We start from the raw sequence: 56,548 nt of genomic DNA on the forward strand, positions 1-56,548 counted from the left end.
GGGTCGATCTCCAGCTCGCGGACGTCCAGAATGGGCACCGGCTCGCCATCCACCAGCAGCAGCTTCTGCCCGACGGGTGCGGCGGCCGCCTCGTCCCAGTCCGTCACCCGCCCCAGCCGCACCTCGCCGTCCGCGTGGCGCCACGAGAGCGGCGAGAGCGCCGGGATCAGCACCTCGCCCATCTCCGCGCCCGGGTAGCCGTCGGCCGCCTGCACCCGGGCCGGGGCCCAGAGCAGGTCGCGCAGCCGCGATGGGGCTTCTACCCGCACCGCCGCGAGCTGCGCAAAGGGGATCCACGTGTACTGCCCCGCCGCGAACAGCTCCAGCCGCGCACCCAGCCGCGGGTCCGCGTCGGTGATGGACGAGAACGGCCGCCCGTTCAGGCGCCCCGCCACGGGGCGGCCGTCCTCCGCCGGCGGGGGGCTGCCGGAGGCGAACAGCTCCTGGCGGGTGCGCTCGGCGTGCAGGGCGCTGCGGTACAGCAGCGCGCCCAGCTCCGCCTCGCGGCTGCCGCGCGCCACCACGTCCAGCTGCTTCTCCGCCCGGTCGTACTGCCCGGCGAAGCACAGCAGCTCGAAGAGGAAGGTGCGCGCCCGGACGTCGCCCGGGTCGTCGCGAAGCTCCGCCCCCAGCGCCTCGATGGCCTCGTCCAGACGGCCCTCGTCCAGCAGCGCGCGGGCGCTCGCGGCCGCCGCGGGCATGTCAGGGCGTCACCGTCTGCAGGTTCCAGCTCGCCACCACCGGCGCGCCGGTGGCGCCCGCGTCGGACTGCGGCGTGTACGTGACCGTCACCTTGCCGAAGGTGATCCCCAGCGACTCCGTGGGCCGGTCGTCGCCACCCGTGCTGCCGCTCCACTGGATGTTGTCCACGTACACCTTTTCGAACTCGTAGACCAGGTAGTCCACCGGCGCGTCGCCGCCCGCCTTGCGCAGAGTGACCTTGGCCTTGGGAAAGTGCTTGCCGGCGCAGCAGGCCTGGAACAGCGGCGGACTGGCCGTGTCGGTGGCCTTGAGGCAGTTGAACGACGAGACGGTCGCCTTGCCCGCGCCGCCGCCGGAGCCCATGGAGCCCACCGTGGTGGTGTTGCTCGCGCCCCAGCTGAAGCTGAGCAGCTCGATGTGCTTCTCGAAGCCGGACCGGGTGGACTCGCCGTCCACGCCTTCGATCTTGAGGAATGCGTCGAATGCCATGGTTCGTGTGCCTCTGGAAGGGTTGAGGTGCCCGGCGCGCGTCCGCGCCCCGGGCGGGGTGGGGCGCTCAGGCCGCCGGCGCCGGAAGGTCGGCCACCAGCCGCATCGACACGCTCAGCTCGTCCAGCTGGAAGTGGGGGCGCAGGAACGCCACGGCGCGGTACGCCCCCGGCTTGCCCGGGATCTCCACCACGTCGATGCGCGCGTCGCGCAGCGGCCGCTTGGACTTCACCTCGGCCGAGGCGTCGTCGTTGGCCACCACGTAGTTGCTGATCCAGCGGTTCAGGAACGTCTCCGCCTGGCTGCGCGAGGTGTAGCCGCCGATCTTGTCGCGCATCATGCTCTTGAGGTAGTGCGCGAAACGCGAGACGGCGAAGATGTAGGGGAGCTGCGCGCTGATGCGCGCGTTGCCCGTGGCGGCGTCGCTGTCGTAGACGCGGGGCTTCTGCGCGGACTGCACGCTGAAGAAGGCCGCCTTGGGGGTCCCCTTGCAGTGCACCAGCGGCGCGAACCCCAGGTCGGCCAGCTCCTTCTCCCGCCGGTCGGTGATGGAGCACTCGGTGGGGCACTTCATGGCCACGTCGCCCGCGTCGGTCTTGAAGGTGTGGACCGGCAGCCCCTCCACCAGCCCGCCGCTCTCCACCCCGCGGATGGTGGCGCACCAGCCGTAGGTGCCGAACGCCTGCGTCACCCGCGCGCCCAGCGCCCAGGCCGCGTTGCCCCACAGGTAGCGGCCGTGCTCGGTGCCGTCCACGCCCTCGTCGTAGTCGAACGCGTCCACCGGCACGCCGTTGCGGCCGTAGGGGTCGCGCAGCAGCATGCGCGGCAGGGTGAGCGCCACGTAGCGCGAGTCCTCGCTCTCGCGGAACGCCTTCCACAGCGCGTACTCGGTGGTGTCGAAGATCTTGGCCAGGTCGCGCGGGGCGTCCAGCTGGGTGTAGCTCTCCAGGTTGAACATGTTGCTGGAGGCGCCGGTGATGAACGGCGCGTGCGCCGCCGCGGCCACCTGCGACACCTTGCTCAGCAGCTCGATGTCCTGCCCGTCGCGGCCGAACTCGTAGTCGCCCAGCAGCGCGGCGAAGGGAGCGCCGCCGAAGACGCCGTACTCCTCCTCGTAGACCTTTTTGAAGAGGGCGCTCTGGTCGAACTCCGGCGCCTTGCGCAGGTCCGTGAGCAGCTCCTTCTTGGAGGCGTTGAGCACCTTGATCTTGAGGTTCGCCCCCGTCTCGCTCTGCGACAGCAGGTACTTCAGCCCTCGCCAGGTAGCCTCCAGCCGCTGGAACTCCGGGTGGTGCATGATCTCGCGGAGCTGGGCCGAGAGCAGCGCGTCGATCTGCGCGATGCGGGCGTTCAGCATGGCCTCGGTGTCGGGGCCCACGGCCATGGTGCCGTCCAGCACCTCTTCCACGAACCGCTTCACCAGGTCGCGGCCGCGCGCCTGCGCCGGCCCGGCGGGGCCGAAGCGCCCCTCGCGGACGATGGTGTCCAGGATCCCCTGGTGCTCGGCGGCCTCCTCCGCGGCGGCCGCGGGGCGGGCTCCCTGCAGCTCAGTTGACATCGGCGGCCTCCTGCGGCTCCAGCTCGTGCTTCAGGCGGCCCAGCGCCTCCTGGTCGTGCAGGGTGGCCTGGAGGATCTCCTCGAGCTTGTCGTTGCCCTGCAGGCTGCCGCGGAGGTCTGAGAGCTGGCGGCGCAGCTCCACCAGCCTGCGCAGCGGCTCCACCTGCTCCGCCACGCGGTCCGGCGCGAAGTCGTCCAGCGACTGGAAGTGCAGGTCCACCCCCACGCGGCCGTCCTGGTCGCTGAGGCGGTTGTCCACCTTGAACGAAAGGTGCGGCTGCATGCGCCGCAGCACGTCGTCGAAGTTGTCCGGGGTGACCTCCACGAACTTGCGGTCCTTGAGGCGCGCCAGCGGCTCCGTGGGGTGGCCGGTGAAGTCGCCCAGGACGCCCATCACGAACGGCAGCTCCTTCATCTCGATGGCGCCGCCCACCTCTACGTCGTAGCTGATGTGTACGCGAGGCGCGCGGACGCGTCCCAGCTTTGCGTGGATGCCCTCTGCCATCGTCCGCTCCTGTGTGATGGTGCGCGTGGGGGGAGAGAAGGCCGGCGCGGGAGGTGTCGGGCCGGGCGGCCGGTGCGCCGTTGAAGTGCCCGCCGGTCAGGATACGAACGGGCAGGTGAGGCCACATGGGCAGATCTGCCCATTCTCCGCGCCCGGTGCCGGCGATGTTCGCTTCCCGCGGCGGTCCGCGGCCGACACCGGATGGTGCGGAACCGGCCGTGTACGCCCGGCCCGCCGCGGTGCAACGGTCCGCAGGTTACCGCCGGCTCAGACCCGTCGCATGGGCAGTTATGCCCATTTCGGCGTGGGCCCGCGGACGCCCATCTCGCCCCGCATCTCACGGCCTCCAGCGGCTCCGCGCCTCCGCCGGCCGCGGGCATCCTCGCCCGTTCGAGCGTATATGGCCGTCGGGGGCACGCCGAGCGCCGCCCCGTCGCGCTCGGCGGGGCGGCAGTAGCGGTGGGAGAGTCAGCGCGCTTCCGCGGCGCGGCGCCCCACGCGCAGCACGTGGGCGGCCACCTCGCCGCGGGAGCGTACGCCCAGCTTCTGGCGCAGGTGCTCCGTGTGGTGGCGCGCGGTGTGGAGGGAGATGCAGAGCCGCGTTGCGATCTCCGCGTCGGAAAGGCCGAGCGTGACCAGGCGTGCCACGCGTGCCTCCCGCGCCGTCAGGCTGTAGCGGGCCCGCAGCACCTCCGCGGGAAGGAACTCGGCGCCGGCGGGCTCCAGCGCCACCAGCAGCAGCGCGGCGCGCGGCTCCACGTCCGCGCGAACCATGCTGCCGCGGAGGAGGTAGCTTCCCTCCGAGGTGTCGAAGTCGCGCATCGCCAGCTCCTCCATCGCCTCCTGGTGGCGATGGCCGCGGCGTGCGAGCGCGCCCAGCGACTCCACGAAGCGGCGGATCTCGCGGCGGATGTCCTCCGCGTCGGGTTGCTCGGCGAGGATGCCCAGCAGCGTGGCGTTGGCGTGAACGGGGCGCTCGTCCAGGTCCACGAAGACCACGCCGTCGCGCAGCAGGTCCAGCGCGCGGGCCAGCAGTCCGTTCGGCGGGGCAACGGTTCCCTGGAGGGGAGAGGCCTGGTTTCCCAGGCGCAGAGACGAGAGGGGTGGCGGCGCAATCGGCGCGTACATGTGGCACTCCCGAATCGAAGATGAAAATACCAACCTGTATTGTGGGTCATTGACGACTGCGCCGTGTGGGTCTCCTCCAGTGGGAAGGGTTAATCAGGAGATCGAAAAACCGTAAGACGAAAATCAGAACGGGTGTTTCCGGACGTAAATGATCCTCAAATGCGCTCGCAAAGCAGACTTCAAAGTCTGAAACCCATCTGTCGATCAGCCGGGAACGGGAGATGCCCTGATGTGGAAGAGTAGGACCGCGGCTCCCATTTTTCCGCCGGACCGGCTGGCGCAGGCAGGTTTGGTGCCCGGTTAGAGGCACAGCGCCGACCGCTCCGTACGGGACTCTGCGCCCGCGCAAAGCCGGACCGCCGGCGCGAGGCAACCTCCCTCGTATCGGCTATTTATGACCTGGCCGGCCGGGCACGGCGGTGCAGGCGCGCGACGCCCGTTGTGCGCGATGGAAAACGTCGTCATAAGTCCTTGCTGTCCCAGTGGGGCACGCGCGCCCCGGCATCCGTGCCCCAAAAGAGACGCCGAATGCATCGGCCTTTACAACATCCGGACGCGCGTTTGCGGGAGAGACGCTCCCGCCTCGAGCGCGCTGGCATAGGAACACCTTCGAACGTACCCTGCACTCCGTGCTGGCGTCCTCGCTCCCGACGCGGAACGTCCTCGCCGCCGCACCATGCCCGGCAGCCGCGCCGGGCGTGGTTTTCTCTCCTTCGAGATGACCCAGTTCTCCGCACCGCAAATCGGTATCTTGCACGCAGGCAGGTTCCCTCCCCGCCATTCTACATCCCTCCCCCCGTGCGACGGTCTACTCTCCTGCTGCTCATCTTCTTGGGGCTCTCCGGGACTTTCGCACTGATTTCTTCGCGCGCCAGCAGCTTCCCGGCCGAAGTGCTGGGCGTGCTGCATACGTTGTCGGACGACGGTCCGGCGCCGATGGAAGCGTTCGCCATCGTCCGGCCTCTACGGCTCGCCGCTCGTACCTGCCGGCGGCGAGGGTGGAGCGCCCGGCCAGTTGCGCATCCGCCAGAGTCTTGCGTCCAGCTCCTCGTCCGAGACTTCGTTGGGTGCATCCGGCATCAGCATCCGGTCGGCCCGCCGAAGTGAGACGGCCCCTCTGCTCCCCACGACCACGTAGTCGAGCACCACGATCCCGAGAACGGCGCCGGCGAGCTCCATCTGGTGCGCCAGCTCGACGTCCACCTCGCTCAGGGCGGTGGGCCCTGACACCTCGTTGCGCGCCAGGACCACCGCGAACGCATTCGCGGCGAGCGCCGCCTTGAACACCGAGGTCGGGGGGCAGTGTACGAAATTGACCTCACCCACCGCCGCGACGTGTGCACCCGTCACGCGATACTGCGAGTCGAGATAGAAGGCGATGAAGTAGACCCGGTCCGGCTTGCCCGCGACCCGGCGGAACAGGTGGGTGATCTGCGAGGGGTTGTTCGCATACCGGGTACGTGAAGTGACGGAGCCGGTGCGGACCAGCTCAAGACGATAGACGGAGACCTCGTACCCATCCGCGTTCATTCCACCCGTGCCGCCGGTTTCCACACCATTCATCTGCATTCCTCGCCCGTTTGGATGTGCTCTTGGTTTCAGTTGAGATATGACTTCGGAGACCGTGCGGCGGCTCGTGCCTGTGCCCGCGCCTTTGCAAGCTCATCCCTGAACGGTAGCGCGATGGTCGCGTGCGCACCCTTCTCCTTGACCTCAGCCGGCGTGGTCTTCACGACGGCCTTGAATGCGTGCCGCAGACTCGCGTCGGAAGCGTAGCCGCATGCGCGGGCGACTGCGGCAACGGATCGGCGGTTGCCCTCGCAGAGCATATCCGCGGCAAGCAGAAGCCGCATCCAGACGAAGATCCGACGAGGCTGCGGAAGCCCCGACTTGAGGCACCAGCGTAATAGCGTTCGTTCCGTGAGCTGGAGCCTCTCCGCGAGGTCGGTTGTTTGTCCACCATCGGACACCACCTCGGCCGCGGCGGTGATCAATGCCCGCGCCCGCATCGGAAGCGAGCGGGGCAGTGCGCGCTTCAGGACGACCCGGATGCGATGGTGGCGCACTGCCGCGAACCTGTGGAGGATCCCCGATGAGGTCAGCTCTTCACCGAGGTCGAGTGCATCGGCTACGCCCCACTGATGAAGGCACCGAAGGTCGCTGATCCGGTCAGGGATCACCTCGAATGCCACCACAACTGGCGAAGAAGGGCACTGCGCCAGCATTCGGAACAACTGCTCAGACAACGCACCCGGAGGTGTAGCCGCAAGGTACGGGTTCACCACGACTACGCTGTTCGGCGCGCATCGCTTCAGCGCCTCCCGAAGGGTTGTCCAATCCGCCACAACGCGCAGCCGACACGTTGGGCCGAGGTTGCGCCGGAGCGCGGCCTCCACCTCCGGCGCATCGTGCAGCAAATAGAGCGTGGGGATTTCGGATTGCATGAGTTGTCCGAAAAAATGATAATTCGGTGGGCCATACGGGCCGCTAGGCGATCATTCCCCCGTTCTACCGGAGCACCAACATGAGAAACGTCACCGTAGCGCTCGTGCTTCTCGCCCTGGCTGGCTGCTCAAATTCACCGACGGACACTCCCGCACGGAGCCGCATCATCCCTTCGAAGCCATCCCTTGAAGGCGGCGGGTATATGGGAAGCGGCCTCGCCGTGAAGCCGCCTCCGTCAGACTCAACCACCAGTTCCGCGCGCGAGCCAACCACCCTCAGCACGAGCGAGCCAGACTGAGCACGGGAGTGGTCCCGAGAGTCTGAACGAATTCGTTCGCGAGCTGTTCAGCGCGATCCTTGACGTTGAGGCTCTCGACCGCTCCGGCTCGATCGAGTCGGCTCTCGGCCCTGGCCGCGTCCAGTTCTGCCTCTGCTTGCATGCGGAGCTGGGCGAGCCCGTTTTCAGATGCTATCCGGTGGGCATGCCGCGCCCACTTTTCCGCGTCCAGCATGTTCCCGGCGAGCCCCGCACCCTTTGCTAACGCGAGGTATACCTCGCCAGCCCTCGCCTTGCTCACTGGCCGGTTCAAGGCGCGTATGGCTTCGCGACCCTTTCTCTCGTACGTCTTTCCATCCGCAAGCCCCGCTGCCGCCCGAGCGGTATTCGCCGCGATCAGCGCACGGTCCGCTGGTTCCACGAACGAGGATGAGAGAGCAGAGAAAACGGTGAGAGCGCGCGCAAACTGTCCCTGGTTCAACCAGAAGCAGGCAACGTCATGCGCCAGCGCCGGAATTCGCCCGTGAGTGCGGCCGTAGGTCTCGAATGCAAGGGCCGCGAGCTCATTGGCTTCTTTCACCCTCCCCGTCTCTGCTGCGATTACGAAGAGATCATGGTAAGCAAAGCCCGTATAGCTCTTCACACGCCTGCGCAGGCTCGTCTTGAGGCCGCGCATTGCGAGTGCTTTCGCCGCCGGATAGTTGCCGGTCCTCATGTACAAGCCCGCAAGGACCAGATAGGCGAGCGTGTATGTCTCCCAATCCTTCCCACGTGCCAGCCGGATGGCTTTGCGAAACCATGACTCCGCCCGGGCTGTGTCCCCGCAGTCCCGTGCTTCACGGCCAACTTCACAGGCGAGCCTCGGATCAGTGGAGCTCAGGAGTGCTGCGGCCTGACGGAAGGCGAGACTCGTCGCCTGCCAGCTTTCGCCTTTCGCCCACGTCGCGATCATCTGGCATGCCCGTGCTACCTCTTCCTCTGACCCTGCATCGGGAGCGGTGCGGAGCGCGTCCAGTATCGCAAACGCTCCCGATAGCACGGCGGGGAGACCCGGCACCCCCTCTCTGGTAAGATCGGTCTCCTGATCGCGCTTCATACCGGCGCGCAACTCCGGGTGAAGAATCCATTGCGTCACGAAGCGGATGTGCTGCCAGAGGCGGAGACCGACTGCGTCTGGCAATTCGAGCAGCACTTCAATCGCCTCTACGTGCGCCTCCCCGCGGAGGAGCGGTGGAGCTGCAAGCCAGGGCCGCGTTTGGGACCGGCCGAATGCCTTCTGCGGCTCCAAAGAACTCATCTGCTGATTCCCCGGATGGGCTCTGGATGAGGTGAGCGGAGTAAACTTTCCCTTTACCGCCGCAACCTAAATCGCTCCGCCCTGCGTGAAAAGGCGCGTATGCATCTGCATTGTTTCGGACAGGGCGTGTAGAAGGGGCCCGACCATGGGTGTGGTTGGGGTCAGAGCAACAGCAACACCCCGGCGAGGCTTGTGGGCGCGACAGAAAGCGCACCCGTGCAGCGAACGCGACAGACGGCTTACACAAACCTGGGAATACAAGCCACGGTGAACGGCTTTCCGCTGTTCTTCCTCTCTATCTCCATTGTCTTGGTGTGAGTCACGCGGTTGCCGTTCTCGGCGTGCCCCTCCCCGCGCTACGGCAACCGCCCATCCATCGCGTCGCCTGTGCTAGCCCTCCGCCTTCTCCAACAACCGTTCCAGACGCGGGTCAGATTACCCTGCCGGGGGAGCGCACCGGCAAGCTACACTCCGCGGACACCTGTCCACCCCACCTGTGACCAGCAAGCCGCATGATCCCCGACTCGCTCCCCATCTTTTTCGTCGTGCTGGCGGTGGCGCTAGCGGGGATCGCGGCCTGGGCCGTTGGGCATGTGGCCGGACGGCGCGCGGGGTGGATCGCGGCTGCGGTGCTGGCGGGGTGGCTCGCCGCTACGGGCGCCGCCGCGGCGGCAGGGGCGCTGCGCTTCTGGCCCATCCCTCCCACCATGCTCCTGGTGGTGGCCGGCGGCGCCGGGGGTGCGGTGTGGGCGGCGCGCTCGCGCCTGGGCGCGCGGATGGCGGCGGAGATCCCGCTCTCGCTGCTGGTGGGCGTGCAGGGCTTCCGGCTGCCGCTGGAGCTGATGATGCACCGCGCGGCGGAGGTCGGGCTGATGCCGGTGCAGATGAGCTTTGAGGGGTTGAACTTCGACGTGGTGAGCGGGGCGCTCGCCATCGTGGTGGGCGTGCTGGCGGCGTACGGGCGCGCGCCGCGCGCGCTGGTAGCGGCCTGGGCCGTGCTGGGGAGCTTGCTGCTCGCCAATGTCCTCGTGATCGCGGTCCTCTCCGCTCCCACGCCTCTGCGGATGTTCTGGAACGAGCCGGCGAACGTGTGGATCACCACCTTTCCCTACGTCTGGCTCCCCGCCGTCATGGTACCCGCCGCGATCTTTGGACACCTGCTCGTATTCCGGCGCCTGGCGAGGGATACAGCCGCCGGACGGCACCCCTCGCTCGAGGCGCGCTGAAAGCGGATCGGTTCCGGACCAGGTGCCGCCCCTGAGGGTGATTCGCTTCTACCTTGTACTCATGCCCGCAAGCACGCGGCGAATCTCCGCCGTGTTCTCCGCAGCGGCGGCCACGCCGTGAAAGAGGACGCAGGATACAAGGCCCTGGACGAAAACGGCGATGGCGATCCAGCCCGCCACCGGGTTGGTTCTCGTGGCGGTGTAACCAAAGCCGGTCGGGACTTCGACAGTGCCATACTCGCCGTAGATGAGGAAACCCGCGATTGCTCCGCCGATCAGCCCGAACCAGGCGAATACACGGAGCGCGTTTGCGCTTTCATCGCCGGGAATCGCGGCGACGGCCGGCGTGCTCGATTCCGCGCTGCCTCCTCTGAGCCGGTTCCCGCACGACGTGCAGAGAACGTTGGTGGCGAGGTTTCGGGTCGCGCAGTTCGCGCAAGCGACCATGCTGCTCCCGGTGCTGGCTGCGATCGGTGGCGCAGGGGTGGGGTCCATGCTCTCCTCGCTTGTTCTGGTGAATGGAGCCGGTGTGCTCCCTGAAAACCGTCGCGGCGTGTAGCTCGCTAGTCCGCCGCCGCGAAGCCGCTGTCCGTGATCCGCCTCACGGCTCCGTCCGCCGGGCTCTCGATCTCGTACGAGGTGTAGCGGTCAGCGCCGGGATACCAGCGGTACTCCAACCGGCAGGATGTGAGCGCCATCGGCAGTGCGTGATTGGGATGAAGTGAATCGCCTGCGCGCTCCTGGAGCCAGGCTCGGTGGAGGCGCACGCGAACCCGCACGAAGGTCACGGCGACAGGCAGGCTGCGCCACTTGCGATAAACCTGTCGTCCAGACCGGAAATCCGTATCTTGCACTTTGGTCGGTTCCCTCCCCGCCTTTTCACACCTCCCCAGCGTGCGACGGTCTACTCTCCTGCTGATCGCGGTCCTGGGCCTCTCCGGGACCCTCGCCTTCGGTTCTTCGCGCGCCAGCCAGCTTCCCGGCCGCGTGCTGGGGGTGCTGCGCACCTCGCCTGAAGAAAGCGCAGCGCCGATGGAAGTCATCACCGTCACGTTCGACCGGCCGGTGGCGGGCGGGCTGGACGAGACGGTGGACCCCAAGAGCATCTTCAGCATCGAGCCCTCCGTCCCTGGAAGGGTGGAGTGGCGCGACCCCGTGACGCTGCGCTTCACGCCCGCGGCGCCGCTGCGGCCCGGCGCCGACTTCCGCGTGCGGATCGGCGACAACTTCGCGGCGATGGACGGCGCGCGGCTGTCGAAGCCCTACGAGTTCACCTTTCACGTGGAGCGCGCGCGGGTGCTGGCGGGCGACCCCGTGGGGCCCAACCAGAACCCGCGCTACCTGCCGCCGTCCCCGCTGTTCCGCGTGCTGATGAGCAGCGAGACGGACGCGCAGGCGCTGGCCGCGGCCTCGCGCGTGGAGCCCGCCGCGGAGTGCCGCGCGCCGCCCGTGCCGCTCAGGCTCGTCGCGCAGCGCCCGCGCAACGGCGACGATCCCGAGTGGTTCCGCTACATGGGCGCGACCGGGAACGACACCACCCACGACCTGCGGCGCGTGGTGGAGCTCGCGCCCGTGCGCCCGCTGCCGCCCGGGTGCGACGCCGAGCTGGTGCTTCCCGCCAGCATGGACAGCGTGCGCGGAACGCCCGTGCGTTGGTCGTTCGCCACGTACGGTCCGTTCCGCGTGCTGCACGCCGGCTGCCCGCGCACGGGGAGCTGCCACTACGGGCCCGCGACGGTCGTCTTCTCCACTCCCGTGAAAGGCGCGGACGTGCTGCGCCACGTGCGCCTGGCGCGCAGCGGGGGCGCGAACCGCGCGTTCGTCATCCGCGACACCTCAGAGTATTCCGACCACTGGCGGCTGGAAGGGCGGCTGGAGCCGCGGCAGAGCTACACGATCACGATCGATCCCGCCCTGGCGGACCAGTTCGGCCAGCGCCTCCCCGCCGCGGGGACGAGCACCTTCGCCACGCCGGGCGTGCCGCCGTCCGTGGTCTATCCGCACGGCAAGATGATCGTGGAGCGCGAGGGCTTCCGCACGCTCGCCGTGCAGCACGTGAACGTCGATACGCTGCGCGTGGCCGTGGCCGAGGTGCCGCGTTCGATGGAGAAGGTCTTCCTGAGCCAGGGGTGGGGCCGCTGGGCCGACGCGTGGAGCCGGCTCGCGCCCACCGCCGCGCGCAGCAGCGTGCCCACGCGAGCCGCGCGAGACGTGAGCTCCATCACGGGTGTCCGCCTGCCGGCGCCCGATGCGCGCACGCCGCGGCGGGGCACGCTGCTGGCCGTGCGGGTGCGCGGGCGCGGCGTGGACACGATCGACGACGGCGGCGCGCCCGTGGCGCTGGTGCAGGTCACCGACCTGGCCGTGCACGCGCGCGTCGGCGTGGACCAGGCCGTCGTGTGGGTGACGGGGGTGAGCGATGGGAAGGCGCGCCCGGGCGTGAGCGTGATGCTCCACGACACCGCGGGCGCCGTGCGCGCCACCGGCAGCACCGACGCGCGGGGGATCGCGACGCTGGCGGGCTTCCGCCGGCCCACGGTGCGCGGCGGGCGTGCTTGCAGCGACGAGTGCGACGAGTCGTTCGAGGGCTACGTGTCCGCCGAGGCGGCGGACGACCGCGCGCTGGTGGGGGTGAGCGAGTACGATCCCGACCTTTCGCCCTGGCAGTTCGGCGTGTACAGCGCGTGGGGCGAGGGGCGGACGCCGGCCGCGGGCGCGGTGTTCACGGAGCGCGGCATCTACCGTCCCGGCGAGCCGGTGTACGCCAAGGCCATCGTGCGCCGGGGGCCGCTCGGTGGCCTGGCGCCGCCCGCGCCCGGCGACTCGCTGCGCTGGACGTTCGACGACCGCGAGGGGAAGCCGATGCGGCAGGCGACCGTGGCGCTGAGCGGCTTCGGCACGGCGCACCAAACGATGCGCCTCCCTGCCGAGCTGCCGCTGGGGAGCTACGCGGTGCGCATCGAGATGCGGCGCGAGGGCGAGTGGCGCGAGGTGGGCGCGACGAGCTACCAGGTGGCCGAGTATCGTCCGCCCGAGTTCCTGGTGAGCGTGACGACCGACAGCGCGCCGCGCTTCGCCGGGCAGACGGTGACGGCCACGGTGGGCGCGCGCTACCTCTTCGGCGCGCCGATGGCCCGCGCCCCCGTGCGCTGGACGGCGCGGCAGACGTCGCTGTCGCCATGGGAGATCACCATCCCTGGCACGGAAGGATACCAGATCGGCGAGGAGTCCGGCGGGTTCGACGAGGAGGAGACCGGCGAGCAGACGGTGGGGAGCGGCGTGGACACGCTGGATGCGCGGGGTTACCGCGACCTGCGCGTGAAGGCGCAGCCGCAGCCGGACGGGCGTCCCGCGCGCCTCACCATCCTGGCGGAGGTGGTGGACGCCAACCGGCAGTCGGTGGTGGACGTCGCGTCGGCAGTGCTGCACCCGGCGGATTTCTACCTGGGCGCAAAGGTGCAGGGCGGCGGGTGGTTCTGGACGGCGGGGGCGCCGGTGCGCGTGGACGTCATCGCCGTGCGGCCGGACGGGCGCGGCGTGGGCGGCGTGGCGGTGCGCGGCGCCGTCGTGCGGCGCGAGTGGCACCGCGTGCGGCGCGAGCGGAACGGGGTCGTGGACGAGGTGGGACAGTGGGTGAGCGACACCGTGTCCACGTGCAATCTCACGACCGGCCGCGGGCCGCAGCCCTGCGCCTTCACCCCGCGTGAGGGCGGCGAGTACACCGTCCACTTCGAGGCGGAGGACGCGCAGGGGCGCGAGGTGCGCACCAGCTTCTCGCGCTGGGTGGTGGGCGGCGGGTGGGTGCCCTGGAACGACGAGGGCAAGTTCAAGATGGACATCGTCGCGGACAAGCAGCGCTACTCCGTGGGCGACACGGCCACCATCCTCCTCGCCGCGCCCTTTACCGACGCGGAGGCGTGGGTGACGGTGGAGCGCGAGCGCGTGCTGGAGCAGCGGCGCATCCGCGTCACTTCGGGCACGCAGACGATCCGCATCCCCATCACGGAGGAATTCGCGCCCAACGCGTTCGTCTCCGTGATCCTGGTGCGCGGGCGCACGTCGCGGCCGGGGACGGTGGATGACCCCGGCCGCCCAACGCTGCGCGTGGGCTACGCCGAGCTGACGGTGACGCCCGAGTCCAAGCGCCTGGACGTGCACGTGCAGCCGCTTCAGGCCGAGTACCGCCCCGGCGACACGGCGCGCGTCCGGGTGCGCGTGCGCGACGCGGCCGGGCGCCCGCAGGCTTCGGAAGTAACGCTCTGGGCCGTGGACGAGGGCGTGCTCTCGCTCACCCGCTACACGACGCCGGACCCCATCGATCTCATCTACCAGCCGCGCGGTTTGGGCATGCGGCTGGGGAGCAACCTGGTGTCCGTGGCGCCGCAGGTTCCGGAAGGTCCCAAGGGCTCGCGCAGCCCCGGCGGCGGCGGCGGGCAGGACCTCGCGGGCGTCCTGCGCTCGCGCTTCCGGCCCACGGGTTTCTTTTTGGGCTCGGTGATCACCGGCGCGAACGGCGAGGCGGTCGCATCCGCGCACCTTCCGGACAACGCCACCACTTTCCGGGTGATGGCCGTGGCGGTGACGGCGGGCGATCGATACGGCGCGGGAGACACGTCGCTCGTCGCCACGAAGCCGCTGCTGGCGCGCCCCTCCCTTCCGCGCTTCATCCGCGAGGGCGACGACTTCCTCGCGGGCACGGTGGTGAACCAGCGTTCCGGCGCGCCGCAGCGGGTGATGGTGATGGCGGATGCCACGTCGGTCACGCTCGAAGCCCCGCGGCAGGTCGTGGAGCTCGCCGCGGGGCGAGGCGCGGAAGCGCGCTTCCACTTCACCACGCCCGTGGGGGACAGCGCCACCTTCCGCTTCCGCGTGGAGGGCGGCGGCGAGACGGACGCGGTGCAGGTGACGATCCCCATCCGCCCGGCCAACCGCCCCGTCTTCCACACCGCGTCCGGCATGCTGCGCGACACGGCGACGGTGGAGATGGTGCTTCCCGAAGAGACCGACCCCGTCCGCTCGCGGCTGGAGCTGGGCTTCGGCACCTCGCCGCTCACCCTGGTGCAGGCGTACGCCCGCGCGCTGGCTTCGTATCCGTACGACTGCACGGAGCAGCTCGCCAGCGAAGCCATCTCGCTCATCGCCCTGTACCGGGCGCAGCGTGCGGGCGCTCCGGACGTTGCACCGGCGGACACGCGCCAGCGGATCGAGCGGCTGGTGCGCGCGGTGAGCGCCCGGCAGCGCGAGGACGGCGGCATCGGGCTGTGGAACGCGCGCGGGTGGACGTCGCCGTGGCTGACGGCGTACGTAGGGCGGACGCTGCTGGAGGCGCGCGGCGCCGGCATCAACGTGAGCGACAGCGTGCTGGCGCGGGCGGGGCGTTACGTGGCGCGCGCGCTGCACGACCCAGCCCAGCTCGCGCCCGTGCTGGGCGACCGCGCCCGCGAGACGAGCTGGCTCCTGGCCGAGCGGGTTGCCTCGGCCGATTTCCTGAGCCGCCTGGGCCGCCCCGACGTCCCCGCCGAGAACCAGCTCCTGGGCCAGGCCGCGCGCATGGCGTGGGAAGACCGCCTCGCCCTCGCCGAGATGCTGGCCCGGCGCGGCGCTCGGGAGCCCGCCGGCCGCCTGCTGGACGCGGCGTGGGCGACGGTCACCATCCGCGGCGCGCGCGCGGTGCTCCCCGCGACGGCGTACCGCGAGCGCTTCTACTTCGCATCGCGCGTGCGGCCCGCGGCGCGGCTGCTCTCGGCCACCCTCGCGCTGCAGCCGTCCAACCCCGGCGTGGGCGCGCTGGTCGAATCGATCGTGCAGCAGAGCCGCGCCGAGCGCGACTACCTGTGGACGACGCAGGACTATGCCTGGGCCGTCCTCGCGCTCACCCGCTACCAGCAGCTCGTGCCGCGCGGGGCGCAGGACCGCACCGTGAGGATCGTGCACAACGGGCGCGTGGTGGCGGAGCGCCGCGCGCGCCAGACGGACGGCGGGCTCGACTCGCTGCGCTCGCTGGAGGGCCTGGTCACCACGCGCCCGGATGGCAAAAAGGTCCTGCGCGTCACGCTGCAGGGCGTGGGTGCCGGCGGACCCGTCTTCTACCACCTGGGCGTGCGCGAGCGGGCTGCAAAGCCGTCGTTCACGCCGCGCGACCAGGGGATCGCGGTGGAGCGGTGGTACGAGTCGGTGGATACGCGCCGGCCGTTGACCAGCGTCGCCGAGGGCCAGGTCGTCCGCGTGCGCCTGCGCATCCGTGTGCCCGACGAGCGGGTGATGGTGGTGCTGGACGATCCCCTCCCCGCCGGGCTGGAGGCGGTCGATCTGAGCCTCCGCACCGTCAGCCCCTTTGCGCCCGACGTCCTGGCCCCAGAGCCGGAGCCCGGCGCGGACGCGGGAAGCTGGCTCTTTGGAAGCTGGGACGCGGGGATGTGGTCGCCGTTCGACCACACCGAGATCCGCGACGACCGCGTGGTCTACTTCGCCCGCACGCTGTGGCGCGGCAGCTACAACGCCACCTACCTGGCGCGCGCGACCACGGCCGGCCGCTTCACCATGGCGCCCGCCCACGCCGAGGAGATGTACAACCCCGGCGTCCACGGCCGCAGCGGCGGCGGCACATTCGTCGTCACCACGGCCGCGCCATGAGGTGGAACCGCCCTGCGATCACGCGGCCCCGCGTGAAGCGCTGGATCCTGCGCACGTTAGTCGGGATGGCGGCGATCACCGCCTGCGCCGCCGCGTGGATCGCCCTGCCGCTGCCGTCCGACGTCGCATCCCCAAAGCCGGTGACGCGCCTGGTGATGGAGGACCGCGCCGGGCTCCCCCTGCGCGCGACGCGCACGGTGGACGGCAGCCGTGGCGGATGGACGCCGCTGGCCGAAGTCGATCCGCGCCTGGTGCAGGCGTTCGTGGCGGCGGAGGACCACCGCTACTTCGCGCACCACGGCGTGGACGTGCGCTCCGTGGGCCGCGCGCTGCGCGACAACGTGGCGGGACGGCGCCGGGCGGGCGCGTCGACGCTGTCGATGCAGACGGCGCGGCTGCTGGTGCCCACCGGCCGCACCCTGCCGGGGAAGGTGCGCCAGGCGCTCTGGGCACTCCGGCTGGAGGCGCACCTCCCCAAGCGCGCCATCCTGGAGCAGTACGTCAACCGCGTGCCGCTCGGCCGGGCATCGGTGGGCGTCTCGGCGGCGGCGGAGCTGTACTTCGGCGCGTCGGCGCGCGAGCTCAGCCTGGGGCAGGCGGCGCTGATCGCCGGCATCGCCCGCTCCCCCGCGCGCAACAACCCGTTCGCATCCCCCGCCGGCGCCCGCGCCCGCCGCGACGTGGTGCTCGCGCGCATGCGGCAGCTCGGGCTGGCGACGGCGGAAGAAGTCGCGCGCGCCCGCACCGAGCCCGTGCTCCCGCCGCGGACCGGGCCGGCGTTCCTCGCCCCGCACTTCACCGCCCGCCTGCTCCAGGAGGCGGATGCGGGCCATCTTCCCAGCGACGGCACCCTGCGCACCTCGCTCGACCTGGAGCTGCAGGCGCTGATCGAATCCGAAGTCCGGCACACCGTGCGCACGCTGGGCGACCGCGGCGGCCGCCACGCCGCCGCGGTCGTGCTGGACAACGCCACGGGCGAGGTGCTGGCGTGGGTGGGATCGCCCGACTTCTGGGAGCGCGAGGTGGGCCAGGTGGACATGGTCACCTCGCCGCGCCAGCCCGGATCGGCGCTGAAGCCGTTCCTCTACGGCCTGGCCTTCGACCGCGGCCACACCGCCGCGACGGTCCTGCCGGACGTGCCGCGCAGCTTCGCCAGCTCGCTGGGCCCGTATCGCCCGCAGAACTACGACCGGCGCTTCCACGGCCCCGTCCGCGCGCGGGAGGCTCTGGCCAGCTCGTACAACCTTCCCGCCGTGGAGCTTGCGGACCGCGTGGGCGTGGATGCGCTGCTGGAGACGCTGCACCGCGCGGGCTTCGCGTCGCTCACGCAGGGCGCGTCACACTACGGCCTCGGCCTGGCGCTGGGCACGGGCGACGTAACCCTGCTGGAGCTCGCCAGCGCCTACCGCGCCCTCACCAACGGCGGCGAGTGGATGCCCGCGCGCTTCACCCCCGTCCAGCCCGGCCAGGGCCCCGCCCGCCGCGAGCGGGTGATGTCGCGCGAGGCGGCCACGCTGGTGCTCAGCATCCTGGGCGACGCCGATGCGCGCGCGCCCGGCTTCGGCACCGAAACGGTGTTCGACTTCCCCTTCCCCGCCGCCGCCAAGACGGGCACCAGCCGCCACTTCACCGACAACTGGGCCGTGGGCGTGACGAAGGGGTTCACCGTGGCCGTGTGGGTGGGCAACTTCACCGGCCGGCCGATGGAGGGCGTGAGCGGCATCACCGGCGCCGGTCCCCTGCTCTACCGCTCCATGCTCGCCGCCGCCTCGCGCCGTCCCCCCGGCGTGCTCCCCGCGCCAGAGGATGCGGGGCTCGTGCCCGTGCGCGTCTGCCGCCTCTCGGGGATGCGCGCCGCGGGCGGGTGCGAGTCGCTGGTGGAGTGGTTCATCCCCGGCACCGAGCCTTCCAAAGATGACGACTGGGAGCGCGGCGGCCGCCTGTCGCTCCCTGCGGAGTACGCGGAGTGGGCGTCGGGCCAGGGCGGGCGCTGGGCCTCCGCCTCCGGCGCCGGCGAGGACCGCTTCCGCATCGTCACCCCCCGCGGCGGCGACCACTACTCCGTGCCATTGGGCGTCGAGGCCCGCTACGCCACCCTCTCGCTGCGCGCATCCGGCCGCACCGGCCCCGTCCGCTGGTCCGTGGACGGCCGCGAAGTCCCCGGCGCCCGCTGGCCCCTCATCCCCGGCCCCCACACCATCCGCGCCCTGGCCCCCACCGGCGAGGGCGACGAGGTGCGCATCACCGTTGGCGGCGAATGATGGACGCCGTTCCGCCAGAGGATGGCGCGGTCGTCGTCCTCAAGTCCGTTTGGTGGAAGAACCCGTTCCTCTGGATCGCCCTCGGGCTCGGCATCCCCATGACGATCATGATGATGGAGGACGGCACCGAGCACCTCGCGCCCGGGTTCGGAGTGGCGACCCTGGTGCTGGCCGTGTTCGCCCATCTTTCCCTGCGCGCCCGCCTGGAGATCCGCCCGGACGGCTTCCGCGAGAAGCTCGCGTTCTGGCGCACCATCGAGCACCGCTGGGCCGACGTGGGCGGGTTCATGGTACGCGAGGAAAGCGAGGCAGCGGACGCCGTCGGCTTCTGGGTCCGGGCGGCCGCGGGGAAGACAGCGAAGTTCGACATCCTCATGGGTGGGTACGGCGAGAGCGTCAAGGCGCTCACCAAACGCATGAACGCCGCGCGCGACAAAGCGCTCGGCGCCGGCGCATTGGGTGAACCACGCCTTCACGGGTCCCGGGGATTCAGCTCCACGCCGTCCAACTCATAGACGCGCGCGAGGCCCTGCTCGGCCAGGTCGCCAATTTGTAGCGAGCTCCGGTCTGCCACCAGCCGGACCTCGAACGCCTTCGCCGCCGCCTTCCACACCTGAGGTGTCCGCCTCAGGGAGAGCCGCCACTCCCCACGGTCCCCATCAGGCGCCACCTCACACGCCGATCCGGCTGGCGTGGGGCCTAGGGCGTCCAGCGGCCCCATTTCAGCATGAAGCAGCGTGGCCGAGCCCGGTCAGGACGCGCCCCGCCGCTGGCCAGGCGAGCCCTAGATGCAAGTCAACACCGCAGACGAGCAGGAACGTCATGGCCGGGGTGGAGAACCAGTCACTAGCGCGGGCTGGGTAATCTGTTCCACACCAAAGTTACCGCCTTGATCTCACCCATGAACCCCCTCACGACATCAGCATTGACCTGCTCTGCTGCGAATCTGAAGTTACAATCGCAAAAATATCCATGACCGGAACACACCCGGCCTGATCGAACCCGGGTCTCCGCCGCCAGGGCACAGCCCCATCCAGAACAACAATGCCGCCAAATCACTGGTACTCGCATCGTCCTAAACTCGCCAGCTGCTTGACTATCGTTTTGGTGCCGGTGGTGCTTGTGGCCGCATATGCATCCGCGTTTGTGACCAGCGAAACGCCCAGTGAGCACCTGGTGAACGTTCTTCGTGGGGAGCGTTTCACCACCGGGCGGCTCGCCGCGCAGACGAAATGGCGGCCATGTGTGGCTGTGGAGGCTATCGCGCTCATACCTCGGATGCGCTGCGGTCCGCCGATTCAGCCCCACACCCGTCGCTTTCGCCGTATCGCTAACGCACATCGCGAGGTGCTCCGCGCGCGGCCACCCGACTCCTCAATCGCGGTGCTCCGTGGCACCGCACTGGTCGAATTGCAGTTCGCCGACACGAAGTTTCCAGCACTCAATCGCGCGGCGGCCTCGCTGCAGCAGGCGCATCAACTGGCCCCAGGTGATGCCGGCGTCCTCAACGACCTTGCTGTAGCGTACCTTGCAATGGGTGAGCGAACTCAGCAACTCACCCCCATGCTGCGCGCGCTCGACGCCGTGGAACGCGCCGCAGCCGCCGACTCGCTTGATCTCTCTATCCTGTTCAACCGCGCCCTCATACTCCAACGTCTGTACCTGATCGGGAGCGCCGAGCGTGCATGGGCGCGGTACCTGGCAATTGAGCGAGATCGCCGCTGGCGTAGCGAGGCCGAAAGGTACGCTCAGTGGGTCTCTCGGGTACCCATGAAGGCGACTTGGGGGTCTGTCCTCGCCGCTCCTCCGGAGCCGTTGAACGCCGCGACCCGTAGCCGAATCGCGGCTCTGGTTCGACACGCACCTCACGCGGCGCGCGACAGCGCCTTCATGATTCTGGGCAACTGGGGAACGGCGTTGTCCGGTGCAGATACGCTGCGCGCCACTCGTATGCTGGCCCTGGCCCGCGGCATTGGCGAGGCTGCGGATTCGATCGGGGCGGACCATGGCGTCGCGCTCGCGGTCGCCGCCATCGACCGCGCCTCCAACGCGCCTGCGCGCCTCGCCACCCTGGCAGAGGGACATATCCGCCTGGCGTCCGGGTACCGCCTTTACTATGAGGCACAATACGAAAAGGCTGCGGCATCTCTCCAGAGCGCCGAAAAAGCGCTGCGCTCGGAAGGGTCCCCGGCCGCCCGATGGGCAGCGTTCTACCATGCAGCGGCGGATATCAATCTCGCCCGGTTTGACGATGCGGACCGGCGCCTGGCTTTCGTGCTGAATGAAGCAACGGTGCAAGAGCCCGGGCTGATGGGTAAGGCGATTTGGGCACGAGGCGTAAACCAGCTCCGGCAGGGGAGCTACGAGGACGCGAGTCGCTATTACGGGCAGGCTGAGCCGCTCATCTTCCGCGCAAAAGAGCCGGAGAACCAAGGGGCCATCTCGTACCTCCTGTCGGAAAGCCTCGCATTGGCTGGCCAGTCACACGACAGTCGCGCAGAGGGCCTGCGCGGGCTGAAACGGCTTTCACCATACCGAAGCTCCAACTTTCTCAACAACCATCTCACCACCATAGCGGGTTTTGCGCGCACCGACGGGCTGACCCATGCCTCACTCGCGCTGATGGATGAAGTGCTGAGCGTGGCATATGCCCTTGGGAAGCCAGACGTCATCGCTCGCGCCCACCGCGCCCGGGCGCGAGATCTTATCGCGCTCCGGCGTAGCGATGCGGCGCGTAGGGATTTGGACCTGGCGTCGAGGTGGGCGCGGCGAATGGGCGAAGGACGTGGCGGTGACCGTGTCCGTGCCGATGTCGAATTGGTGCGGGGTCAGTGGCTGCGCGCCACTGATCCTGATTCCGCGCTCCACGTGTTAGCGGGCGTGGCCGAAACGTTTCGAACGGTTGCGATCGGGATGAACCTGCCGCAGGCGTTGTACGAAGCGGGGATGGCCGCGGAAGCCGCCGGCCAGCGGCGCCGTGCTCGGTCCTTCATCCACGAGGCGATCGACGTACTCGAACGGCAGCAAGCCGCTTTTTCGAGCTCGGAGATGCGGGCAACATTCCACGAGACGACCGAAAACGTCTTCGATGCGATGATCCGCCACGAGCTATTAGCCGGTCGGCCAGATTCCGCTTTGGCGTACCTGGAGCGGGCCCGCGCCCCGGTTCAGCCTGGAGCCAACCAACCTCTCCACACCCACGTATACTCCAAGACCCCGCCGATCGCCGCAATTGCGGAGACGCTTCCCGACGATGCCCTTTTCATCGACTATGCCCTGCTGAACGAACAGCTGTCAATCTGGACGTTCTCGCGTAACGGCCTGCGACACCATGCACTTCCGCTGCGCCGGGACTCCATCGGTGCACTGATCGCACGGTTCACCGAGGACGCGCGTGAACCGGACGCGGGGGGCTCGGCGGCGCGAGCCCAGCTCTTCGACCTGCTGCTCGGCCCGGTGCGGGAGGAGATGAAGGGTGTGCACCGGCTGGTGATCGTGCCGGATCGGGAACTCTATCAGGTGCCGTTCGCCGCGCTGTGGGATCGGCGGGCCGGACGCTACATCGTGGAGGACTACGAGCTGACGACGGTACCGAGCGTCACGTTCTACACCTTGGCTCGTTCGCGGATTTCGCGGCATTCGGGCGCCCGCTCGGCGCTCGTCATTGGTAATCCGGCGCTCGACACCAGGTCCAGCTCACGGCTCGGTGACCTGCCCGGTGCCCTGCAAGAGGCGGAGAAAGTGGCGGCGCTGTACGCCGAACGGCGCCTGCTCACCGGCCGTGACGCTGGCCGCGAAACGTTGCTCCAGCTGCTTCCAGCCCACAGCGTGTTTCATTTCGCCGGCCACGCGGTCTTCAATAGTGATCAGCCCGGCTCCTCCTACCTCGCCGTCGCGCCAGATGGCGCGGGCGCAGACGGAACGCTGACCGCGCGCGAAATCAGCGGACTGCGCCTATCTAATGTGCAGGTGGTAGTCCTCTCCGCGTGCAGCACCCTGGGGCCGCGGCCCAGCCGGGCGGGCGCCACCGCAGGGCTGGCGTACAGCTTTCTTCACGCGGGCGCGCCGGCCACCGTCAGCACGTTGTGGGATGTCCGCGACGACGCGACCACGCCGCTGCTGGTGGAGTTTCACCGCCGGCTCCGCGGCGGCGCTCCGGCGGCGGCGGCGCTTCGCCTGGCCCAGTTGCAGGCGCTGCGGTCCGAAGCGCACGACGCGAGAGCGCCAGCAGGCTGGGCGGCGTTCATCTACACGGGACCTTAACGTTGCCATACCCCTTCACATCCACACGAGAGGCTCTCATGGCGTTCACACTCGAAGTTTCATTTACGGGGCTGTGCCTGTTCCTGCTGAAGGAGGACTGTACGCGGGTGGCGGTAGTGCAGCCGGACTGCCGCGCGAATGGTTTGCCACCGCAGCATCCCGACGGAGATCCCGAGCCCGGAGCCCCCCACGTCGGCTACCTCCGATATGACCTGGCGAGCTTGGGGGGCGGCTTTTCCCCGGGCACTGATCCGGTATCCGGCCCCCACTACGAAGTGGTACACCGCTTTGTGCGCGAAACGCTTGACTTCGGCCTTTCCAGCGTGGACGCGCCGATGACCATCGACACGAAGCTGCCTGCCATGGAGCGGATCGCGCCCGCCGCGGTGTACGGGCAACTCCTGCCTGAGAACGAGTGCGGCCATGGGGAGAAGTCGCTGCTGAAACCAATCGAAGGCTTGTTGTCGGGCAACAACCCACCCCTGGTCATGCGCACCGTCTTCAGCGGAGGAGACCTTGACGGCGGAAATACGTCCGACTTCGAGTTCCTTCGCGCGTTCAATCCGGGAGGGGCGGCCAGGTACCGGGGCAGGTTCGCCCGGAAGGTCATCTGGACGCGTGAGGTGACGGATGCGGACCACCTGACCCTGACGCTCACGAGGTTCGACGGCACGCCGACGCAGAAGATCACCCTGAAGCCGGTGAAGGACATGGGGGGCAACGACGTCATCGTACTCAAGATCGGAAATCTGTGCGCCGACAACCCGCTCGAGTGGCCGGAGCTGGGAAAGGCCGAGGCCGCAGACATCGACCGCGACTTCAAGTGGCTCTATCGCCTTTTGGAGACTACTGACGGGCGAGCGGCGCAGACGCTGCTGCCGGCCGACACGCGGTTCCCCGTACCCATTCGGCCGGCCAACGCGGGCTTGGGGGGAGAGAACTGCATCGGTACAAGGATCACCGTGACCACTCTCTGACCCGCGAAAAGGGCGGCCGGCGGCGGCGATCCGCCGCGGTCCCCAAACGACCTCTCACCCCAACTATGGTTCTTCGATGTGTGGAAGAGATCGCTTACGCCCTGCCGCGTCCCGTTCTGTCTCCGTGGACGAGTGCGTGAAAGACGCGCTGGTCTTCGCGCTGCGCGACGGACAGGTGGCAAGCGACGCGGCTGCGAGCATTGAAGGGGGGATCGCGCCAGAGGGCGGCCTGGGGGCTGTATGGGAATACCTGGGGACATCTGGGATCCACGGCGCTTCGCTGTCGCTTCTTCACCCGGAGCGGGCGAAAGTCGTCCACCACCGAGCGCAATGGGAACTCGGGGTTCCCGCCTCGGGCTCGTTCGACGATGTGATGCTGGGAGTGATATACGTCCTGCGTGTCCCCTCCGATGAAGTAGTCCCGTGGCTGGAGAATGCGTTGGCAGATGACCCGCGTATCGCGTACGTACATCGTCCGGCCCTCAGGTACCCACTGAGAGATCAGCGGCGCCACACCGGTGGCGGGAACGTATCGTCCGACTGGGGGGTGCGCAGGTGCCGCTTTCCGGAAGTCTGGGACATCCTCGATGTCGGGATGAGCGAGCGCGGCATCGCCATCGTAGACCAGGGACGGGATGAGGGACACAAAGAACTCCGTGGGCGGATCACGGTGGTACATCCCCCTGGAAGCGGCGGCATGAGGTCCCCCCACGCAGGATCGGTGGCGGGGATCATCAGCGCAATCCGGGATAGCCCCCGGGAGGAAGAGCTCAAGGGGTGCTGCTCGGCGAATCTGTTCCTGTACAACGTCTGGAAGGCTGACGGCTGCTTTGACTACTGCGCGTATTACCGCGCGCTCGGCGCGCTCGACTGCACGAAGGTGTCCGTCGTGAACCTCAGCATCGGCGGCACCGCCGGGGACTTTACCGAGGCGCGCGAAGTGGCCGCTTGCCTGGCCCGCGGCGTCGTGCTGGTGGCCGCGATCGGAAACCGCGGCAAAGGGGGAATACCCGAATACCCGGCGTTGCACACCGGCGTCGTGGCGGTCGGCGGCACCAACGCATCCGATAGCCCTGCCGCCGTCTCCACCCGCGGAGATCACATGTGGATCTCCGCGCCGGGGGAGCTGATCTGGACCGTAGACGGTAAGAAGCTCTACAGCGCTCTCACGGGCACGTCCTACGCCGCTCCGTTCGTCACGGCGGCAGTCTGGCTGGCGCGGCGATGCAAGCCGAGCTTGACGGTCGGCGAGACACGAGCGCTCCTGAAGAAGTCGGTAGCGGAGTACACCGTGCCACCGGACGGGCATTCGGCGGATCTTGGCCATGGCCGGTTGGACATGGTTGCGCTGGCGACGGCGCTGAACGCCCCTCCAGCGTACCCAGACTAGGTGACGCCCAATCGGGCGAAGCTTGCCGAACGCCGTTCCGCGAACGCCGCCCCCGATTCCTCCCGCACCCACGCGTCCGCCTCGACCTCATGCCTCCCCCGCAACGCCTGCCGCGCCGCCTCCGTGCCGATGCGCCCAAGTGCCCACGCCGCGTGCCCGCGCACCAGCGGCTCGTCGTCGTTCAGCGCTACGGCGAGCGCTACGCTCGGGGGCGGGGCTTACCGGGAGTTGTGGAATTCGCTGACTCTCGACGGGAGTGGCGGGTCCTGGCGGAGCGCTGGTCTTTCCTGGACCGCCCACCCGCCGGACCAGTGCGGAACCACCGGGTAGGGGCGGAGCCGAAATCTCCGGCTCCGCCATCTTAGTCCTCTGCCTCGTATGACTGAGATTGCGAGGGAGCGTGGTTAAATGCCTCTCCCCCGTTGCGGCGGATCAACGCCGCCGCCCGGTGAGCCGCGCGACAACCGCATAAGCGCCCGGTTCCACGTACCCGCCGCCGACCATCGTGAGCTGCCCACTTACCGCGGCGCCAGCCCCCGTGAACTGCAGCGTCATCCTCCCCGCGACGATCTGTTTGGGGCCCGCCGTGAGCCCCGTTCGCCAGACGAAGAAGTTCAGCTGACTGGTGCGCGCCACCGGCATCCCCGCGAACCGGTCGTCCACCTGCACGTCGAGCACGCCCCCCTGCTCGTCCGCGGAGACGTACGCGATGTCCAGTGCAGCGGCTTGCTGGGGGACGGAGCCCCCCACGTACGAGAACAGGTTGGTGTTGGTCGCGAACCAGATCACCCCCGCCTCGCCCCTCGACGGGCCTCCAGAGAGCGATATCGCGCGGGTTCGCCCCGTTGGCCAGGCCGCCGGAAGCCGACTGGGTGGTGGGGACCACCACGAGCGCCGCAGTACGATTGAACTGCTCGATCGGCTGGTACTGCGTTTCCTGCGCGGGGAACGCGGTGTTGCCCGCGTAGGTCACACCCTCCAGCTGCACGTCGTACACGGTTCCCCGCTGCGGAATGGGGCCGGAAGCCGCTGGCGGGGGTGCCGGTGGCACTCCCCCGCCCCCCGCGCCGGGGCCAGGGTCAGTGCCGCCGCCGGGTCCGGTGCTATCGCCCGGACACCCGCCAAGTCCGCCCGCCACCAGCAGGAGCGCCAGCACGCGGACGGAACGGGCCGTGAGCGCACGCACGCGCACCGCGCCGCGGGCGGTCACTGAGGGCCCCGCAAGTGGGGGGGAGGTACCATCGCGGATCACGCCGGACCATCTGCAGGAACTCGTCTACCCGTTGTTTCCCCTGGCCGGTCACCGCGTGGCTCCGCATGCGGCTGGTCACCCAGCCCTCCTCCGCCTGGGTCGCACCGATCACCCGCATCATGGTGCCCACGTTCTCCGGGGTCACGGCGACGTAGTACTCTCCGGTGCGCGCGGTGTGCGCACGAATGACGGCCGAGATGGCGCGTTCGAGTCCCTGCTGCCGCGGGGTAAGCGAGTTCCACCACTGCTGGTTGGCGGCATGCCACCTGTTGATCCGGTCCCAGTCGATGTAGCTCTGGGTGGGCGCACCCCTAGCCTGCGACTCGGCGGGGCGGTGCGAGCCGAGCGCGCAGAGGAGCGCCGCCAGGGGTGCGACGATGCGGGTGCTTCGCTTCATGTCTCTGCCTCCGTTTAGGAATGGGAGCCGTGCCCTACACATCATCGTGCGAAGTTTCACCGGAGAAGTGCTCATCCGATGTGCACCACGGTCCGCCGGTGGCATTTTTTGCTTTCATGGGGTGCGGGCACACCTTATCTTCGGGCTGGACACCTCACCGCGATTGAGCCCATGCACTCTGCCGATTCGGTTCGCCCACCAACCTCCTCCTCTGCCGGCCCGGCGGGCGAAGTGACCCGCCTGGTTCGCGCCTGGATCTCGGGTGAACGTGGAGCGCTGGACCGCCTCCTGCCGCACGTCTACGACGAACTCCGGCAACTGGCGCGGGGCCAGCTCGCCCGCGAGCACGAAGGCCATACGCTCGACTCGCGGTCCCTTGTACACGAAGCATATCCCAGACTCGCGGCGGCCCACCCGAGTGGCACCGCGAGCCGCGCGTGCCTGTTCGGGATAGCGGCGGGGGCCATGCGGGCGGTCCTCGTGGACCACGCGCGCGCGCCTGGCGGCGAAGCGTGGCCGCGGCGCCGTTCCCCTCCCGTTGGAAGCCGCTCAACTGGCGTGCGAGGAGCGCGACGAGCGCCTGATTGCTCTCGACGAAGCGTTGAGGCGCCTCCAACAAGTCAGTCCAGACGCGTGCCGCACGGTGGAGTACCGCTACTTCGAGGGACTGACCACCGACGAGATCGCTATTGTGCTCGGCGTGTCTTCGGCCACGGTGCGACGCCGCTGGGAGTTCGCAAAGGCGTGGCTGCACCGCGAGCTCCGTGTGGATAGCGTTTAGCGTGGGCACCGACCGTTTGGAGGCGGCGTTCGCCGCGCTCGCCGAACTCCCGCCGGGTGACCGGCACGCAGCCCTCGAGCGACTCCGCGCGGGTGACGCTGAACTCGCGCGCCAGGTGGCCGACCTTCTGCGCCACGCCGAGCATCCGTCGGGAGAGATCTTCCCTGCCCTGGAACCGCCGTCCCGCGCACCGGGCCGCATCGGCCCCTACGAGCTAACGCGCCTGATAGGCGCCGGTGGCATGGGCACCGTCCATCTGGCCCGGCGCGAAGACATCGATCTATGGGTAGCCATCAAGCGGCCTTATCCAGAGCCAAGTGCCGAGGCAAGGTTCTACTCGGAGCGCCGGATCCTGGCGCAGCTCCGCCATCCGGGAATCGCGCGGCTCCTGGATGCGGGCGTAGATGACGGAGGAATCCCGTACCTGGTGATGGAGTTCGTAGACGGGCTCCCGATCGACCGCTGGTGCGACGCGCGCGGACTCTCCGTCACCTCGCGCGCGCATCTGTTAGTCCGCGTCTGCGAAGCGGTGGCGTACGCTCACGCCCATGCAGTGGTTCACCACGACCTAAAGCCGGCCAATGTCCTGGTAGACGCTGGAGGCGAGCCCAAGGTGCTCGACTTCGGCCTAGCGAGTCTTCCGGGCGCCGCACCATCCTCTGGGGGGCCCCGGATGCCGCTGGCTACCCCGGCGTACGCCGCACCGGAGCAGCTGCGCGGCGAGCCTGCCGGGCCGACGGCCGACGTGTACTCCCTGGGCGTCATCTTGCACGAACTGCTCACGGGCACGCGTCCAGATCTCTCGTCCCGCGAGTGGCCTCCAGAGCAGGGCAACAACCCTCTCTTCAGCATGACTGAACTGCGCGTGGTCGGCGCAGTGGTCTCTCGGTGCCTCGCCGCCGACCCGTCGGCTCGGTACCCCGATGCCGATGCGCTGCGGTCCGACCTGCTCCGCGCTCTGGCCACTCCAGCCCGTCCACGCACCGGGCTGGGTGCGGCGAGTCGGGGGGTCGTCGCGTCTGTAGCCATCGCTCTCGCGTACCTCCTCTGGCCTGGCGCGCCGCCAGGGCCGGCTACACGCGCCCCTGCCTTCGCTGGGTTCGAGTCTGACCAGTCACGGCGGGTCGTGGTGTTCACGCCGCGCTTCTCCGGGGACTCGGCCCACGCGTACCGCGGAGACGCACTGCGGGAGCTGGTGGTGCGTGGGCTCGACGGGGCCGGACCATGGCGCAGCGTGGATGCGCGGCTCCTGGTGGCCGTCAGGACACCGCCCTTCTGAAGCCGGCCGCGTGGTCACAGCGTGCGGGGGCATCCGCCTACGTGACTGGGAGCATAACGCGCGTCGGCAAACGAGTCCGCGCGGCCTCGCGCTGTGGGACGCGCGGAGCGGTCGGGTACTCGCCCGTGCGGACGCGGAGGGGAGTCCCGATCGGTTTTTCCGAATCGCCGACGAGCTCTCCGCGCGCCTGATCGCCGACCAGTTTCGAGGGAGAGGCGAGCAGCTGACCCACGCGGCCGCGGAAATGACGGATTCGCTCGGCGCCCTCAAGGCGTACCTCGAGGGCGAGTCGCTGCTCCGGACGGGAGACGCCGTGAAGGCAGTAGAGGCGTACCAGCGCGCGGTCTCGGAGGATACGACTTTTGCGCTCGCGTACTACCGCCTGAGCCAGGCCTCCACCTCGGCTGGACATACCTCCCTGATGCACGACGCGGCGGAGGCCGCGGTAAGGCACCGGGGCCGGCTATCCGCGCGGGATCAGATCCGCGTGCACGCGTGGAACGCGCGTCTCGGCGGTGACGTGGCGAGCGCGGAAGCCGCGTATCACCGCCTGCTGCACCTTTACCCGGACGATCTCGAAGCGACTTTCCAACTGGCGGACCTCCTCTTCCACAACAACCCGTTCCGCGGCCGGTCAGCCGCGGAGGCCCGGGGCGGGCTGGAGCGGTCGCTCGCGAGTGCGCCCACCCGACGAGAGGCCACCGACCACCTCGCGAAAGTCTACCTGCTGGAGGGCGACTCCGCGGCACTCCAACGGCTTCGCGCACATGCACGCAGTGACGGCCCCGACACGTCGCTCCTGGCGTGGCTGGATGCGCTGGAGGCTGCCGGGCGCCCCGGGCGTGGGCGCGACTCCGCGGTAGCTCGGGTTCGCGGGGCGGGAGACGTACATGCCATCATGTTTGTCTGGTGGGCCGCGGTGTACGGCGGCGCGCCCAGCGCGCGCGCGCTTGCCGGAGCCCTGCTGGAGCCGGACCGGGCTCCCGAGATTCGCGCGTGGGGGCACTTGACTCGTGCCGACCTGGCTGCGGGATGCGCGCGCTGGCCTGAGGCTACGCGCGAGCTGGCGCACGCTTCCGTGTTCGCGCCGCTCCGGGCCGCCGAGTTGCACGGCCTGTACTCCACGCTCCCGTGGGCACGTGCCGACCGCGCTACGCTTCTCGCCCTGCGCGACACGCTCGCGCGTTGGTCCGACGCACGTGCAGGCGCCGAGTCCAGCCCCCCCTTTGTTGAATTCCCGCCGGGAGCGCGGGAGCTGGTGCGAATCTACGTTTCGGGGCTCCTGTCGGTGCGTCTCGATGACGCCGCCGCGGCAGGGAGAGCCGTGCAGGCACTCCGCGAGAGCCGCGGGTCGGTTGCCGCACGACGGTATGGACGCGCACTGGCGGCCGGGGTGGAGGCGCACCTCCTCCGGGCTCGTGGGCAGCCGGACAAAGCCCTCGCCGCACTCGCGCGTGAGCCACTCGACTGGTCGCGTGACTACGGGCCGGTGCACTTTGCCGCGCACGCGCATGAGCGGTTCCTGCGCGCCGAGCTGCTGCGTGAAACCGGGCACCCGGCCGAGGCGCTGGGGTGGTATGCCACTCTGGGGGAGTTAGCCGGGGCTGACGCCGCGTACCTACCCCGGGCAAGACAAGCCCGGGCGGATATCTACGACCGTTCGGGCAAGACTGATCTAGGAACCCGGGAACGCCTGCGCGCAGCTCGCAGATGCTCGGCTGACCAGTGACGTGACCGTCGTGGGTACCCGCAGCCAACCCCTTCATTTGCCCATTTCTGCGCCTGCTAAAGCCTTACCTGCAGAAATCCTTCATCCGGATCTGACTAACCCGCTCGGCAACCAGTCGACGACCGCCCGCCTCAATCTCGGAAAGGACCCACGCGTCCTCCTCCACCTCCTCCCTCCCCCGCAGAGCCTGCCGCGCCGCCTCCGTGCCGATGCGCCCCAGCGCCCACGCCGCGTGCCCACGCACCAGCGGCTCCTCGTCGTTCAGCGCGACGGCGAGCGCGGGAACGGCGTCAGGCGACCCCCAGTTCCCCAACGCGACCGCCACGTTCCGCAGCAGCCCGCGACGCTTCGTCCGCTTCACGGCGGAGCCCTTGAAGCGCGCGCTGAACTCCTTCTGGGTCATCCCCATCCACTCGATCAGCGACGGCCCGTCCATACCCCCGCGCGGGATGAAGGCGGGGTCGTGCGCGGGCTCGGCGAAGCTGTTCCAGGGGCAGACCTCCTGGCAGATGTCGCAGCCGTAGATGCGGTTGCCGATGAGGGGGCGGAGGTCGCGGGGGATGGGGCCGCGCAGCTCGATGGTGAGGTATGAGATGCAGCGCCGCGCGTCCATGCGCGGGGCGCCCGTCTCGTCGCGCCCGAGCAGCGCGCCGGTCGGGCAGGCGCTCAGGCAGCGCGAGCACGATCCGCAGTGGTCGCGCGCGAACGGCGCGTCGTACACCAGCTCCACGTCCAGCAGCAGCACGCCGAGGAAGAAGTACGATCCGCGGCGCGGCTGGATGAGCATGGTGTTGCGCCCGAACCATCCAGTCCCGCGCGCGACGCGAGCTCGCGCTCCAGCACGGGTCCGGCCGCGGGCCACGAGGTGCGGGACGCGCGCTGGCCCCTCGCGCCCGGGCCCCACACCATCCGCGCCCCCGCCCCGACCGGCGAGGCAGACGAGGTGCGCATCACCGTCGGCCGCGAATGATGGACGCGACTCCTCCAGAGGACGGTGAGGTCGTCGTCCTCAAGTCCGTGTGGTGGAAGAACCCCTTCCTCTGGATGGCCCTTGGGATGGGCATCCCCATGACGATGATGATGATGGAGGACGGCACCGAGCACCTCGCGCCCGGGTTCGGAGTGGCGACCCTGGTGCTGGCCGTGTTCGCCCACCTCTCCCTGCGCGCCCGCCTTGAGATCCGCCCGGACGGCTTCCGCGAGAAGCTCGCGTTCTGGCGCACCATCGAGCACCGCTGGGCCGATGTGGGCGGGTTCATGGTACGCGAGGAAAGCGAGGCGGCGGACGCCGTCGGCTTCTGGGTCCGGGGAGACGGGGGCAGGACGGCGAAGTTCGACATCCTCATGGGCGGGTACGGCGAGAGCGTCAAAGCGCTCACCAAACGCATGAACGCCGCGCGAGACAAAGCACTCGGAGCCGGCCCACGGCGCGGCGCGAGCTCCGCCACCCGTCAGTCGCCCCGGTAGCCGGTGCCAGTCCGCTCGGCGCGCGCCGGCAGCGGACATCTTGTTTGAGTTGCCTCGGCAGCAGGCATCCTCATCACGTTACCTCTACGGGCGCCCTGCGACCGGGCTATGTAGCGGTGTACAGCGGGATCCCACTCGTAATCAGAAGGGTGAGGGTTGACAGGAAATGTTATAACAACTATCGTTCAGACATGAGTGATCAAGCGAAGGGCGCAGTATCGCTGCCGGTGTCGCCTGAACAAAGGGCCGCAGTCGCAATGGGGCGCGTGGTCGTTCGCGGCATATACCGGATGGAACAGCTGCTGAAGCCATACGGCCTGACGCCCACGCAGTACAACGTGCTCCGCATCCTGAACGGCGCAGGCGCCGAGGGGCTCTCCGGGACCGAGATCGGCAGCCGCCTGCTCTCCCCCGTGCCCGACATGACGCGCCTGCTCGACCGCATGGCCGAGGCGGGGCTGCTGGTGCGGGAGCGTGACCCCAAGCAGCGCCGCTTCGTGAGGGCCAGGCTCACCGACACCGGGCGGGAGATGCTGCTGGAGGCCACGCCGGCGGTCGACGCCCTGCACCGGGAGCAGTTTCGGCGCTTCTCGCCTGGACAGCTCGCCACTCTGCGTTCGCTGCTCGAGCTCGTAGACGAACCCGAGAGCGCCGTCAGGACCTGAGCACCACGCCTCCGCGCACGGAGGCTTTCGCCGGACAGGAAGCTGTTACAACAAACCACGTTTCAACAGGTACAGGAGAATCCGCCATGACCACCACCGCTTCCGCCCGCCCCGCCCCGCAGTCCCGCCGCGCCCTGAACGTGACGCTCTGGGTCGTGCAGATCCTTCTGGCGATTGCCTTCGCGATGACCGGGCTGATGAAGCTGACGCAGCCCCTGGCCGATCTCGCGACGCAGATGGCATGGGTGGGCAGCGTGCCGGCTGCCCTCGTCCGCTTCATCGGCATCGCCGAGCTGGCGGGCGCGGTGGGCCTGATCCTACCGGCGCTGACCCGCGTTCAGCCGCGGCTGACGGCGCTCGCCGCGCTCGGCCTGGTGGTGGTGATGCTGCTGGCGTCGGTCACGCACGCCTCGCGCGGCGAGTTCGGGATGATCCCGGTGAATCTGGTGCTGGGCGCGCTCGCGGCCTTCGTGGCCTGGGGCCGGAGCAAGGCCGCGCCCATCACGCCGCGCGGCTGAAACGCAGTTCACGTTCACCTGGTCACGGAGAATCCGGCCATGAGCAACGCACCGACTGGGTATTCGCGGGAAACGCGGGCGCCCGATATCGTCCGCACCGATCCCGCCGACTTCATGACCTTCGGCGCGGTGCACCTGGACGTCATCGACGCCGAGCGATCCCTGACATTCTGGAAGGACGTTGTCGGCCTGCACCTGCGGGGCCGGGACGAGACCGCGCTGGAACTGGGCACCGCGGACGAAACGCTGCTCGTGCTTCATCCGGGCGCCACGAGCCGGCCCCGGCGAGGCTTCAGCGGGCTGTACCACGTCGCGATCCACCTGCCCGATGAGCCGGAGTTCGCGCGCGTGCTCGCCCGGCTGATCAAGCGCCGGTGGCCCATCGCCCCTACCGACCACGTGATGTCCAGGGCGATCTACCTGGACGACCCAGACGGGATCGGCCTGGAGCTGACGCTGGAAACGCCGGAGCGCATGCGCTCCATGGGGATGGTCGGCAACCGTCCCGTGGTCATCGATTCCGAGGGTCGGGAGCGCAGCGGGCGGGATCCGCTGGACGTAGAAGGGCTCCTGCGGCGGCTGCCGGACACGGACTACGACCGTCCGGTGCCGTCCGGGACCAGGGTGGGCCACATCCACTTCCACGTGGGCGACATCTACGCGTCGCACCGGTTCTACGGCGAGGTGCTCGGCTTCACCGACCACATGTACGCACCGGCGTTGGGGATGGCGGACTTCCAGGCCGGCGGCCGGTTTCCGCACCGGCTCGCGCTGAACACGTGGCAGGGGGTGGGTGCGCCGCGGCAGCCCGCGGGGACGGCCGGCCTGCGGCACTACACGATCCGGCTCGACTCCGCCGCCCGCCTGGAGGCGGTGCTGGCGCGGGTTCCGGACGCTGAGCGTGATGCGGCCGGAGCGTGGGTGCCGGACCCCGCGGGCAACCGGCTCCGGCTCGCCGCCTGACTTCAGGGACGCGTAAGCGCGTAATCAACTCACACTAGAAAGAGGCACGACATGAAGATCGGGATCATCGGCGCGGGCAACATGGGCTCCGCCTTCGCGAAGCGCCTCGCGGCCGCCGGCCACCAGGTCAGCATCACGGCACAGGACCTCTCGCACGCCGAGCAGGCGGCCTCCAACGCGGGCGGCAGCGTGCGCGCGGTGCCTCCGGGCCAGATCGCCGCGGGTGCCGACCTGCTCATCCTCGCCACACCGTACACCGCGGCCGCCGAGGCGCTGCGCGGCGCGGGCGACGTGAGCGGCAAGACGGTGATCGACATCAGCAACCCGGGCAAGCCGGACTTCTCGGGCCTGCTGGTCGGCCTCAACACTTTCGGCGGCCGAGGAGATCCAGGAGGCGGTGCCGGGAGCGCGGGTCGTGAAGGCCTTCAACACCATTTTCGCGCAGGTGCTCGGCTCCGAGCCGGGCGCCGCGAGGCCCCAGGTGTTCTACGCCGGCGACGACGAAGCGGCGAAGGAGGCGGTGCGCGGCCTCATCGAGAGCGCCGGGTTCGAGGCCGTGGACGCCGGTCCGCTCTCGAACGCGCGGTACCTGGAGCCGCTGGCGATGCTCAACATCCACTTTGGATACATGGCCGGCCGCGGGACCGGAATCGCGCCGGTCTGGATCTCGGTCGCCTGACAGGAGCCTCAGCGTACTCCACGCGGGCAGTGACCCCCGCCGTGCGTGCCTGAAGGCCGCGACCACTCAGGGTTCCGATGCACTGGCCAGCTTCCCTCGTGAGGCGGCCAGTGCCACCGCCCACTACTCACGCGGGTCGCGCTGATGCGCCGATCCTCATCCAGCACTCCGCAAAGGAAGAACGACCATGCAAGTGGAAGGCATCACCTGGCACGCCGTCACACTCGGCGATGAAAGGAAGTTCGCGGCGATGAAGAAGCTGGCGGCCGAGACGCTCGGTCTCACCCCCATGATGGAGATGCCGGGCGTCAGCGTGTTCTCGATGCCCAATGGCACCATTCTGGAGCTGTACCTGCCGGAGGCCCTGCCGCCCTTCGGCTACAATGAAGGCGGCGTCGCGTTCGGCTTCCGCGTGGACGACATCGAGGCCGCGTCCCATGCGGTGGAGGCCGTCGGCGGCGAGCTGCTCGGCCAGATCAACCGCTTCCCGGAGATGGGGTACGCCTTCCGCCACTTCCGCGGACCGGACGGCCGGGTGTACGGGCTGAATGAGCAGAAGGCGCCGGCCGAGAGATAAGGCCCCGTCCAGGCGGTCGATGGTAGATCCTCGGCGTGGCGTATCGGACTCGTGAAAGCCCCCAGCAGGTCGCGGATGAGCGCGAGAGCGGTGCTGGCCAACCGGCGGACACGTTGGACGCTATTCAGCTGCCGAGGCGCCCGGATCCCGCGGACGACCGAACGTCTTGGTCCCACGCGAGCGTGCTCTGCGCCGACGCGGTACTTCCCGTTGCGGCGAACGCGCACAGGACGACGGCGCCGGTGCCCGCAAGCCGAAGCAGCAGGCGCCGGCCGGCACTTCGGCCGGTGGATCCGTTCATCACCGCCCGACCGGCGGCACTCAGTATCGCGTTCATCTTGACTCTCCTCTTGCAGTTACGCGGGAAAGACGATTCCGGGAATCGGTGCCGGTCTTCTACTTCGCTCGCGCCGCGCGCCAGCCCATCGCCGTGAGGAGCGCCGACGCACAGAGCGCGGCCGCGGCGACCGCGAAGGTGCTCTCGTATCCGCTGCCGTCGTAAATGAAGCCGCCCGCCGTCGCGCCCAGGGCGATGGCCAGCTGGACGACGGCCACCATGAGCCCGCCGCCGGCTTCCGCATCCTCCGGGAGCACCCTGCTCAGCCACGTCCACCACGCGACCGGCGCGGCCGTGCCGATCAGGCCCCAGCCGGCGAGCAGAACCGCGACGATCATCGGAGACGAGCCGAAAGCGGTGAGCGCCAGGGCGATGGCGGCCATCGCGAGCGGCATGGCGATGAGCAGGCTGTGGAGCCGCGTCCGCAGCATGCGCCCGATCAGCCAGGTGCCGAACAGTCCCGCGACCCCGGTGACCAGCAGCAGGAGCGAGAGCGTCGACACGCTGACCTGCGTGACCGTCTCCAGGAAGGGGCGCAGGTACGTGAACAGGGCGAACTGCCCCAGGAAAAACAGCGTGATCGCCGCCATCCCCATCGGCACCTGCCGCCGGCGAAGAACGCGGAAGACGGTGCCGCCGCCCGGCCCGCGATCCGACGGCATGGAGGGCAGGCTCGTCCACAGCCAGCCGAGGGTGAGCGCCGCGAGCGGCACCACGGCGAAGAAGGCGCCGCGCCACCCGACGTATTGGCCCAGGAAGCTCCCCAGCGGCGCGGCGATGGTCGTCGCCAGCGCGTTGCCGCCGTTCAGCAGCCCCAGCGCGCGCGGCACCTCCGCCTCCGGCACCAGGCGCATGACGGTGGCGGCCGACATCGACCAGAATCCGCCGATGACGACGCCGAGCAGCGCGCGCCCGGCCATGAAGACGGCGGCGTTGGGCGCGAGCGCCACCATCGCGCCCGACACCAGCATCAGCACGGCCAGCCACAGCAGCACGCGGCGCCGGTCGATCCCGCGGGTCGCCGTCGAGATGCCGAGGCTCGTCAGGACGGCGAAGATCCCCGAAACGGCGATGGCCTGCCCCGCGCCGCCCTCCGTCACGCGCAGGCCGGCGGCGATCGGCGTCAGCAGGCTCACGGGCATGAACTCGGACGCGATCAGCGTGGCCACGCACAGGGTCATGGCGAACACGGCGCCCCACGCGTGCGCCTGCCCCGCCCCTGCGCGCGCGCCGGGCACACCGTCGACATCCATCGTCGTGATCTGCACTGACATCGAAATCCCTCCCTGGATGCGGGACCTTTAGAGCTCCTGGCTCGTGGGACGGAACAGGATCTCGTTGATGTCCAGTTCATCTGGCTGGCTGATCGCGAACGCGACGACTCTCGCAAAGGAATCGGCCGGTACGCCGACCCCCCCGACGTAGTCCTGGTTCGCCTTCTGGATGTCCGACTCGGTGATGTGGTCGAGAAGCTCCGTCTTGACCGCACCGGGCGAGATGATCGTCGTGCGGATGTTGTAGGGCTTCACTTCCTGCCGAAGCCCTTCCGACAGGGCGCGCACGCCGAACTTCGTCGCAGAGTAGACGGCGGAGCCGCCAAAGAGCTTGTGGCCCGCCACGGACGAGAGGTTGATGATGTGCCCCGACTTCTGCTCCTTCATGTGAGGGAGCGCCGCGGCGATGCCATAAAGCACGCCCTTGAGGTTGACGTCGATCATCCGGTCCCATTCGTCGACCTTGAGGCGCTCCAGGGGCGAGAGCGGCATCACGCCGGCGTTGTTGATGAGAACGTCGATCCGGCCGTACGCCTCCACGGCCGTATCCACCAGGCGCCGTACCTGTCCGCGGTCCGTGACGTCGGTCTCCACGGCGAGCGCCTTTCCTCCGGCGGACGTGATCTCCTCCACCAATGCCTGGAGGCGCTCCCTCCGGCGCGCGCCCAGCACGACGGTGGCGCCCTGCGCGGAAAGGTGGCGGGCAGCCGCCTCTCCCATCCCGCTGCTGGCACCCGTGATCACGACGACCTTCGCTTCGATGCTGTTGCTCATATCATCCCTCTGCTCGGAGTGTTGCGGATCCCCTTCGTGGTGACGGGCCCTGGATCAGAATCACGCGCGGCCCGGCGATCGCCCTTTCGGAGGATGAAGCTAGGAGAAAGATTGCAGCCGATAAACCGGACAGCGGTTCGCACCCTGATGCCTGCAGGTTCGCAATGGTGGATGTAACGGACGGCGTGCCGGAGTTCGTGGCGGTGGTGGACGCGGGGGGATTCCGCGCGGCGGGACGGCGGCTGGGGGTGAGCGGGACGGCGCTGAGCAAGACGTTACGGCAGCTGGAGCAGCGGCTTGGCGTAACCCTGCTCCTGCGGACCACCCGGAGCGTGCGGCTGACCGAGGCGGGGGACACGTTCTACGCGGCGTCGCGCCAGGCGCTGGATGCACTGCAGGCCGCGGCGGAGGAGGTGGGGGAGCTGGCGGATGAGCCCCGCGGCACGATCCGGCTGAACATCGCCGCGGGCGCGGACGGGTTCCTGCGCGGACCCGCGATCCCCGGGTTCCTGCAGGCGTACCGCGACGTTCATCTGGACATCATCGTCGACGAAACCTGGAGCGACATCGTGGCCGCCGGCTACGACGCGGGCATTCGGCTGGGCGAGGTCATCGAACAGGACATGATCGCCGTCGCGGCGTCCGGCCCGCAGCGGATGGTGGTGGTGGGATCGCCGTCGTACTTCGCGACGCACCCCCGGCCGCAGCATCCGCGCGACCTGGCTGAACATGCGTGCATCCGATGGCGGCCGGGGCCGGATGCCCCGCCCTACCGCTGGGAGTTCACGGAGCCAGGCGGCCAGGACTTCTCCGTCTCGGTGCCGGGCCGGGTGATCGCCAACGATTTTTCGCTGATGATGCGGCTCGTGACCGCGGGGCTCGGGCTGACCATCGGGATGGGGGACGGAGTGCAGCCCTACATCGATCGCGGGGAAGTCGTGGCCGTGCTGGAGGATTTCTGCCCGCCGTTCCCCGGCTACTACCTGTACTATCCCGCTCGTCGGCAGGCCTCCCCCGCCCTCCGCGCCCTCATCGACTACCTGCTCCCGGCACGCGCGATGCACCGCAAAGCCCCCATGGCCGAACGCCGGGGCTGACCGCTGCGGAACGGATCTGAGCCGCGGCCGTCGCGACCCCGGCAAACTGCATCGCCGGATGTGAAAAGCGTGGGCGCCACGGGGGCGCCCACGCTTTGTTTTCTCGACATTGAGCGCGAGTGCGCTTTAGCCCGGCTTATTCGCCGGCCGATGGCGGGAATTGTCGTTCATTTCTGTTCTCGCCAGCGGCCGCCTCGATCTCCTCCCGCACCCACCCATCCTCCTCCACCTCCGCCCTCCCCCGCAGCGCCTGCCGCGCGGCCTCCGTGCCGATGCGGCCCAGCGCCCACGCCGCGTGCCCGCGCACCAGCGGCTCCTCGTCGTTCAGCGCGACGGCGAGCGCGGGGACGGCCTCGGGCGAACCCCAGTTCCCCAGCGCCACCGCAACGTTGCGCAGCAGCCCGCGCCGCTTCGTGCGCTTGACGGCGGAGCCCTTGAAGCGGCGCGAGAACTCTTCCTGGCTCATCCCCATCCACTCGATCAACGACGGCCCGTCCATCCCGTCGCGCGGAATGAAGGCGGGGTCGTGCGCGGGCTCGGCGAAGCTGTTCCAGGGGCAGACCTCCTGGCAGATGTCGCAGCCGTAGATGCGGTTGCCGATGAGGGGCCGGAGGTCGCGGGGGATGGGGCCGCGCAGCTCGATGGTGAGGTACGAGATGCAGCGCCGCGCGTCCATGCGCGGGGCGCCCGTCTCGTCGCGCCCGAGCAGCGCGCCGGTCGGGCACGCGCTCAGGCAGCGCGAGCACGATCCGCAGTGGTCGCGCGTGAACGGCGCGTCGTACTCCAGCTCCACGTCGAGCAGCAGCACGCCGAGGAAGAAGTACGACCCGCGGCGCGGCTGGATGAGCATGGTGTTGCGCCCGAACCATCCGAGCCCCGCGCGCGACGCGAGCTCGCGCTCCAGCACGGGCCCGGCATCGACGTACGCGCGCCCGCCGAGCGGCGTCAGCTCGGCGTTCGCCCACTCCTGCAGGGCGATGAGGCGGTCCTTGAGCAGGTCGTGGTAGTCGTCGTTGCGTGCATAGCGCGCCACGATCCCCCGCGACGGATCCACCTCCCCGTCCTCCTCCCCGTGGTACCCGATCGCCACGACCACCGCCGAGCGCGCGCCGGGCACGAGCACGGCGGGATTGGCGCGCTTGGCGACGGCGTCTTCGCGGGCGAGGTAGGCCATATCGCCGTGCATCCCCTCCCCCAGCCACTGTCCATACGCCTCCGCATGCCCGGACGGCTGCACAGGCGCGACGCCTACCGCCTCGAACCCCAGCTCCAGGGCACGTGCGCGGATGCGGTCGGTCAGCTCGGCGGGGGAAATCGGCGTCTGGAGCATGCGCGTGCTACACCCGTGCGTCTTGCGCGTGCCGGGGTATTTAACTGCAGGTGTCACGCGAAGGCGCAAAGACGCGAAGAAAGAACGAGGAGGGGAGAAATCGTGGAGATCGAGGAGATCATGAAGGAGATTGTCGATGCCGCGTACAAGATTCACACGCGGATCGGCCCTGGGCTGTTGGAGAGCGTGTATGAAGTGGTGCTCGCGACGGCTCTGGAGCATCGTGGCCTCACGGTCGGCAGGCAGGTGCCGATTGCGATCAGGTATGAGGGTATTCAAATCGAAGAAGCTTTCAGAGTGGATCTTCTCGTGGAAAACAGCGTGGTTGTGGAGCTCAAGTCAGTCGAGAAGATGGCACCGGTGCATGCGAAGCAGCTGCTGACCTATTTACGGCTGATGGACCTGCGCCTGGGGCTGCTGATTAACTTCGGAGCGCCCACCCTTAAGGAGGGAACTCGTCGAATCGCGAATGCCTACGCTCCACCACGAGGTTTCCTTTAACTCTTCTTCGCGCCTTTGCGCCTTCGCGTGAGCCATGCAGTTCGCCGTCCTTGACGCCGCTCCGGCGCAGGCGCACCTTCCGCGCTCCTCGACCACCCGGAGCACCGGACGATGCCAGACCAACACGCCCCGCACCCCGAGCTCGCCACGCAATGGCGCCGCGAGTTCCCGATCCTGCAGACCCACACCTACATGAACTCGTGCTCCCTCGGCGCGCTCTCCCGGCGCTCGATGGGGTACCTGGGCGAATACCAGGCGCTCTGGAACAGCATGGGCGCCTCCGCGTGGTACGAGCTGTGGCTGGGAAGGATCGCCGAGCTGCGCGGCCACGTCGCGCGCATGTGGAACGCGCGGGAGAACGAGATCGCGCTCACCCCCAGCGTCTCCGCCGCGCTCTCGTCGGTGGCTTCCACCATCGACTACACGAAGCGCAACCGCGTGGTCGTCTCGGACCTGGACTTCCCCACCCTCGTCTACCAGTGGCTCGCGCGCCCCGAAGTCGAAGTGGTGCGCGTGCCCAGCGACGACGGCATCGGCGTGCCGCCCGAGCGCTGGGCCGAGTACGTCGACGAGCGCACCGCCATCGTCGCCACCAGCCACGTCTTCTACGGCACGGGATACGTGCAGGAGCTGGAGCCGATCGCGCGGGCGGCGCGCGGAGCGGGCGCGCTCTTTTTGGTGGATGGATACCAGGCCGTCGGCCAGATCCCCGTGGACCCGCGCGCCAGCGGGGCGGACGTGTACGTGGCTGGGCCCCTCAAGTGGCTCCTGGGCGGGCCGGGGCTCGCGTACCTCTGGGTCCGCGAGGAGCGCATCGCCGAGATGCGCCCCACCGTGACTTCGTGGTTCGGCGCGCGCGACCAGTTCTCCTTTCGTGTCGATGAGTACGAGCCGCGCGAGGATGCCGGCCGCTTCTCCCTCGGCACCCCCGCCGTGCCGACGGTCTACACGGCGCTGGGCGGAATGGAGATCTTCAAGGAAGCGGGCGAGCGCGCCGTCTACGAGCGCATCGCCGGGCTCACGGCGCACCTCGTTGAGCTGCTCGAGGATGGCGGGTTCGAGCTGCGCATCGCGGACGAGGCGCACAGGTCAGGGATCGTGCTGCTGAAGCACGACGACGCGGCCGGCGCCGTCGCGCGCCTGGCCAAGCAGGGGATCGTCGTGGACCACCGCGCCGGCTACGTGCGCGTCTCGCCCCACTTCTACAACACCGAAGCGGAGAACGAGCTCACCGTCCGCGCGCTCCTGGAGGGGTGACGTTCCCGGACGGGAACAGGGCATGTTCCTAAACGGGAACACATTCCCAATTGACGACGTGCCCGATCGAGTGTAACTTATTGCACCAACACGACTTGCACCGCACCACGGGGGTGGCATATCGGTTGCCCATGTCGCTGTCGGAACACGGAGCCGGCCGCCCAACGCGGAGCCCGCCCGATCCTGCGCCACCCCAAACCCCTCCTGGAGACCACATGAAGAAGTTCGCGATCGTTCTCGGTGCCGCTGCCCTGCTTGCCCTTCCGTCGCTCGCCTCCGCGCAGAGCACTGCTACCGGCTCCATCGCCGCCACGGCCACCGTCGCCACGGTGCTCGACTTCGGCACCGCGTCCGGGATGAACTTCGGCATCGTGACGCCGGGCACCACGTCCAGCGCCGTCAGCGGCTACATCCCGTTCACCCGCAACGTCGGCGTGACCTTCACGCTGCCGGACGGGGCGACCACCGGGCGCCTGACCCGCGCGGGCGGCACCGAGACGCTGCAGCCCGCCTTCAGCGCCTGCGGCGTCGGCACCACCAACAGCGCCATCACCAGCGCCTTCTCGGCGTGCGGCGGCACGGGCCTCACCTCGGCGAGCGTGGTCGGCACCCTCACGGCGCCCACCACCGGCCCCACCAGCGAGTTCGTGATCTTCACCGGCACCGTGGCGGTTCCGACGGCGGCCGTTCCGGGGACGTACACCGGCACCATCAAGATCACGGCGACGGCCAACTGAGCCGCACCGGATCGCCGCGGGACGAGAGGGGGATGCGGGCGGCCGTAAGGACGGCGCTCCTCCTCGCGCTCGCGGGGTGTTTAAGCGGGGGCGGGGCATACGCCCAGGCCCCCGCGAGTGTCGGGGTGGATGCGGTTCCGGTCCAGGGGCTGTCGTTCGGCCCGCTGATCCCGGGAGTCTCGGAAGCGATCCCGGTGACGGACGCCGGGCGCAGGGCGGAGATCGTGCTGAACGGGCACGGCACGCTGGACGTGACGCTGGTGCTCCCCACGGCGATGGTCTCGCCCGCGGGCGCGCGGCTTCCGCTCCTCTTCACCGCGCGCGACGGGGCGCTGATGAGGAACGTCTCGGCCTCGCTCCTCCCCGTCGATCCGCTGAGCACGATGCGGGTGAGGCTGGACGCGTCGCAGGGCCCCGCCCGCCTCCTGCTGGGAGGCACCGCGCGCCCCTCGCGGGAGCAGCCGGCGGGAAGCTACACCGCCACCATCCTGGTGGTGATCACCAATCCTGGAACGTGATGTGCGCTCCGGGAGCAGAACCGCGGGAGATGCGATGACGATGCCCAAGATCCCCTCCTTCGCCGCCCGTGTGGCGCTCCTGCTGCTGGCGATGTCCGCCGGCACGGCGAGCCGCGCTGCGGCGGTGACGGTGAGCCCCACGGCCCTCTTCATCGACTCGCGCAGCCCCACGGCCATGCTGGTGCTCTTCAACGCCGGCACCGCGCCCGAGGAGATCGAGATCGGCTTCGCCTTCGGCTATCCCACGACGGACGCGCAGGGGCGGACGAACACGATCCTCACCGACTCCGCGCCGGCGGGCGATCCCTCCATCCTCCCCTACGTGCGCGCCTTTCCGCGCCGCCTGACGCTCGCCCCCGGGCAGCGCCAGACGGTCCGCGTGCTGGTGCAGGCGCCGGCCGGGATGGCGGAGGGCGAGTACTGGGGCCGCGTGGTGGTGCGCTCGCGCGGGGGCACGCCCCCCATCGAGCAGAACAACGGCGCCGTGCGCATGCAGCTCAACGTGGAGACCGCAGTCGCCACGGCCGTCCTCTTCCGCAAGGGCACCGTCACCACCGGCCTGGCGGTGAACGGCAGCGTCGCGCGGCTCACCCCGGCCGCCGTGGAGGCAGAGTTCGACGTGCGCCGCACCGGCAGCGCCGTCTTTCTGGGCCACCTGCGCGCCGAAGTCGTGACCGCGGACGGGCGGGTGGTGGGGCGGATGGAGGACGAGATGGCCGTCTACCGCGCCCTGCGCCTGCGCTACACCATCCCGCTGGCGGCCGGCGCGCCGCGCACGGGGCTCACGGTGAGGTACACCTTCGACACCGAGCGCCCCGACCTTCCCGCGCCGGGCGCCGTCAAGGCCGCGCCCGTCTCGGGCACCGCAACCGTACAGGGCTGATGATCCGCATCCGCTTCTTCCTGACGCTCGCCATAGGGGCCGCGCTCTGCGCCGCCCCCGTGCGCGCGCAGGAAAAGCCGATGTCCTCTTCCGGCATCGCCGCGATGGCGGAGGTGCCGTACCCGCCGCTCACGGCCACGGGTATGCGCCCGGTGCTGTTCGGCAACGTCACCCCCGGCACGCCTGAGATCGTCCTTCCCGGCTACGCGGCGGGGAGCATGTCCGGCGAGTGGCGGATGACGGGTGTGGCGCGCGCGCGTACCATCGACATCTCCTTCGTCCTCCCGACCACGCTGAACGCGGCGGGCGGGCGGACGATGCCCATCTCGTTCAACGGCAACTACGCCGCCCTGTGCGAGATCGACGACGCCGCACAGACGTGCGTGCCGGCGTCGTGGGTGACCTGGAACCCGGTGACCACGCCCAGCTTCCGCGACACGCCGCAGCGCTACAAGCCGGGACGGCCGAAGTACGAGTACGACCACTACTCGGTGTACATGGGCGGCCGGGTCGCTCCCCCCGTGAGCCAGCCGGCGGGCAACTACTCGGGGACGATCACCATCCAACTGGTGATCAACTGAGCCGGGGTCCCGCTCCGTGAGCGCCATCCGCGCGCTGCTCTGCGCCCTTGCCGTGCTCGTCGCGGGCGCCCCTCTCGCCGCGCAGGAAACACCGCCCGGCTACGAGCAGGGGATCTACGACCTCCGCGTCGGCACCCTGAACCCACTCAGCGTCCCCGTGCTCCTCGATGAGCGCGGGGCCGTCCTCGTTCCGCTCCGGCCCCTGCTGGAGCTGTCGGGCGCGCCCTTTCGCGTGGTGCCGGACAGCGGGCTCGCCGTCGTCTCGCGGCCGCGCGGGGCCGGGCAGGCGGTGCTGGACGTGCGCGCCGGCACGCTGACGGCCGCCACGCGCGTGACCCTCGCCCCCGGCGACGCGCTGGTGTGGGCGAGCGACGTCTACGCCACCGTCGCGCGCGCCGCGCAGCTCCTGGAGGCCGAGGCGGCCACGGACGCGGCGGAGCTGACCGTGCGCTTCACCCGCGCCGTTCCCTTTCCGGCACAGGAGCGCGGCGAGGCGGAGGCGCGGCGCCAGTTCGAGAGCGGGCAGGGGCGCGACGGGCCCGCCGTGGACCCGCGCTCCGTCCCGTTCCGGCCGCGCACCGGCGGCGCGGTGCTGGAGTGGGGCGTGTCGACCTCCACCCCCGACCTCGGCGTGCCGGACGCCGGGTCGGCGGTGGTGGGGCTGGGCGTGTACGGCGGGATGCTGCAGGTGGGTGCCTCCGTCTCCAACCCCGGCGGCGGCCTGCCCGTGCGCACCGATCCCACGGCGCGCTTCCGCCGCGTCTTTCCGCTCAACCGCTGGCTCCGGCAGGTGCAGTTGGGCGACGTGGCGACGGAGAACCTGCGCGTGCGGGCCGTGCGCGGCGTCACCCTCACCAACGCGCCCTTCATCCGCGATCCGCTTTTCGGCTCCGTGCAGTACGACCCGTCGCTCCCCGCGGGGTGGGACTACGAGGTCTACCAGGACGGCCGCCTCCTGGGCTTCTCGCACGGCGCCGAGCGGGGGCCCGTCTCCATCCCGCTGGGCTACGGCAGCACGCCGGTGCGGGTGCGGCTGTACGGCCCGGCCGGCGAGCAGGTTGAGTCCGAGCTGGTGTACCTCGTCCCCGTGACGCAGCTCCCGGCCGGGCGCTGGCAGTACGCGGTGGGGGGCGGCGCCTGCGTGCGCGACCCCGACTGCCGCCAGATGGGATACGTGGACGTTCGCCACGGCCTTTCCCGCGCCCTCACCCTCTTCGCCGGCGCCGATGCGCTGGCCGGCGACGAGTCGCGTGTGCGGCCGTACGGGGGCGCCAGCCTGGCGGGCGGCTCCGCGTGGGCCGCGCAGGTGGAGGCGATGGCGGGCGCGTTCGTGCAGGGTGCACTGCAGAACTTCGGCAGCGGCCCCGTGTCCGGCACGCTGAGCGGCGGCATCACCTTTCCCGAGCTGGACGGGCGCTCGCTGGCGGGTCCGGGCGGCGCCGCGCCCGTTCCGGGGACCGGCACCCGCTGGAACGTGGACGCCACCGCGGGGATCAGGACGCCGCGCGCCGGGCGACGCATCGGGGTCACGGGCCGCGTGGAGGGCGGCAGTGGCACCGGTCTGGACCACGCGCGCGGAGCGGTGCTGGGCACGCTGCGCGGCGTGATCCTGGAGGCCGCCGTGGAGCACGTCGCGTCGCCCGTCCTGGGCACGTCGGACGTCGGCTCGCTGCGCGGCACCTTTCCGCTGCACGCCCTCAGCAGCCGCCTTCCCAGCGGCACGCTGATCACCGCGGAGGCGGGCGCCGGAGCGGGCGGGTTGCAGCGCGGCGAGCTGGGCGTCTACGCACAGGTGCGTTCCCTGGTCCTCAACGCGGTGGGCCACTGGGATGCGCGCATCTCGTCGCCCTCGCTGGTGATCGGCACGTCGCTGCGCTTCGGCTACGGGCGCGCGCAGGCAAGGCTGGGTTCGCAGGGCGGGCAGCTGACGGGCGGCACCACGATCAGCGGCGCGCTGGCCTTCTCCGGCGGCGCGGGCATCGCTCCCCTCCCCTACGGCGGAATGGGTCAGTCGGGGCTGCACGGCGTCGTCTTCCACGACCTCGACGGCAACGGCGCCCTCGATCCGGGTGACGAGCCGGTGCCGGACGCGCGCGTCTTCGTGGGCGGCGCGCTGGTGAAGACGGATGCCGCCGGCCGCTACGCCACCTGGTCCGTGCTCCCGTACGAGATCGCCAGCGTGCGCGTCGACACGATCGGCCTCAACGATCCGTCGTGGGTGCCGGTGCGCGACATCGTGCTCCTGCGCCCCTCGCCGCACCTGTTCACGCGCGTGGACCTCGCCCTGGCGCCCACGCGCGAGCTGGCGGGCGCGCTGGTCCCCGAGCGCGGCGTCGCCACCGCGAGCGGCATCACGGTGGAGATATTGGGCGCGGACGGGGCGGTGTCACAGCGCGTCCTGACCTTCAGCGACGGCAGCTTCTACATCGGCCGCATCCGTCCGGGCCAGTACCAGGCGCGCGTCTCGGAGTCCTCGCTTCGCGCGCTCGGCGCCCGCGCCGCCCCCGCCACCGTCACCTTCACCGTCCCCTCCTCCGGCACCGACCCCCTGGTGGAGATCCCGACGATCCGGCTTGTGCGGGGACCATAGGGTTAACACCCCGCACCGCATCCGTAGGGGCGCGATTTATCGCGCCCGTGCCCGACCGCGCACCGCCGCCCGCCATTTACACGAATGCGTCGTAGGGGCAGACCGACGTGTCTGCCCGCCCTCGCCCGCGCGTCTATGCCCGGCGCCGTCACACCGACCGATGCGCTTCGCGGTAGAGACGTCGCCGGGCGCGGAGATCGGGGCGCGCAGAGGAGGGCGGACACGCAGGTCCGCCCCTACGGTTTTTTTGGTGTACGGTGGGCGGGTGGCGGAGCCGCGCGGGGCACGGGCGCGATGAATCGCGCCCCTACGGGGCATCGTGCGGATGCACGCGAACTCCCCCTCCCCCAGGCAGTTATGGGGGAGGGGGATGCGTCGCCGAGCGACGCTGGGGGTGGGGCCCCACCGCATCCCCCACCCGGATCTCGCCGCCCTCGACGATCGTCGCGCGCAGGCCGCCGCGGTCGGCGAGGTCGCGCATGACGCCGCGGTAGGTGAAGCGCTGGAGGCGGCGGCACGGATCGCAGCGCTCCACGCCGCGCAGAACGACGTTCCCGATCCGGAACATCTGCCCGACGAGCGCGTTCAGATCCACCCCGCGCGTAACGATGTTGCGCCGCGTGTCGGCCGCGGAGAAGTCGCGGCCGGTGGCGCGCACACCCTCCACCGCCTCCGCCTCCACCAGCGTGACCTCGCAGACGGCGGCGTAGCGGGTGGGTGGCGCGCCCAGGTAGCGGTCGCCCAGCAGCCCCTGCCCCGCCACCGCCGTCGCGGATTCGACGGGGGTGCGGGGCTCGCCGCGCGCAGTCGCCAGAAAGATGGCCTCTACGTTCGCGATCACGATCTCCTGAGTGTTCGGACACGGTACCCGGTCATACCACCCCTGCGCAAAGCTCGTTGGCGACACGTGCGGAGCTCGATAGATTGTTGCCGATCAGCGCGAGGCCCATGACTTCACGCGAACGGAGAAGCTATGAACGGTCGATCAGACGCTGACGATCTGCGGGCGGAGTACGACTTCACTCCCGAGCAACTGCACGAGGGCGTGCGGGGAAAGTACGCGGCGCGTTACGCCGAGGGCACGAACCTCGTGCCGCTGGATCCAGATGTGGCCGCGGTATTTCCGGATGCTGCCGCCGTAAACCACGCGTTGCGCGCTCTGGCGGCGATCATCAAGGAACGAGCCCGATCCGCTGCATAGCGCCGGGCCTGAAGAGTCGGGCTCAGCGGTTCCGCTCACGGCGACCCAGGCAGCAGCGGGGTGCGCCGGCCCTGTTCGGGCGGATCCGGGAGCAGCCGGTTCACGAACGGGTACCACGCCAGCTCCCCATCCTTGGCTCGGAACGCGGCGCCGACGGGCAGGACTAACCACGCCACAGTGGCAGAGACCAGTAACGATCCGAACGCCACCACGATTATCTCGGGAATCATCTCGTCCCACCTTTGGCCCGCCATGATCATCATCGCGAGCCCACCGGCTGAGTTGGCGGCGAGCGCGCGAAACCCGTGCGAGGCGAGAAAGCCGCGCCACCGGGAGGTGCGAGCCGCCCACAGCGCCGCCGCCGGCGGACCAAAGAATGACACGACCGCGAGCGACACGCGCATTGCGGTGCTCCACTCGTACACGGACTGCGCGCCGGGAGTGTCGTAAATCTCGGCCCCCCACTCCATCAAGCGGCCGAGCGCCAGCCAGGCGTGAAGCCCCAGGTGAGAGCACGCGGCCAGCAGCCGAACGTCGCGAGGAGGACCGGGGCGGCTCATGATCGTGCGGGGAGATCGCGGGCGCCTACTCGGTCCCCGCCAGCCCCAGCTCGGGCGCCACACCACGCATCGCCTCGATCACGAAGGCGACGTGGTCGGAGAGCTCCACGCCGAGCAGCTCGGCCGCGTGGCGCACGTCCTCGCGGTCCACGCCGGCGGCGAAGCCCTTGTCCTTCATCTTCTTGAGCACCGACTTCGCCTCCAGGTCCATCACCGACTTCGAGGGACGCACCAGGGCGGCGGCGGTCACCAGGCCGGTGATCTCGTCGCAGGCGTACAGGGTGCGGTCCAGGACGGACTCGGGCTGCACGCCGGTGCGCGGCGCGTAATGCGCGAGGACGGCGTGGATCATCTCGTCCGGGTAGCCGCGCTCGCGCAGGATCTCGGTGCCGGGGAGCGGGTGCTGGTCCGGGAAGCGCTCGTAGTCGAAGTCGTGCAGGAGGCCGGTGAGCCCGAACAGCTCCTCGTCCTCGCCGAAGCGGCGGGCGTAGGCGCGGCACGCCGCCTCCACCGAGTACATGTGGCGGCGCAGGCTCTCGCTCTGCACGTACTCGTGCATCAGCGCCAGGGCTTCATCGCGGGCGGGAAGCGGCATCGGATCGGGGGTGTGGAAGATGGGTCAGAGTTCTGGGAAAGAAGTCCTAAGTCCTAAGTCCTGGATCAATAGCGCACTCACGCACTAACGCACTCACGCACTGCAGTTCAGCACTCAGCTCTGCGCCGTTCAGGGCGCCGGGCGCGCCATCTCAAAGGTCACGTACACCTCGCCCCCGCCGACCGCGATCCAGCGCGTCTGCATGCCGTACCGCGGATGCTCGATCTCCACCCGGTGGGTGCCCTGCGTCACGCGGCCGGTGACGAACATACCACGGCGGTTGGTGGTCCGCGGGGCGGCGCCCTCCACGCGCACCGTCACTCCCTCAACCGGATCGCCGCTGGCCGCGTCCAGAACCTGGCCGTGCACCGCGACGGGGGGCGAGCCGGTCGCCTGCAGCGTCACGCCCTCCACGTGCACGGTCTGCGAGAACACGGTCACGGCCAGGTCGCGCAGCACGGGCGCGGTGCCGACCAGCGTGAGGGTGACGGGGTCGCCGTGCTCGCCGTGCACCGTGGCGCGCGCGGTGATCGGCACCCCCACCGGCGCGGCGCAGAACCGGTAGTTCCCCTCCGAGTCCGTCCGCACCTCGCCGCGCACCGGCCCGGCGGGGCCGTTCCACCACACCGTGACGGCCGCGTCCGGAATCGGGACCCGGCTGCCGCTGTTCCGCACAGCACCGGCGAGCACGCCCGCGCCGGCGGCCAGCGAGTCGCACCCCGCGGCGATCACGGTGGCGAGCGAGGGCGAGAGGAGGCGTACGCTCGCGGCCGCGCCGGTCCGCACCGCCACGTCCGTGGCCGGCACGCGGTAGCGGAGCGAGTCGGTGCGCGGATGGGTGAAGGTGACGGAGTAGCGCCCCTCGCCGAGCCCGGCGATGCGGAAGCGGCCCTCGCCATCGGTCATCGCCGTCCGGTCGGTCCCCACCAGCGCGACGCGGGCACCGGGGAGCGGAGCCGCCGTCACCGCGTCCACCACCACCCCTTCCAGCGTCCCGGATTCGGCCGCGAACACCCGCTCGCCGGCCGCCGTCGACACATCCTGCACGTAGCCGCCGGTCTCGCGGAGCGCCTTGAGCACCACGTTGCTGCCGCGCCACGCCGTGGTGTTCCAGGTCTTCGCGACCAGTTGCGGCATCCGCAGGCGCCAGCGGCGGACGATCCAGGCACCGCCCGCCAGCCGCGCGAACTCCACGCGCCCGCCCACCCCCTCGTGCTCCTCTTCGCGCGGGAGGCCGGTGAAGCGGAAGTCGAGGTGGCGAAGCTCCGAAGTCGCGGGGTCCAGCCAGAGCACGCCGCTCACGTCGGTTACCTCGCGGCGGCGCGATGGCTCGAAAGTGAGCCCCACGAGCCCCGCGGTCGGTCCTTCGCCCCGCTGCACGCCGAAGCAGTGCGTATCCTGGAACTCGTCCGAGAGGAGGAGCGCGGCGTCAGGCGCGAAGAAGTAAATCCCGTCGCCGCGCACCTCGCGGTATCCCAGGCGAGTGAGCTCCGCGGCGTCACGGCTCCGCCACACCGAGCGCCCGCTGAAGCTGAGCCGCTGCGACGTCTCGGTGGTGATGCGCTCCGTCTCCGCCTCGATGTCGCGCACGTACTCGGTAAACCCGAAGCGCATGGCGCCCGACGTCCACGTGGTGGCGTCGATCGCCTTGCGCGCCTCCTCCCACAGCAGCGCCGCGGCACGGCCGTCCGCGCGGCGCACGTCGCAGCGCGAGCGGCCCTGCGCCACCACCGCCTCCAGAGCCACCGGCGCGCCGGCGCTCACCAGCCGCAGCTCGCGCGACTCGCCCGCCGCCAGCGCTAACGCAAGCGAGTTCGTCGCCCCGAACCCGATCCGCTCCGCGCGCACGCGGTAGCTCCCCGCCGTCCTGCCCTGCACGCTGAAGCGCCCGTCCGCGCCCGTCAGCGCACGCGCCACCACCTCGCCACCCTCGCCGCGCAGGCTGATGAAGGCGCCGGAGACCGGCTTCCCGGCCGCATCCACCAGCACTCCCCGCACCTGCTGCGCGGCCACCGGGCTCGCTGCGAGAGTGGCGATCACTGCGAGGACGATGCGCATGCGGGCTCCGGTGCTGCGGGAAAACCATCACACAGAGAAAACGGAGGGGAACAACAAGCCGCAGAGAACCCCTCCTCCTCTTTCAGTACCCCTCTGTGTCTCTGTGTAAGGCCAGTTCCTTAGAAGTCGGCGCTGCCCGGCGTCCGCGGATACGGAATCACGTCACGGATGTTGCCGAGCCCGGTCGCGTAAAGCACCAGCCGCTCGAAGCCGAGCCCGAACCCCGCGTGCGGCACCGTGCCGTAGCGGCGCAGGTCGCGGTACCACCAGTACGATTCCTTGGGCAGCCCCAGCTCGTCCATGCGCCGGTCCAGCACGTCCAGCCGCTCCTCGCGCTGCGACCCGCCGATGATCTCGCCGATGCCGGGCGCCAGCACGTCCATGGCGGCCACGGTGCGGCCGTCGTCGTTCTCGCGCATGTAGAACGACTTGATCTCCCTGGGATAGTTCATCACCACCACCGGGCGCTTCACCAGCTCCTCGGTCAGGTAGCGCTCGTGCTCGCTCTGCAGGTCCACGCCCCACTTCACCGGGAACTCGAACTTCTTTTTCGACTCCTCCAGGCGGCGCACGGCCTCCGTGTAGTCCATCCGCTCGAACGAGCTCTCCACGAAGCGCTCCACCCGCCCGAGGGCATCCTTGTCGATGCGGTCCACAAAGAACGCCATGTCGTCCTGCCGCTCGTTCAGCAGGTCGGTGAAGATCGACTTGAGGAGCGCCTCGGCGAGGTCCGCGTCGTCGCTCAGGTCCGCGAAGGCGATCTCCGGCTCGATCATCCAGAACTCGGCCAAGTGGCGGCTGGTGTTGGAGTTCTCCGCGCGGAACGTCGGGCCAAAGGTGTACACCTTGGTGAGCGCCTCGCAGTACGCCTCCACGTTCAGCTGCCCGCTCACCGTGAGCGACGCCGAGCGTCCGAAGAAGTCGTGCGAGAAGTCCACCCCGCCGTCCGTCGTGCGCGGCGGGTTCGCCAGGTCCAGCGTGGAGACGCGGAACATCTCCCCCGCCCCCTCCGCGTCGCTGGTGGTGATGATGGGCGTGTGGACCCAGAAGAAGCCGTTGCGGTCGAAGAAGCGGTGCACGGCCATGGACAGCGTGTGCCGCACGCGCGCCACCGCGCCGAATGTGTTGGTGCGCGGGCGGAGGTGCGCCACCGTGCGCAGGAACTCCATGGAGTGCGCCTTGGGCTGGATCGGGTACGTCTCCGGATCCTCCACCCACCCAAGCACTTCTACGCTCGCCGCGCGGACCTCCACCGGCTGCGGGCGTCCGGGCGTGGCCACGAGCTCGCCGCGCACGCTCACGGAGCACCCGGCGGTCAGGCGCGTCACCTCGCCGGCGTAGTTGGGCAGGTCGCCGCCCGCCACCACCTGGATGGGTGCGAAGCACGACCCGTCGTGCACGTTGAGGAACGAGATCCCGGCCTTGGAATCGCGCCGGGTGCGGATCCATCCCTGCACGAGTACGGCGGTGCCGGGCTCCACCTTGCCCGCGAGCAGTTCGGCGATCGAGGTGCGTTGCATCGGTCTCAGAATGTGGTCGGACGCTGGTTTGTCTGGACGGCGTGAAGCATCGCTGCCAACTTACTCATTCCGGCGCGATCCTGCACGATCCCTTCGGCCACCCTGGATGACTGACTCCGAGCTGGCGCAAGCGCTGCACGACGCGTGGCACTCCGACCGCGAGCACGTGGAGCGCATCGTCCTCGCCGCCGCCGTGATCGCGACGGCCCTGAAGCGCGCCGGGATGCGTGCGACGCTCGTCGGCGGCGCGGCGATAGAGTTCTACGCGCCTCTCGCGTATGCGACCACTGATATCGACCTCGTGGTGGAGGGCCGCACCCGCGACGAGATCAATGCGACCCTCACCGCGCTCGGGATGCGCAGGCAAGGCCGCCATTGGGTGCTGGACGACCTGTACGTGGAGGTGCCGGGCAGTTACTTCGGAGAGGTCGCTGACTCGTTCGAAGTCGGGCCTTTCACGTTGCGCGTGATCCGCAGGGAGTACGTGCTGGCGGATCGCATCATCGGCTTCCGCTGGTGGAAGTACGCCGGTTACGCGGTTCAGGCGATCAACATGATGCTCACGTTCGGCGGCACCATCGACGACGCTCTGATGCGCGCGTACCTGCGCAAGGAAGGTGCGGAAGACACCTACGACCTCCTTCTCCGCTTCGCCGCATCGGGCGCGGTGGCGGAGCCGGAAACCCTTGAGGCTCTGTGGCGCGAGCACTACCGCTGACGCGAAGGAATGCGATGAACATCGACGACATCGATCTGTCCGAGTTCCGCCAAATGTGGGCGCGCAGCCGCGAGGCGACCGCCGCATTCCGTGCGCGCACCAACCCGGTCGGCATGACCCGCCCGCCGCGCGATCCTGACGAGCGCGCGTTTTTGGAGGAGCGCGGGCTGCTGGGGCCGTTCATCGAGATGGAGCAGCCCGGGTGGCGCGAGTACATGGAGCGGAAGTACACGCGGCCAGCGGCGGAAGAATCACGCGATCAGGAGGATTCGGGCGACGACACGATGCCCGCGTAACGAGTCCGCGCAGGCGGACTTCGCGTGGTTCCAGCCGCGAATTCATTCGCCCCGGTGCGGATCCGCCACGAATGGCGGGTTTGTGGGACGAATTCGGTGCGAAACGCGGGTTACGGCGAATGGTCGGGCACGGGCAGCCACATGGGGCGGCCCCTACGAGATCGGTGTGCGCGGCGGTATTTGGGGTGGCGGAAAGGATGGGCAGACACGTGGGTCTGCCCCTACGGAGAATCGGTGTATCGACGGGCGACGGGGCGGCGGCGGGCACGGGCGCGATGAATCGCGCCCTACAGGGTGGTGGAGGGTCGGGATCTCGCCCGCGAGTCCGCGAAGGCGGACTTTGTGCTGTTGTTGCAGCGAGTTCACTCGCCCGGCGGTCCCAGGTTCCGGTACACCGCCGGGGCTGTGGGGCACAGCTCGGCCAGCGCGCAGCGCTCGCAGTAGGGGCGGCGGGCGGTGCAGATGGCGCGGCCGTGGTCGATGGTCAGGTGCGTAAAGAGCACGCGCTCCTCCGGGGGCACGAGGGGCATCAGGTCCTGCTCGATCTTCTCAGGGTCCTCCTCGCGCGTCAGGCCCCAGCGGTAGGCGATGCGCTTGACGTGCGTGTCCACCACGACGCCCTCCGCGATCCCGAAGCCCACGCCCAGCAGCACGTTGGCCGTCTTGCGACCGACGCCCGGGAGCTGCGTGAGGGCCTCCATGTCGACCGGCACCTCGCCGCCGTGGCGCTCCACGAGCGCGCGGCCGAGGCCGATCACGGAGCGCGCCTTGTTGCGAAAGAAGCCGAGCGTGGCCACGTAGCGCTCCATCTCCTCCTGCGACGCGGCGGCGAAGTCGGCGGCGGTGCGGTAGCGGGCAAAGAGCGCCGGCGTGGCACGGTTCACCGCCGCGTCCGTCGTCTGCGCGGAGAGGACGGTGGCGACCAGGAGCTGGAGCGGGTTCTCGTGGGTCAGCGAGCACTTGCTGTCGGGGTACATCCCCTTGAGCCGCTCGATGATCGCCAGCGTGCGCTCACGTTTTGCGCGCTTGCTTTCTCTGGGCAAAGTAGTCTTCCACCTCTTTGAGTTCCCACGTGTTCAGGACGCCCCGCGCGGGGAGCCACGCCTTGCGCGCGACGTTGACGCCCCACGCCACGTTGTCCAGCCCCGCCACCGAGTGCGCGTCCGGGTTGATGGGGACGAGGACGCCGCGCTCGGCCGCGTAGCGCGCGTGGCGCCAGTCGACGTCCAGCCGGCGCGGATCGGCGTTGATCTCCACCGCCACGCCGTTCTCGGCCGCGGCGTCGATCACCGCGCGCACGTCCACCGGATACCCGCTCCGGCCCAGGAGGAGCCGCCCGGTGGCGTGCCCCAGGATGGTGAGGCGCGGGTTCTGGACGGCACGGATCAGCCGGTCCGTCTGCGCGCGCTCGCTCTGCTGGAAGGCGCTGTGGATGGAGCCCACCACGTAGTCGAAGCTCGCCAGCGTCGCGTCGGGAAAGTCGAGCGTGCCGTCGGCCAGGATGTCCGCCTCGGTGCCTTTGAAGATGCGGAAGCTCCCCTTCCCCACGTCGCGGTTCCATGCGTCGATCTCGCGGTTCTGCTTCTTCACGGCGGCTGGGGTAAGCCCGCCGGCGTACGAGGCGAGCTGGCTGTGGTCCGCGATCCCCAGGTAGTGCCAGCCGCGCGCGCGGGCCCCCTCCGCCATCTCGGCGAGCGTCGCCCGGCCGTCCGAGTAGGTGGTGTGGCAGTGAAAGGTGCCGCGCAGGTCGGCCAGCTCCACGAGCCGTGGCAGCGTCCCGGCCGCGGCAGCCTCCACCTCGCCCCACCCCTCACGCAGCTCGGGCGGGATCCAGGCGAGCCCCAGCGCCTCGTACAGCGCCTCTTCCGTGGGCGTGGCGACGCCGCCGAGTCCGTCCGGGCCCAGTGTCAGGCCACGCTCCCGTGCGCGCCCCGCCAGCTCCGCCACGTGCGCCTCGCTCCCCGTCCACACCGCCAGCGCCGCGCCGAAGCGGTCGGCGGGGACGCAGGCGAGGCTCGCCGCGAATCCGTCGCTGAAGCGCACCTCGGCGCGTCCCTTTCGATCCCCGCCGCCCGCCGTGTGCTCGCCGAGCGTGCGAAAGGCGGCCAGGGTATCCTCCGCGCGGTCCGTGGCGGCGACGAGGTCGATGGAGGAGACGACCTCCATCCGCCGCCGCAGCGGGCCGGCGAGCTCGGCGGCGGAGACGCCGGGGAGGGTGCGGACGTGCGCCACCAGCCGCGCCGCCACGTCCAGCGCGTGCACG

General features: G+C 69.9%; 50 protein-coding genes and 1 pseudogene. 27 read left to right on the plus strand and 24 right to left on the minus strand.

The genetic code is table 11. The features are described 5' to 3' along the window. From VF647_02555 to VF647_02590, 8 genes are all read right to left on the minus strand, one after another. On the minus strand, window positions 1-701 hold a 701-nt coding region (locus tag VF647_02555; protein HEX8450947.1), incomplete at its 3' end, for a type VI secretion system accessory protein TagJ. 1 nt (window position 702) lies between these two features. Further along, window positions 703-1,191: a type VI secretion system tube protein Hcp gene (locus tag VF647_02560; GenBank protein ID HEX8450948.1), complete on the minus strand. Its 489-nt coding sequence runs from the start codon at window positions 1,189-1,191 to the stop codon at window positions 703-705. Window positions 1,192-1,258: 67 nt separating this feature from the next. Further along, window positions 1,259-2,749: a type VI secretion system contractile sheath large subunit gene (gene tssC, locus VF647_02565; protein HEX8450949.1), complete on the minus strand. Its 1,491-nt coding sequence runs from the start codon at window positions 2,747-2,749 to the stop codon at window positions 1,259-1,261. Then, on the minus strand, window positions 2,739-3,254 hold the full coding sequence (gene tssB / locus VF647_02570) for a type VI secretion system contractile sheath small subunit (protein HEX8450950.1): 516 nt from the start codon (window positions 3,252-3,254) through the stop codon (window positions 2,739-2,741). Before tssB ends, tssC begins: the two co-directional genes overlap by 11 nt. A 468-nt stretch (window positions 3,255-3,722) precedes the next feature. Continuing rightward, complete coding sequence (locus VF647_02575) at window positions 3,723-4,382, minus strand: helix-turn-helix transcriptional regulator (protein HEX8450951.1); 660 nt, start codon at window positions 4,380-4,382, stop codon at window positions 3,723-3,725. A gap of 963 nt (window positions 4,383-5,345) precedes the next feature. Beyond that, the gene (locus tag VF647_02580; protein HEX8450952.1) at window positions 5,346-5,945 is read right to left on the minus strand and encodes a JAB domain-containing protein; all 600 of its coding nucleotides are present in this window, start codon (window positions 5,943-5,945) and stop codon (window positions 5,346-5,348) included. A gap of 35 nt (window positions 5,946-5,980) precedes the next feature. Beyond that, complete coding sequence (locus VF647_02585; GenBank protein HEX8450953.1) at window positions 5,981-6,826, minus strand: helix-turn-helix domain-containing protein; 846 nt, start codon at window positions 6,824-6,826, stop codon at window positions 5,981-5,983. Window positions 6,827-7,102: 276 nt separating this feature from the next. Then, the gene (locus tag VF647_02590; protein ID HEX8450954.1) at window positions 7,103-8,296 is read right to left on the minus strand and encodes a hypothetical protein; all 1,194 of its coding nucleotides are present in this window, start codon (window positions 8,294-8,296) and stop codon (window positions 7,103-7,105) included. Window positions 8,297-8,913: 617 nt separating this feature from the next. Here VF647_02590 and VF647_02595 point away from each other — a divergent pair. Next, window positions 8,914-9,627, plus strand: a complete 714-nt coding sequence (locus tag VF647_02595) for a hypothetical protein (protein ID HEX8450955.1) — start codon at window positions 8,914-8,916, stop codon at window positions 9,625-9,627. A 48-nt stretch (window positions 9,628-9,675) separates the two neighbouring features. Here the strand turns inward: VF647_02595 and VF647_02600 are convergent, their stop codons facing one another. Both VF647_02600 and VF647_02605 read right to left on the minus strand, forming a co-directional pair. Beyond that, window positions 9,676-10,122: a hypothetical protein gene (locus VF647_02600; GenBank protein HEX8450956.1), complete on the minus strand. Its 447-nt coding sequence runs from the start codon at window positions 10,120-10,122 to the stop codon at window positions 9,676-9,678. 68 nt (window positions 10,123-10,190) lie between these two features. Next, window positions 10,191-10,325, minus strand: a complete 135-nt coding sequence (locus VF647_02605; protein HEX8450957.1) for a hypothetical protein — start codon at window positions 10,323-10,325, stop codon at window positions 10,191-10,193. A 196-nt stretch (window positions 10,326-10,521) separates the two neighbouring features. Here VF647_02605 and VF647_02610 point away from each other — a divergent pair, with 196 nt between their 5' ends. From VF647_02610 to VF647_02635, 6 genes are all read left to right on the plus strand, one after another. Next, the gene (locus tag VF647_02610; protein HEX8450958.1) at window positions 10,522-16,260 is read left to right on the plus strand and encodes an MG2 domain-containing protein; all 5,739 of its coding nucleotides are present in this window, start codon (window positions 10,522-10,524) and stop codon (window positions 16,258-16,260) included. A 32-nt stretch (window positions 16,261-16,292) separates the two neighbouring features. After that, window positions 16,293-18,521: a penicillin-binding protein 1C gene (gene pbpC, locus VF647_02615; GenBank protein HEX8450959.1), complete on the plus strand. Its 2,229-nt coding sequence runs from the start codon at window positions 16,293-16,295 to the stop codon at window positions 18,519-18,521. Continuing rightward, a complete protein-coding gene (locus tag VF647_02620) occupies window positions 18,518-19,036 on the plus strand; it encodes a hypothetical protein (protein ID HEX8450960.1) in 519 nt (172 codons plus the stop codon). The genes pbpC and VF647_02620 overlap by 4 nt, the downstream gene beginning before the upstream one ends. Before the next feature lie 631 nt (window positions 19,037-19,667). Then, the gene (locus tag VF647_02625) at window positions 19,668-22,784 is read left to right on the plus strand and encodes a CHAT domain-containing protein (GenBank protein ID HEX8450961.1); all 3,117 of its coding nucleotides are present in this window, start codon (window positions 19,668-19,670) and stop codon (window positions 22,782-22,784) included. Window positions 22,785-22,822: 38 nt separating this feature from the next. Further along, entirely contained in the window at window positions 22,823-23,761 is a 939-nt protein-coding gene (locus VF647_02630) for a hypothetical protein (protein ID HEX8450962.1), read from the plus strand. 136 nt (window positions 23,762-23,897) lie between these two features. Next, window positions 23,898-25,151, plus strand: a complete 1,254-nt coding sequence (locus tag VF647_02635; protein ID HEX8450963.1) for a S8 family serine peptidase — start codon at window positions 23,898-23,900, stop codon at window positions 25,149-25,151. Window positions 25,152-25,583: 432 nt separating this feature from the next. Here the strand turns inward: VF647_02635 and VF647_02640 are convergent, their stop codons facing one another. Together VF647_02640 and VF647_02645 are read right to left on the minus strand one after the other, a co-directional pair. Beyond that, window positions 25,584-25,940, minus strand: a complete 357-nt coding sequence (locus VF647_02640; GenBank protein HEX8450964.1) for a hypothetical protein — start codon at window positions 25,938-25,940, stop codon at window positions 25,584-25,586. A 314-nt stretch (window positions 25,941-26,254) separates the two neighbouring features. After that, window positions 26,255-26,800 carry a hypothetical protein gene (locus VF647_02645; GenBank protein HEX8450965.1) on the minus strand — a complete coding sequence of 182 codons (546 nt, stop codon included), beginning with the start codon at window positions 26,798-26,800 and terminating at the stop codon, window positions 26,255-26,257. Between the two features lie 171 nt (window positions 26,801-26,971). Here VF647_02645 and VF647_02650 point away from each other — a divergent pair. The 3 genes and pseudogenes from VF647_02650 (at window position 26,972) to VF647_02660 (ending at window position 30,589) form a co-directional block, all read left to right on the plus strand. After that, window positions 26,972-27,581 (plus strand): annotated as a pseudogene (locus VF647_02650) (ECF-type sigma factor). A 1-nt stretch (window position 27,582) separates the two neighbouring features. Beyond that, window positions 27,583-28,860, plus strand: a complete 1,278-nt coding sequence (locus VF647_02655) for a serine/threonine-protein kinase (protein HEX8450966.1) — start codon at window positions 27,583-27,585, stop codon at window positions 28,858-28,860. Window positions 28,861-29,104: 244 nt separating this feature from the next. Continuing rightward, the gene (locus tag VF647_02660) at window positions 29,105-30,589 is read left to right on the plus strand and encodes a hypothetical protein (protein HEX8450967.1); all 1,485 of its coding nucleotides are present in this window, start codon (window positions 29,105-29,107) and stop codon (window positions 30,587-30,589) included. A gap of 64 nt (window positions 30,590-30,653) precedes the next feature. On the opposite strand, the gene queG (VF647_02665) is transcribed toward VF647_02660, so the two are convergent. Then, window positions 30,654-31,493: a tRNA epoxyqueuosine(34) reductase QueG gene (queG, locus tag VF647_02665; GenBank protein HEX8450968.1), complete on the minus strand. Its 840-nt coding sequence runs from the start codon at window positions 31,491-31,493 to the stop codon at window positions 30,654-30,656. Between the two features lie 62 nt (window positions 31,494-31,555). On the opposite strand from queG (VF647_02665), the gene VF647_02670 reads away from it, so the two are divergent. From VF647_02670 to VF647_02685, 4 genes are all read left to right on the plus strand, one after another. Next, window positions 31,556-32,056, plus strand: coding sequence for a hypothetical protein (locus VF647_02670; GenBank protein ID HEX8450969.1), 501 nt, complete (start codon window positions 31,556-31,558; stop codon window positions 32,054-32,056). Between the two features lie 290 nt (window positions 32,057-32,346). After that, a complete protein-coding gene (locus VF647_02675) occupies window positions 32,347-32,721 on the plus strand; it encodes a MarR family transcriptional regulator (GenBank protein ID HEX8450970.1) in 375 nt (124 codons plus the stop codon). A gap of 86 nt (window positions 32,722-32,807) precedes the next feature. Beyond that, on the plus strand, window positions 32,808-33,239 hold the full coding sequence (locus VF647_02680) for a DoxX family protein (GenBank protein ID HEX8450971.1): 432 nt from the start codon (window positions 32,808-32,810) through the stop codon (window positions 33,237-33,239). Between the two features lie 39 nt (window positions 33,240-33,278). Further along, window positions 33,279-34,202 (plus strand): VOC family protein, encoded by a 924-nt coding sequence (locus tag VF647_02685; GenBank protein ID HEX8450972.1) that lies wholly within the window; start codon window positions 33,279-33,281, stop codon window positions 34,200-34,202. Between the two features lie 24 nt (window positions 34,203-34,226). Here VF647_02685 and VF647_02690 read toward each other — a convergent pair whose 3' ends face one another. Further along, window positions 34,227-34,631: a hypothetical protein gene (locus VF647_02690; protein ID HEX8450973.1), complete on the minus strand. Its 405-nt coding sequence runs from the start codon at window positions 34,629-34,631 to the stop codon at window positions 34,227-34,229. Between VF647_02690 and VF647_02695 the strand changes: the two genes are divergently transcribed. Beyond that, window positions 34,618-34,881: a hypothetical protein gene (locus VF647_02695; GenBank protein ID HEX8450974.1), complete on the plus strand. Its 264-nt coding sequence runs from the start codon at window positions 34,618-34,620 to the stop codon at window positions 34,879-34,881. The two genes, VF647_02690 and VF647_02695, sit on opposite strands and share 14 nt — an antisense overlap. 187 nt (window positions 34,882-35,068) lie before the next feature. Continuing rightward, the gene (locus VF647_02700) at window positions 35,069-35,458 is read left to right on the plus strand and encodes a VOC family protein (GenBank protein HEX8450975.1); all 390 of its coding nucleotides are present in this window, start codon (window positions 35,069-35,071) and stop codon (window positions 35,456-35,458) included. A gap of 396 nt (window positions 35,459-35,854) precedes the next feature. Here VF647_02700 and VF647_02705 read toward each other — a convergent pair whose 3' ends face one another. Then, window positions 35,855-37,069, minus strand: a complete 1,215-nt coding sequence (locus tag VF647_02705; protein HEX8450976.1) for an MFS transporter — start codon at window positions 37,067-37,069, stop codon at window positions 35,855-35,857. A 27-nt stretch (window positions 37,070-37,096) separates the two neighbouring features. Beyond that, window positions 37,097-37,843: an SDR family oxidoreductase gene (locus VF647_02710; protein ID HEX8450977.1), complete on the minus strand. Its 747-nt coding sequence runs from the start codon at window positions 37,841-37,843 to the stop codon at window positions 37,097-37,099. 164 nt (window positions 37,844-38,007) lie between these two features. On the opposite strand from VF647_02710, the gene VF647_02715 reads away from it, so the two are divergent. Further along, a complete protein-coding gene (locus VF647_02715; GenBank protein HEX8450978.1) occupies window positions 38,008-38,940 on the plus strand; it encodes a LysR family transcriptional regulator in 933 nt (310 codons plus the stop codon). A gap of 136 nt (window positions 38,941-39,076) precedes the next feature. Here VF647_02715 and queG (VF647_02720) read toward each other — a convergent pair whose 3' ends face one another. Beyond that, a complete protein-coding gene (gene queG / locus VF647_02720) occupies window positions 39,077-40,270 on the minus strand; it encodes a tRNA epoxyqueuosine(34) reductase QueG (protein HEX8450979.1) in 1,194 nt (397 codons plus the stop codon). 102 nt (window positions 40,271-40,372) lie between these two features. Between queG (VF647_02720) and VF647_02725 the strand changes: the two genes are divergently transcribed. From VF647_02725 to VF647_02755, 7 genes are all read left to right on the plus strand, one after another. Next, a complete protein-coding gene (locus VF647_02725; protein ID HEX8450980.1) occupies window positions 40,373-40,771 on the plus strand; it encodes a GxxExxY protein in 399 nt (132 codons plus the stop codon). A 111-nt stretch (window positions 40,772-40,882) separates the two neighbouring features. Further along, window positions 40,883-42,028, plus strand: a complete 1,146-nt coding sequence (locus tag VF647_02730; GenBank protein ID HEX8450981.1) for an aminotransferase class V-fold PLP-dependent enzyme — start codon at window positions 40,883-40,885, stop codon at window positions 42,026-42,028. 215 nt (window positions 42,029-42,243) lie between these two features. Further along, window positions 42,244-42,765, plus strand: a complete 522-nt coding sequence (locus tag VF647_02735; GenBank protein ID HEX8450982.1) for a hypothetical protein — start codon at window positions 42,244-42,246, stop codon at window positions 42,763-42,765. A 32-nt stretch (window positions 42,766-42,797) separates the two neighbouring features. Further along, window positions 42,798-43,283: a hypothetical protein gene (locus tag VF647_02740; GenBank protein HEX8450983.1), complete on the plus strand. Its 486-nt coding sequence runs from the start codon at window positions 42,798-42,800 to the stop codon at window positions 43,281-43,283. Window positions 43,284-43,317: 34 nt separating this feature from the next. After that, window positions 43,318-44,166 (plus strand): hypothetical protein, encoded by an 849-nt coding sequence (locus tag VF647_02745; GenBank protein ID HEX8450984.1) that lies wholly within the window; start codon window positions 43,318-43,320, stop codon window positions 44,164-44,166. Next, window positions 44,166-44,747, plus strand: a complete 582-nt coding sequence (locus VF647_02750) for a hypothetical protein (GenBank protein HEX8450985.1) — start codon at window positions 44,166-44,168, stop codon at window positions 44,745-44,747. Before VF647_02745 ends, VF647_02750 begins: the two co-directional genes overlap by 1 nt. 16 nt (window positions 44,748-44,763) lie before the next feature. Further along, window positions 44,764-47,337 carry a hypothetical protein gene (locus VF647_02755; GenBank protein HEX8450986.1) on the plus strand — a complete coding sequence of 858 codons (2,574 nt, stop codon included), beginning with the start codon at window positions 44,764-44,766 and terminating at the stop codon, window positions 47,335-47,337. 355 nt (window positions 47,338-47,692) lie between these two features. Here the strand turns inward: VF647_02755 and VF647_02760 are convergent, their stop codons facing one another. Then, window positions 47,693-48,178, minus strand: coding sequence for an MOSC domain-containing protein (locus VF647_02760; GenBank protein HEX8450987.1), 486 nt, complete (start codon window positions 48,176-48,178; stop codon window positions 47,693-47,695). 132 nt (window positions 48,179-48,310) lie between these two features. Here VF647_02760 and VF647_02765 point away from each other — a divergent pair, with 132 nt between their 5' ends. Next, the gene (locus tag VF647_02765) at window positions 48,311-48,538 is read left to right on the plus strand and encodes a hypothetical protein (GenBank protein HEX8450988.1); all 228 of its coding nucleotides are present in this window, start codon (window positions 48,311-48,313) and stop codon (window positions 48,536-48,538) included. Between the two features lie 35 nt (window positions 48,539-48,573). Here VF647_02765 and VF647_02770 read toward each other — a convergent pair whose 3' ends face one another. The 4 genes from VF647_02770 to asnS all read right to left on the minus strand — a co-directional run bounded on the left by VF647_02770 (window position 48,574) and on the right by asnS (window position 53,271). Further along, entirely contained in the window at window positions 48,574-49,098 is a 525-nt protein-coding gene (locus VF647_02770) for a hypothetical protein (protein HEX8450989.1), read from the minus strand. A 25-nt stretch (window positions 49,099-49,123) separates the two neighbouring features. Continuing rightward, window positions 49,124-49,693, minus strand: a complete 570-nt coding sequence (locus tag VF647_02775) for an HD domain-containing protein (GenBank protein ID HEX8450990.1) — start codon at window positions 49,691-49,693, stop codon at window positions 49,124-49,126. A gap of 129 nt (window positions 49,694-49,822) precedes the next feature. After that, window positions 49,823-51,751, minus strand: a complete 1,929-nt coding sequence (locus VF647_02780; GenBank protein HEX8450991.1) for a carboxypeptidase regulatory-like domain-containing protein — start codon at window positions 51,749-51,751, stop codon at window positions 49,823-49,825. A gap of 119 nt (window positions 51,752-51,870) precedes the next feature. After that, a complete protein-coding gene (asnS, locus tag VF647_02785; GenBank protein HEX8450992.1) occupies window positions 51,871-53,271 on the minus strand; it encodes an asparagine--tRNA ligase in 1,401 nt (466 codons plus the stop codon). Between the two features lie 166 nt (window positions 53,272-53,437). On the opposite strand from asnS, the gene VF647_02790 reads away from it, so the two are divergent. Both VF647_02790 and VF647_02795 read left to right on the plus strand, forming a co-directional pair. Next, entirely contained in the window at window positions 53,438-53,989 is a 552-nt protein-coding gene (locus VF647_02790) for a hypothetical protein (protein HEX8450993.1), read from the plus strand. A gap of 14 nt (window positions 53,990-54,003) precedes the next feature. Further along, a complete protein-coding gene (locus VF647_02795) occupies window positions 54,004-54,285 on the plus strand; it encodes a hypothetical protein (GenBank protein ID HEX8450994.1) in 282 nt (93 codons plus the stop codon). A gap of 362 nt (window positions 54,286-54,647) precedes the next feature. Here the strand turns inward: VF647_02795 and nth are convergent, their stop codons facing one another. Continuing rightward, window positions 54,648-55,328 carry an endonuclease III gene (gene nth, locus VF647_02800; GenBank protein HEX8450995.1) on the minus strand — a complete coding sequence of 227 codons (681 nt, stop codon included), beginning with the start codon at window positions 55,326-55,328 and terminating at the stop codon, window positions 54,648-54,650. After that, a partial coding sequence (locus tag VF647_02805) for a PHP domain-containing protein (GenBank protein HEX8450996.1) occupies window positions 55,297-56,548 on the minus strand: 1,252 nt, incomplete at its 5' end. The genes VF647_02805 and nth, both read right to left, overlap by 32 nt.

Source organism: Longimicrobium sp. (assembly GCA_036387335.1).
Taxonomy (GTDB): Bacteria; Gemmatimonadota; Gemmatimonadetes; order Longimicrobiales; family Longimicrobiaceae; genus Longimicrobium.

Excerpts from the sequence above, each read along its gene's own strand:
- VF647_02560 (HEX8450948.1), bottom strand. The coding sequence starts at position 1,191 with ATGGCATTCGACGCATTCCTCAAGATCGAAGGCGTGGACGGCGAGTCC.
- tssC (HEX8450949.1), bottom strand. The coding sequence starts at position 2,749 with ATGTCAACTGAGCTGCAGGGAGCCCGCCCCGCGGCCGCCGCGGAGGAG.
- tssB (HEX8450950.1), bottom strand. The coding sequence starts at position 3,254 with ATGGCAGAGGGCATCCACGCAAAGCTGGGACGCGTCCGCGCGCCTCGC.
- VF647_02575 (HEX8450951.1), bottom strand. The coding sequence starts at position 4,382 with ATGTACGCGCCGATTGCGCCGCCACCCCTCTCGTCTCTGCGCCTGGGA.
- VF647_02580 (HEX8450952.1), bottom strand. The coding sequence starts at position 5,945 with ATGAATGGTGTGGAAACCGGCGGCACGGGTGGAATGAACGCGGATGGG.
- VF647_02585 (HEX8450953.1), bottom strand. The coding sequence starts at position 6,826 with ATGCAATCCGAAATCCCCACGCTCTATTTGCTGCACGATGCGCCGGAG.
- VF647_02595 (HEX8450955.1), top strand. The coding sequence starts at position 8,914 with ATGATCCCCGACTCGCTCCCCATCTTTTTCGTCGTGCTGGCGGTGGCG.
- VF647_02600 (HEX8450956.1), bottom strand. The coding sequence starts at position 10,122 with ATGGACCCCACCCCTGCGCCACCGATCGCAGCCAGCACCGGGAGCAGC.
- VF647_02605 (HEX8450957.1), bottom strand. The coding sequence starts at position 10,325 with ATGGCGCTCACATCCTGCCGGTTGGAGTACCGCTGGTATCCCGGCGCT.
- VF647_02620 (HEX8450960.1), top strand. The coding sequence starts at position 18,518 with ATGATGGACGCCGTTCCGCCAGAGGATGGCGCGGTCGTCGTCCTCAAG.
- VF647_02630 (HEX8450962.1), top strand. The coding sequence starts at position 22,823 with ATGGCGTTCACACTCGAAGTTTCATTTACGGGGCTGTGCCTGTTCCTG.
- VF647_02645 (HEX8450965.1), bottom strand. The coding sequence starts at position 26,800 with ATGAAGCGAAGCACCCGCATCGTCGCACCCCTGGCGGCGCTCCTCTGC.
- VF647_02660 (HEX8450967.1), top strand. The coding sequence starts at position 29,105 with ATGACGGATTCGCTCGGCGCCCTCAAGGCGTACCTCGAGGGCGAGTCG.
- VF647_02670 (HEX8450969.1), top strand. The coding sequence starts at position 31,556 with ATGATGGACGCGACTCCTCCAGAGGACGGTGAGGTCGTCGTCCTCAAG.
- VF647_02675 (HEX8450970.1), top strand. The coding sequence starts at position 32,347 with ATGGAACAGCTGCTGAAGCCATACGGCCTGACGCCCACGCAGTACAAC.
- VF647_02680 (HEX8450971.1), top strand. The coding sequence starts at position 32,808 with ATGACCACCACCGCTTCCGCCCGCCCCGCCCCGCAGTCCCGCCGCGCC.
- VF647_02685 (HEX8450972.1), top strand. The coding sequence starts at position 33,279 with ATGAGCAACGCACCGACTGGGTATTCGCGGGAAACGCGGGCGCCCGAT.
- VF647_02700 (HEX8450975.1), top strand. The coding sequence starts at position 35,069 with ATGCAAGTGGAAGGCATCACCTGGCACGCCGTCACACTCGGCGATGAA.
- VF647_02705 (HEX8450976.1), bottom strand. The coding sequence starts at position 37,069 with ATGTCAGTGCAGATCACGACGATGGATGTCGACGGTGTGCCCGGCGCG.
- VF647_02710 (HEX8450977.1), bottom strand. The coding sequence starts at position 37,843 with ATGAGCAACAGCATCGAAGCGAAGGTCGTCGTGATCACGGGTGCCAGC.
- VF647_02715 (HEX8450978.1), top strand. The coding sequence starts at position 38,008 with ATGGTGGATGTAACGGACGGCGTGCCGGAGTTCGTGGCGGTGGTGGAC.
- queG (HEX8450979.1), bottom strand. The coding sequence starts at position 40,270 with ATGCTCCAGACGCCGATTTCCCCCGCCGAGCTGACCGACCGCATCCGC.
- VF647_02730 (HEX8450981.1), top strand. The coding sequence starts at position 40,883 with ATGCCAGACCAACACGCCCCGCACCCCGAGCTCGCCACGCAATGGCGC.
- VF647_02735 (HEX8450982.1), top strand. The coding sequence starts at position 42,244 with ATGAAGAAGTTCGCGATCGTTCTCGGTGCCGCTGCCCTGCTTGCCCTT.
- VF647_02740 (HEX8450983.1), top strand. The coding sequence starts at position 42,798 with ATGCGGGCGGCCGTAAGGACGGCGCTCCTCCTCGCGCTCGCGGGGTGT.
- VF647_02745 (HEX8450984.1), top strand. The coding sequence starts at position 43,318 with ATGACGATGCCCAAGATCCCCTCCTTCGCCGCCCGTGTGGCGCTCCTG.
- VF647_02750 (HEX8450985.1), top strand. The coding sequence starts at position 44,166 with ATGATCCGCATCCGCTTCTTCCTGACGCTCGCCATAGGGGCCGCGCTC.
- VF647_02765 (HEX8450988.1), top strand. The coding sequence starts at position 48,311 with ATGAACGGTCGATCAGACGCTGACGATCTGCGGGCGGAGTACGACTTC.
- VF647_02770 (HEX8450989.1), bottom strand. The coding sequence starts at position 49,098 with ATGAGCCGCCCCGGTCCTCCTCGCGACGTTCGGCTGCTGGCCGCGTGC.
- VF647_02775 (HEX8450990.1), bottom strand. The coding sequence starts at position 49,693 with ATGCCGCTTCCCGCCCGCGATGAAGCCCTGGCGCTGATGCACGAGTAC.
- VF647_02780 (HEX8450991.1), bottom strand. The coding sequence starts at position 51,751 with ATGCGCATCGTCCTCGCAGTGATCGCCACTCTCGCAGCGAGCCCGGTG.
- asnS (HEX8450992.1), bottom strand. The coding sequence starts at position 53,271 with ATGCAACGCACCTCGATCGCCGAACTGCTCGCGGGCAAGGTGGAGCCC.
- VF647_02795 (HEX8450994.1), top strand. The coding sequence starts at position 54,004 with ATGAACATCGACGACATCGATCTGTCCGAGTTCCGCCAAATGTGGGCG.